Annotated in this window: 54 protein-coding genes, 1 pseudogene, 1 riboswitch and 1 other annotated feature (2 of these 57 only partly in view); of the genes and pseudogenes, 47 read left to right on the plus strand and 8 right to left on the minus strand. The window is 37.3% G+C overall.

Going from position 1 to position 57671, the window contains the following annotated elements:
- On the plus strand, positions 1–1230 hold the 3' portion of the coding sequence (gene metG, locus ACIQXJ_RS19760) for a methionine--tRNA ligase (protein WP_403056768.1). The gene continues 405 nt to the left of window position 1, outside the view; only the last 1230 of its 1635 coding nucleotides appear in the window; the start codon falls outside the window, past its left edge; the stop codon is at positions 1228–1230.
- A gap of 422 nt (positions 1231–1652) precedes the next feature.
- Here the strand turns inward: metG and ACIQXJ_RS19765 are convergent, their stop codons facing one another.
- Entirely contained in the window at positions 1653–3224 is a 1572-nt protein-coding gene (locus ACIQXJ_RS19765; protein WP_401021575.1) for a 2-isopropylmalate synthase, read from the minus strand.
- Between the two features lie 56 nt (positions 3225–3280).
- Positions 3281–3573 (minus strand) — a binding site (T-box leader).
- Positions 3574–3772: 199 nt separating this feature from the next.
- On the opposite strand from ACIQXJ_RS19765, the pseudogene ACIQXJ_RS19770 reads away from it, so the two are divergent.
- Positions 3773–4522: pseudogene (locus tag ACIQXJ_RS19770) on the plus strand (HAD-IIB family hydrolase).
- Positions 4523–4704: 182 nt separating this feature from the next.
- On the opposite strand, the gene ACIQXJ_RS19775 reads toward ACIQXJ_RS19770, so the two are convergent.
- Positions 4705–6399 (minus strand): methyl-accepting chemotaxis protein, encoded by a 1695-nt coding sequence (locus tag ACIQXJ_RS19775; RefSeq protein ID WP_403056771.1) that lies wholly within the window; start codon positions 6397–6399, stop codon positions 4705–4707.
- 315 nt (positions 6400–6714) lie between these two features.
- On the opposite strand from ACIQXJ_RS19775, the gene ACIQXJ_RS19780 reads away from it, so the two are divergent.
- From ACIQXJ_RS19780 to ACIQXJ_RS19810, 7 genes are all read left to right on the plus strand, one after another.
- The gene (locus ACIQXJ_RS19780; RefSeq protein WP_403056774.1) at positions 6715–7209 is read left to right on the plus strand and encodes an SdpI family protein; all 495 of its coding nucleotides are present in this window, start codon (positions 6715–6717) and stop codon (positions 7207–7209) included.
- Between the two features lie 167 nt (positions 7210–7376).
- On the plus strand, positions 7377–7781 hold the full coding sequence (locus ACIQXJ_RS19785; RefSeq protein WP_403056777.1) for a GNAT family N-acetyltransferase: 405 nt from the start codon (positions 7377–7379) through the stop codon (positions 7779–7781).
- A 121-nt stretch (positions 7782–7902) separates the two neighbouring features.
- Positions 7903–8559, plus strand: coding sequence for a YdeI/OmpD-associated family protein (locus ACIQXJ_RS19790; protein ID WP_403056780.1), 657 nt, complete (start codon positions 7903–7905; stop codon positions 8557–8559).
- Between the two features lie 155 nt (positions 8560–8714).
- The gene (locus tag ACIQXJ_RS19795) at positions 8715–9149 is read left to right on the plus strand and encodes a DUF1801 domain-containing protein (protein WP_403056783.1); all 435 of its coding nucleotides are present in this window, start codon (positions 8715–8717) and stop codon (positions 9147–9149) included.
- Positions 9146–9523 carry a VOC family protein gene (locus ACIQXJ_RS19800; RefSeq protein WP_340821916.1) on the plus strand — a complete coding sequence of 126 codons (378 nt, stop codon included), beginning with the start codon at positions 9146–9148 and terminating at the stop codon, positions 9521–9523. The genes ACIQXJ_RS19795 and ACIQXJ_RS19800 overlap by 4 nt, the downstream gene beginning before the upstream one ends.
- Before the next feature lie 18 nt (positions 9524–9541).
- Positions 9542–9994, plus strand: coding sequence for a nucleoside deaminase (locus ACIQXJ_RS19805; protein ID WP_401013195.1), 453 nt, complete (start codon positions 9542–9544; stop codon positions 9992–9994).
- Between the two features lie 23 nt (positions 9995–10017).
- Positions 10018–10998, plus strand: coding sequence for a GNAT family N-acetyltransferase (locus ACIQXJ_RS19810; RefSeq protein WP_403056786.1), 981 nt, complete (start codon positions 10018–10020; stop codon positions 10996–10998).
- 62 nt (positions 10999–11060) lie between these two features.
- Here the strand turns inward: ACIQXJ_RS19810 and ACIQXJ_RS19815 are convergent, their stop codons facing one another.
- Positions 11061–11498 (minus strand): RrF2 family transcriptional regulator, encoded by a 438-nt coding sequence (locus ACIQXJ_RS19815; RefSeq protein ID WP_069508058.1) that lies wholly within the window; start codon positions 11496–11498, stop codon positions 11061–11063.
- Between the two features lie 194 nt (positions 11499–11692).
- Between ACIQXJ_RS19815 and hmpA the strand changes: the two genes are divergently transcribed.
- From hmpA to ACIQXJ_RS19880, 13 genes are all read left to right on the plus strand, one after another.
- Positions 11693–12859 (plus strand): NO-inducible flavohemoprotein, encoded by a 1167-nt coding sequence (hmpA, locus tag ACIQXJ_RS19820; RefSeq protein WP_403056789.1) that lies wholly within the window; start codon positions 11693–11695, stop codon positions 12857–12859.
- Positions 12860–13039: 180 nt separating this feature from the next.
- Positions 13040–13300: a metal-sensitive transcriptional regulator gene (locus ACIQXJ_RS19825; protein ID WP_173479334.1), complete on the plus strand. Its 261-nt coding sequence runs from the start codon at positions 13040–13042 to the stop codon at positions 13298–13300.
- Between the two features lie 43 nt (positions 13301–13343).
- Positions 13344–13685, plus strand: a complete 342-nt coding sequence (locus tag ACIQXJ_RS19830; protein WP_403056792.1) for a rhodanese-like domain-containing protein — start codon at positions 13344–13346, stop codon at positions 13683–13685.
- 12 nt (positions 13686–13697) lie between these two features.
- Positions 13698–13994: a rhodanese-like domain-containing protein gene (locus ACIQXJ_RS19835; protein ID WP_403056795.1), complete on the plus strand. Its 297-nt coding sequence runs from the start codon at positions 13698–13700 to the stop codon at positions 13992–13994.
- 83 nt (positions 13995–14077) lie between these two features.
- Entirely contained in the window at positions 14078–14632 is a 555-nt protein-coding gene (locus ACIQXJ_RS19840) for a sulfurtransferase TusA family protein (RefSeq protein WP_403056798.1), read from the plus strand.
- Between the two features lie 16 nt (positions 14633–14648).
- Positions 14649–15044, plus strand: coding sequence for a DsrE/DsrF/DrsH-like family protein (locus ACIQXJ_RS19845; RefSeq protein ID WP_403056801.1), 396 nt, complete (start codon positions 14649–14651; stop codon positions 15042–15044).
- Between the two features lie 236 nt (positions 15045–15280).
- Positions 15281–16408, plus strand: a complete 1128-nt coding sequence (locus ACIQXJ_RS19850) for an MBL fold metallo-hydrolase (protein ID WP_403056804.1) — start codon at positions 15281–15283, stop codon at positions 16406–16408.
- Between the two features lie 53 nt (positions 16409–16461).
- Entirely contained in the window at positions 16462–16689 is a 228-nt protein-coding gene (locus ACIQXJ_RS19855) for a sulfurtransferase TusA family protein (RefSeq protein ID WP_401013169.1), read from the plus strand.
- Between the two features lie 133 nt (positions 16690–16822).
- Entirely contained in the window at positions 16823–17599 is a 777-nt protein-coding gene (locus ACIQXJ_RS19860) for a sulfite exporter TauE/SafE family protein (protein ID WP_403056807.1), read from the plus strand.
- 10 nt (positions 17600–17609) lie between these two features.
- Positions 17610–18317 (plus strand): DsbA family oxidoreductase, encoded by a 708-nt coding sequence (locus ACIQXJ_RS19865; RefSeq protein ID WP_403056810.1) that lies wholly within the window; start codon positions 17610–17612, stop codon positions 18315–18317.
- A 462-nt stretch (positions 18318–18779) separates the two neighbouring features.
- Positions 18780–19730 carry a c-type cytochrome gene (locus tag ACIQXJ_RS19870; RefSeq protein WP_403056813.1) on the plus strand — a complete coding sequence of 317 codons (951 nt, stop codon included), beginning with the start codon at positions 18780–18782 and terminating at the stop codon, positions 19728–19730.
- Between the two features lie 249 nt (positions 19731–19979).
- On the plus strand, positions 19980–21965 hold the full coding sequence (locus ACIQXJ_RS19875) for an ABC1 kinase family protein (RefSeq protein WP_403056816.1): 1986 nt from the start codon (positions 19980–19982) through the stop codon (positions 21963–21965).
- Positions 21966–22435: 470 nt separating this feature from the next.
- Positions 22436–23602, plus strand: coding sequence for a C40 family peptidase (locus tag ACIQXJ_RS19880; RefSeq protein ID WP_403056819.1), 1167 nt, complete (start codon positions 22436–22438; stop codon positions 23600–23602).
- Between the two features lie 352 nt (positions 23603–23954).
- On the opposite strand, the gene ytvI is transcribed toward ACIQXJ_RS19880, so the two are convergent.
- Entirely contained in the window at positions 23955–25013 is a 1059-nt protein-coding gene (gene ytvI / locus ACIQXJ_RS19885; protein WP_403056822.1) for a sporulation integral membrane protein YtvI, read from the minus strand.
- A 93-nt stretch (positions 25014–25106) separates the two neighbouring features.
- Here ytvI and ACIQXJ_RS19890 point away from each other — a divergent pair, with 93 nt between their 5' ends.
- The 19 genes from ACIQXJ_RS19890 to ACIQXJ_RS19980 all read left to right on the plus strand — a co-directional run bounded on the left by ACIQXJ_RS19890 (position 25107) and on the right by ACIQXJ_RS19980 (position 43624).
- Positions 25107–25655 (plus strand): hypothetical protein, encoded by a 549-nt coding sequence (locus tag ACIQXJ_RS19890; protein WP_403056824.1) that lies wholly within the window; start codon positions 25107–25109, stop codon positions 25653–25655.
- A 231-nt stretch (positions 25656–25886) separates the two neighbouring features.
- A complete protein-coding gene (locus tag ACIQXJ_RS19895) occupies positions 25887–26432 on the plus strand; it encodes a glutathione peroxidase (RefSeq protein WP_403056827.1) in 546 nt (181 codons plus the stop codon).
- A gap of 154 nt (positions 26433–26586) precedes the next feature.
- Positions 26587–26796, plus strand: a riboswitch (cobalamin riboswitch).
- A gap of 154 nt (positions 26797–26950) precedes the next feature.
- Positions 26951–27493 (plus strand): hypothetical protein, encoded by a 543-nt coding sequence (locus ACIQXJ_RS19900; RefSeq protein WP_403056830.1) that lies wholly within the window; start codon positions 26951–26953, stop codon positions 27491–27493.
- Position 27494: 1 nt separating this feature from the next.
- Positions 27495–28454 carry an ABC transporter substrate-binding protein gene (locus tag ACIQXJ_RS19905; protein WP_403056833.1) on the plus strand — a complete coding sequence of 320 codons (960 nt, stop codon included), beginning with the start codon at positions 27495–27497 and terminating at the stop codon, positions 28452–28454.
- 291 nt (positions 28455–28745) lie between these two features.
- Complete coding sequence (locus ACIQXJ_RS19910) at positions 28746–29513, plus strand: tyrosine-protein phosphatase (protein WP_403056836.1); 768 nt, start codon at positions 28746–28748, stop codon at positions 29511–29513.
- Between the two features lie 143 nt (positions 29514–29656).
- Complete coding sequence (locus ACIQXJ_RS19915; protein ID WP_403056839.1) at positions 29657–31036, plus strand: MATE family efflux transporter; 1380 nt, start codon at positions 29657–29659, stop codon at positions 31034–31036.
- Positions 31037–31867, plus strand: coding sequence for a putative RNA methyltransferase (locus ACIQXJ_RS19920; protein ID WP_403056842.1), 831 nt, complete (start codon positions 31037–31039; stop codon positions 31865–31867). It begins immediately after the preceding gene.
- An 88-nt stretch (positions 31868–31955) separates the two neighbouring features.
- Positions 31956–32564 carry a lysophospholipid acyltransferase family protein gene (locus ACIQXJ_RS19925; RefSeq protein WP_401013128.1) on the plus strand — a complete coding sequence of 203 codons (609 nt, stop codon included), beginning with the start codon at positions 31956–31958 and terminating at the stop codon, positions 32562–32564.
- 59 nt (positions 32565–32623) lie between these two features.
- Positions 32624–33088, plus strand: a complete 465-nt coding sequence (locus ACIQXJ_RS19930; RefSeq protein ID WP_403056845.1) for a low molecular weight protein-tyrosine-phosphatase — start codon at positions 32624–32626, stop codon at positions 33086–33088.
- Between the two features lie 218 nt (positions 33089–33306).
- A complete protein-coding gene (locus ACIQXJ_RS19935; RefSeq protein ID WP_403056848.1) occupies positions 33307–34026 on the plus strand; it encodes a YebC/PmpR family DNA-binding transcriptional regulator in 720 nt (239 codons plus the stop codon).
- Positions 34027–34209: 183 nt separating this feature from the next.
- Positions 34210–35505, plus strand: coding sequence for an arsenic transporter (locus ACIQXJ_RS19940; RefSeq protein ID WP_403056851.1), 1296 nt, complete (start codon positions 34210–34212; stop codon positions 35503–35505).
- Positions 35506–35734: 229 nt separating this feature from the next.
- A complete protein-coding gene (locus ACIQXJ_RS19945) occupies positions 35735–37477 on the plus strand; it encodes a methyl-accepting chemotaxis protein (RefSeq protein WP_403056854.1) in 1743 nt (580 codons plus the stop codon).
- 79 nt (positions 37478–37556) lie between these two features.
- The gene (locus ACIQXJ_RS19950; RefSeq protein ID WP_483869692.1) at positions 37557–38141 is read left to right on the plus strand and encodes a YdcF family protein; all 585 of its coding nucleotides are present in this window, start codon (positions 37557–37559) and stop codon (positions 38139–38141) included.
- Positions 38142–38222: 81 nt separating this feature from the next.
- Entirely contained in the window at positions 38223–39920 is a 1698-nt protein-coding gene (locus tag ACIQXJ_RS19955; RefSeq protein ID WP_403056857.1) for a M3 family oligoendopeptidase, read from the plus strand.
- Positions 39921–40372: 452 nt separating this feature from the next.
- Positions 40373–41461 carry an AI-2E family transporter gene (locus tag ACIQXJ_RS19960; protein WP_403056860.1) on the plus strand — a complete coding sequence of 363 codons (1089 nt, stop codon included), beginning with the start codon at positions 40373–40375 and terminating at the stop codon, positions 41459–41461.
- A gap of 13 nt (positions 41462–41474) precedes the next feature.
- Positions 41475–42092: an NUDIX hydrolase gene (locus ACIQXJ_RS19965; RefSeq protein WP_401013104.1), complete on the plus strand. Its 618-nt coding sequence runs from the start codon at positions 41475–41477 to the stop codon at positions 42090–42092.
- 229 nt (positions 42093–42321) lie between these two features.
- Positions 42322–42786, plus strand: a complete 465-nt coding sequence (locus ACIQXJ_RS19970; protein WP_403056863.1) for a hypothetical protein — start codon at positions 42322–42324, stop codon at positions 42784–42786.
- Between the two features lie 22 nt (positions 42787–42808).
- Entirely contained in the window at positions 42809–43000 is a 192-nt protein-coding gene (locus ACIQXJ_RS19975; protein WP_401021631.1) for a hypothetical protein, read from the plus strand.
- Between the two features lie 18 nt (positions 43001–43018).
- Entirely contained in the window at positions 43019–43624 is a 606-nt protein-coding gene (locus ACIQXJ_RS19980) for an alpha/beta hydrolase (protein ID WP_403056866.1), read from the plus strand.
- Positions 43625–43679: 55 nt separating this feature from the next.
- On the opposite strand, the gene ACIQXJ_RS19985 is transcribed toward ACIQXJ_RS19980, so the two are convergent.
- From ACIQXJ_RS19985 to ACIQXJ_RS19995, 3 genes are all read right to left on the minus strand, one after another.
- Entirely contained in the window at positions 43680–45788 is a 2109-nt protein-coding gene (locus ACIQXJ_RS19985) for an MMPL family transporter (protein WP_403056869.1), read from the minus strand.
- Between the two features lie 275 nt (positions 45789–46063).
- Positions 46064–47080: an inorganic phosphate transporter gene (locus tag ACIQXJ_RS19990; protein ID WP_401013091.1), complete on the minus strand. Its 1017-nt coding sequence runs from the start codon at positions 47078–47080 to the stop codon at positions 46064–46066.
- Positions 47081–47100: 20 nt separating this feature from the next.
- Complete coding sequence (locus ACIQXJ_RS19995; RefSeq protein WP_173479367.1) at positions 47101–47721, minus strand: DUF47 domain-containing protein; 621 nt, start codon at positions 47719–47721, stop codon at positions 47101–47103.
- Between the two features lie 422 nt (positions 47722–48143).
- Between ACIQXJ_RS19995 and ACIQXJ_RS20000 the strand changes: the two genes are divergently transcribed.
- Positions 48144–48830: an ABC transporter ATP-binding protein gene (locus ACIQXJ_RS20000; RefSeq protein ID WP_340821971.1), complete on the plus strand. Its 687-nt coding sequence runs from the start codon at positions 48144–48146 to the stop codon at positions 48828–48830.
- A 1-nt stretch (position 48831) separates the two neighbouring features.
- Positions 48832–50151, plus strand: coding sequence for an ABC transporter permease (locus tag ACIQXJ_RS20005; protein ID WP_403056872.1), 1320 nt, complete (start codon positions 48832–48834; stop codon positions 50149–50151).
- 41 nt (positions 50152–50192) lie between these two features.
- Here ACIQXJ_RS20005 and ACIQXJ_RS20010 read toward each other — a convergent pair whose 3' ends face one another.
- Positions 50193–51353: a class I SAM-dependent methyltransferase gene (locus ACIQXJ_RS20010; protein ID WP_403056875.1), complete on the minus strand. Its 1161-nt coding sequence runs from the start codon at positions 51351–51353 to the stop codon at positions 50193–50195.
- A 196-nt stretch (positions 51354–51549) separates the two neighbouring features.
- On the opposite strand from ACIQXJ_RS20010, the gene putP reads away from it, so the two are divergent.
- The 4 genes from putP to ACIQXJ_RS20030 form a co-directional block, all read left to right on the plus strand.
- The gene (gene putP, locus ACIQXJ_RS20015) at positions 51550–53040 is read left to right on the plus strand and encodes a sodium/proline symporter PutP (RefSeq protein ID WP_403056878.1); all 1491 of its coding nucleotides are present in this window, start codon (positions 51550–51552) and stop codon (positions 53038–53040) included.
- 326 nt (positions 53041–53366) lie between these two features.
- Complete coding sequence (gene hflX, locus ACIQXJ_RS20020; protein ID WP_403056881.1) at positions 53367–54653, plus strand: GTPase HflX; 1287 nt, start codon at positions 53367–53369, stop codon at positions 54651–54653.
- 378 nt (positions 54654–55031) lie between these two features.
- Positions 55032–56519, plus strand: coding sequence for a peptide MFS transporter (locus ACIQXJ_RS20025; protein ID WP_403056884.1), 1488 nt, complete (start codon positions 55032–55034; stop codon positions 56517–56519).
- Between the two features lie 435 nt (positions 56520–56954).
- Positions 56955–57671 carry the 5' portion of a M20 peptidase aminoacylase family protein gene (locus ACIQXJ_RS20030; RefSeq protein ID WP_403056887.1) on the plus strand. 411 nt of this gene lie beyond the right edge of the window, so the window shows 717 of its 1128 coding nt (coding positions 1–717); the start codon lies at positions 56955–56957; the stop codon falls past the right edge of the window.

The raw sequence follows: 57671 nt of genomic DNA on the forward strand, positions 1-57671 counted from the left end.
TTTGTGGAAGGTATTTGCCCAAATTGCGGGGCAAAGGCACGAGGGGATCAGTGCGATAATTGTTCGAAAATTTTAGATCCACTTGAATTGATCGACAAGCGTTGTAAAATCTGTGGCAATGAGCCTGTTATTCGAGAAACGGAGCATTTTTATTTTACCTTTAGTCAATTTCAAGGAAGGCTAGAAACTTTTGTAGCTGAAGCAAAGGCGGATAAGCGCTGGCGAGATAATGCAATAGGCTTGACCGAACGTTACTTAGCGGAGGGCGTTCCTGACCGTGCTGTTACGCGAGATTTACCAAACGGCATTGATGTACCAGTTCCGGGCTATGAAGGGAAGAAAATTTATGTGTGGATTGAAGCCGTGGCAGGTTATTTAACAGCAAGTATGGAATGGGCAAAACAACATCATATTGCAATTGAGGATTTATGGAATGAAGAAACAATTTCTTATTATGTGCATGGCAAGGATAACATTCCATTCCATACAGTTATTTGGCCAGCGATATTAATGGGTATTGGGGCGAAAGCATTACCAACACATATTGTCTCCAATGAATATTTGACTTTGGAAAAACGAAAATTATCAACAAGCCAAAATTGGGCGGTTTGGGTGCCGTATATTTTAAGTCGTTATGACGCAGATTCTATTCGTTATTTTTTAACAATGAATGCACCTGAAAATCGTGATACTGATTTTTCTTGGCGAGAATTTATTTATAGTCATAATGGAGAATTGCTAGGAGCTTATGGCAATTTTGTCAATCGGACGCTGAAATTTATAGAAAAATCATTTGATAGTCAAGTGCCACAGGTCGATGTAGATGGGACTGTAAGGAAACAGACGATACAGTTGTTTAGTGATGTTGGTGTGGCGATTGAAGCGGGACATTTTAAGCAAGCATTAGAGGAAATTTTTGCTTACATCCGTGCGGCCAATCGATATTTTGATGAGCAGCAACCGTGGTTACAGGTGAAGGAGAATATAGCGGATTGTCATCAAACGCTTGCAACGTGTGTCTATATGATTGCAAATTTAGGACAAGTGTTACAGCCATTTTTACCGTTCTCTACAGAGAAAATTCGAGGCATGTTAGGCATAACAGAGTTGATGTGGTATGAGCAAGTGGAGCTACCGAAAAGCATTGGCGAAGTGACACCACTATTTGAACGACTTGATGTGGGACTAATTGAAGAAGAATATCAGAAGTTAGTTAATGACAGTCACTAGCAGCCGTTGAGTTCTGCTACGGGCGGACGCTTGTGCGCGGGTTGTTGCAGCTTACATTATGTGCTGTTCCGGAAGGAGTCGCCACCCTGCGCTCCAATCAACTAGTACCGCATTCTAATTGTGTGAGTGTTGTGTGAGTGTCTGGCACTTAGTAATCACCGTTGATTTCCGCTACGAGCGGTCGCTTTCCGCGGGCACAATGTAAGCCCCACCCCTCGCTAGTGCGCGGATTGTTGCGTCTTGCGTTTTGTGCGTTCCCGCAAGAGTCGCCCACCCTGCGCTTCAATCAACAAGTATTGCATATTAATTGTGTGAGTGCCTGGCACTCGATCTAAGTTCCATTTAACGAAACAAAAGGCATCAAGAAGTTTATTCTTGATGCCCTTTATCGTTATACAGCTTTTTAACTTGCAGTTAAAGTGTTAGTTCATAACAGGAGTTAATTTCGCCACAACAATGCTGTTGATTGCATTAATGTATGCAAGCGCACTTGCTTTTAAAATATCTGTATCTGCAGCTTTTGCGATATATTTTTCGCCCTCATGCTCAATCGTTATTTTAACTTTACCAAGTGCTTCCTTACCACGCGATACGCTGTTAATATTATACTCTACTAGCTTTACATCGATTTTTACAATATCTGCAATGGCAGAATACAATGCATCAATCGGGCCTGAGCCAACAGCACTTGCCTTCAATACTTCTTCACCTTTGCGAATTTTTACACTAGCAGAAGGGAAGCTCGCGTTGCTGACGACTTGTAAATCTTCAATGTCAAAAAATTGCTCGCTATAATGAGTAGCATTGGCATGATTTGCGTCATGCTTTTCATAATAACTTTCCACAATGACATATAAGTCATGGTCATAAACTTCTTTTTTCGCATCAGCTAATTTGAGGAAACCATCGAAAATGCCTTCAAATTCCTCAGTAGAAAGATTAGAAAAGCCTAACTTTTCAAGTGCATTTTTTACGGCATGGCGACCTGAACGAGCTGTTAAGACAAGTTCCATATCATCTAGACCTACATCTTCTGGATGAACGATTTCGTAGGCATCGCGAGATTTAAGTAGACCATCTTGATGAATTCCTGAAGAGTGTGCAAAAGCATTGTCTCCAGTAATGGCTTTGTTTACTTGTACATCTAAGCCCATAAAGCTTGAAACAAGGCGTGAAGTGTTCATGATTTCTCTTGTATTAATGCGTGTCTCTGCATTGTAAACAGAACTACGTGTTTTTAGTGCCATCACGACTTCTTCTAGTGCAGCATTTCCGGCACGTTCCCCAATACCGTTGATTGTACATTCCACTTTGTCTGCACCGTTTTTAATGGCTGCAAGTGTGTTAGCCGTTGCCATACCAAGGTCATTATGGCAGTGTACACTCAATAAAACACTATCGTTTAAGTTTTTCATACGGTCATTTAGCTTATAGATCATAGCGCCGAATTCTTCTGGTTCAGCAAAACCTACAGTGTCAGGCACATTTATCATTGTTGCGCCAGCCTTCATAACGGCTTCAATCGTTTTCCATAGGTACTCAAAATCTGAACGGGAGGCATCTTCTGTTGAATATTGCACTTGTGGTAAAAGAGTTTTTGCATATTTCACAGCATCTACGCCAATTTGTAGTATTTGGTCTTTAGATTTACTAAATTTCTTTTCAACATGTATATCAGAAGTGCCAAGCACCATATGAATCATAGGGTTTTCTGCATATTTTACAGCGTTATATACGGAATCAATATCAGCTTTTACTGCTCGTGCTAATGCTGTAATCATAATGTCGTTCGTATTACCAACCTTTTGTGCGACAGCTTTTACCGCATCAAAGTCACCTTGTGAAGAAGCCGGGAAACCAGCTTCGATAATATCGACGCCTAATTTTTTGAGTTGCTGTGCAATCTCTACTTTTTCGTATAAGTTCAGTTTTGCTCCTGGCACTTGCTCGCCATCACGTAAAGTTGTATCAAACACCCAAATTTTTCTTCCCATTTTCAAACACTCCTTTTGTTGTAATAAAATAAAAAAAACCCGCCTCTATATAAAAATATAGAGACGAGTTATTTGCTCGCGGTACCACTCTAATTGACCTTCCCTTTAAAGAAAAAGCCCCCTTATCGACAGCTATCACTGTCTATCCCAATAACGGTGGAAACCGACATCCCTTACTTTTAAACGGCATTCAACTCACTGCTTTAGAAGCAGGAGAATTGTGCTGACTCGTTTTGGTTCGGAGAGTAGCTCATGGATGAGTTCAAAATGTGTGCCTACCGATTTACACCAACCATCGGCTCTCTACAAGTACACGGGCATTTTTACTATTTCCAATCTTTGCTTAACAATGTGTTGTTGAAAGCTATAATACGTTGATATTGTCAGTATGTCAACAATATTCTAAAAATTATTTGTTTTCAGTTTTAATTATTGTAGTTTTAACGGTAGTTAGTAAGATGGAATGTTAAAATGGCTATTTCACAAATAAAGGCATTTATTTATGAGATAATGAGGATGGATTTTATACATAGAAAGTAGGTAGAACGGTGAAATTTGTATTTGATTTAGATGGTACGATTTGTTTTAAAGGTCAGCCATTAAGTGCAGGAATAACGGCTGCATTAGAGGATTGTCTAAAGAATGGACATGAAGTTATTTTTGCTTCAGCTCGCCCGATTCGAGATATGTTACCGGTATTGCCAGAGTCAATGCGCACGTTTCCAATGGTTGGGGGAAACGGAGCTTTTGTAGCTAATAATGGTAATATAAAAGAAATCGCAGCATTTGATGGAGAAATTATAGAAGCAATCAAACAAATTATAACAACCTATCAATTAGCGTATTTAGTAGATGGTGACTGGGATTACGCCTACACAGGTAGTGAATAACATCCGATTTATCAAAACTTAGATCCACTACAGCTTGCAAAACGAGTGGTACTGGAGGAACTAAAAGACATTGTTAAAATTGTATTATTCCCTGGTGAGCACCATCAAAATATTTTGGTACAGCTACGAAAGCTACCAATTTCGTTATATGAACATGCATCTGAAAACATTTTAGATATGAGCCCCAGTGGGATTGATAAATGGACAGGCTTAACGAAATTAGGGGTATTACAAAATCAGTTTATCGCGTTTGGCAATGATGCAAATGATGCTGCAATGTTTGAAAAAGCATTAGCGAGTGTTTGTGTTGGTGAGCATCCAGTAGGCAAGCTTGCCACATTTCAGGTACCAAGCGAAGAAGCTGCAGTAATTGAAATACTAAAGTGCCAGGCACTCAAACAATTTTGAACATTTTAATCAAGTAAAAACCCACGTAAACTCCTGCGGGAACGCACAAGATGTATGCCGCAACAAGCCGCATGTTAGCGACTGCTGCTGCTTACGATGTGCCCGCGGAAAGCGAAGTGGGTTTTTAGGCCTTAGAAGTTATATGAAGTGCCAGAACCAGCCAGTACAGTACAGGCACTTAGCTATTGCACTTTAAAGCGAGAAACTTGTGTTTGCAATTCTTCAGCCATTGTCGATAAAGTTGCCGCAGAAGCTGCAACTTCTTCAATTGTCGCAAGCTGCTCTTCTGAAGCAGAAGCTACATTTTGAAGGTTAGAAGATGATGTTTGTGCAATTGTTGCTATTTCATCGAAGGATGCATAGATTTGTTCAGCACTAGAAGACATTTCCTCAGAAACAGTCGTTGCTTCTTGTATTTGTTTTGACACTTGCTCAATAAGGTCAACGATTTTTGAAAAACCTTCCTCAGCCACTTTAACAACTTGCATACCAACTTGAACCTCTTGTGTACCAGTATCCATCACTGTAACAGCACGGTTTGTTTCCTGTTGAATTTCTGAAATTAACCCTGCAATTTGTTCAGCAGACTTTTTAGATTGCTCAGCTAATTTTTTCACTTCGTTAGCTACAACTGCAAAGCCTCGACCATGATCACCTGCTCGAGCAGCTTCAATAGCAGCGTTCAATGCTAGTAAATTGGTTTGCTCAGCAATATCAGTAATAATACTAATAATGTTTCCAATCTCAACAGAATGGTTACCTAAATTTTTAACAACGTTAGCAGATTCCAAAACTGCTGTATTAATAGTATCCATTTGTGAAATGACGCGATGTAGTGACTCATTCCCTTTGTTTGCCTCTGTATTCGTTTCAATGGCAAGTTCAGAAACAGCGGCAGTTGTTGATGCTAATTGTTGAATGCCGTTAGTCATATTTTTCATAGCTTGTGAGCTTTCTGTAGCATTTTTCCCTTGTGCCTCTGAGCCACTAGCGACTTCCTGCATAGCGGATGTAATTTGTTCAGTAGCTTGGATTGTTTGATCTGCACTAGCAGTTAATTCGGCAGCTGAAGCACTTACTTGTGCTGTGTTTTGACTAACATTGGTAATTAAGCTTTTTAGATTTTGTGCCATTTGATTGAAGGCAAGGGCTAAATCGCCAACTTCATCGCGATTTTTAATGCGAATTTGTTCAGCTGTTAAATCACCCTCTGCAATTTTTTGCGCTGCTTTTGCCATCCCTTTAATAGGTCTAGAAATAATAGTTCCCATAATCATGGCAATTATCAGACTAATGATGACGGCAAATACACCAAGCGAAATCATGTTTAATTTGATAGCATCAATATCTTTTGAGGTAGCAGCTATTTTTGCTTCTACAGCTTCACTTTGATAGTTGGCAAGGTTTTCAACACGCTCGTCGAATTGTTTAAGAATAAGTCGACCTTGAGAGCTGTCTAATTTCTCGTATTTTTCTGTTTCGCCAGCATCCTTTAAAGCAAACATACGATCAGCAAATTGCTGAACATTTTGCTCACTTTTATTAACGGATTCTAATAATTCAATTGATTTTTTTGATTCTAATGTTGCCATTAAACTTTCGGATTTTACTTTAAATTCTTCACGAGCGGATTTATTACCATCACGATTTTGTTTATCTCCAAGTAAAAGATATCCACGCATACTTACAATTTCCTGTTTTGCAATTACTCTTAGCTCTTGAATGCTAATAGATTTTTTCGTCTGTTCTTCGAGTAACTCTTGATAAGTCCCGTTTACTGAATTAAGCTGCTTGAAGTTTAAAGCTATAGTGCCAATTAAAACTAAAATAACAATAAAAAAACCGAGAATTAATTTTTTGTAAATCGTAAATCGCATGTATTGTAAGTCCCTTCCTAGTAATTTAGTAGAAATGTTACAAAAAAGTGAAATATGTATATATACTTATTTATAGCAGATTATATGTATTTTAAAAAGTATTATGAGTTTATTCATAGTGAAAAATATGAAATAAGAGGGAATTTAGTTATAGTATGGGTTTATATAGGTGGCATTTTAAGCACTATGTGCTAGGTGTTTAATTATGAAGAAGAAACTAAATGGTATCACGAAAAACGCGATTTATATAATGTTTGAAACCTAATTGCTGGAAGTAACGTAAATACAATTAACGATAAACAAGGATGTGGAGCAATGTATAGACCGGTCTTGAAATTACCGAAAACGAAGTATGAAAAATTTTTGGACATAATTGGTGGCGGATTATTTATTGTATCCATCATATTTATTATTTCTCAGTGGAGTACCTTACCTGAAGAAATTCCTGCCCATTTTAATGGTGCGGGAGAGGTGGATCGATGGGGTTCGAAAATAGAAGTATTCATTTTACCAGGTATCGGAATTTTTTTATGGATATTTTTAGGTCTTCTTGAGAAAGTACCATATATGCATAACTATCCATCTCGTTTAAATGAGAGCAACGTCGAGGCCTTTTATTTAAATAGTCGTAAATTATGTAATGAAATAAAAAACTTTTGCTTAATTTTATTTGCAGTCATCTCTTGTGAAATTGTACTTGTTGCATTAGGAAAGGTAGATGGATTAGGTTGGTGGTTCTTGCCAGTCGTACTAATTGGCACAGGTATTCCAATTGTTAAAGGCTTAATTGCTGCATCGAAGATTAAGTAACCGTATCCAAAGTTGGGAATTTTAAAAAGTAACGATTTGAGCAGGAGAATGAAGACGTAAGTAGAATAACTTATGTAATTACAAATACTGGAGGTCACATTTTGTTACTATTCTTTTGATTTCTAGCAGCTAACTAATAGTTATATAATATTAGGAGTTGATAGAAAATGATTTATAAGAATTCACTCGAAGGTATTTCATCAAATATGTTAAACGGTTTTTTTGTAGACTGGCCGAGTCCACCTAATCCACAAACGCATTTACGTTTGTTGGAGAAGAGTAGCAAAATAGTTTTGGCGATTGATGATAATACGAACGAAGTAATAGGGTTTATTACCGCTATAAGTGATGGCGTTTTGTCTGCCTATATTCCATTGTTAGAAGTATTACCACAATACAAAAATAAAGGTATAGGCAAGGAGTTAGTAAGACGAATGCTTAAAGAACTCAATAATATTTATATGATCGATTTATGCTGTGATGATGATCTCGTACCTTACTATGAAAAATTCGGAATGACAAAAACAAACGGTATGATTTATAGAAACTATAAAATGCAATCTGGAAGTTAATGAAAGACTAAAACGCTTGAGAATGTTCAAGCGTTTTTTGTATATATTTTGGACAATTAGAGTTAAATTAAATTTTTTGTGATAAATTTAGTGTAAATAAATGCAGAAGGGTGCTGAAAGTATGCAGAAGAAATTCAAATTAATGGATGGACTCTCTATTACAATTCACAATTTGCCAGACAAATTGCTATTAGAGGGGATTACGGATGCAGGACACGCACCTTACGATCGCGTCATTTCTTTTGTGTTTACAATTGATGAAATGATAACGTATTTAAAAAGCACGCTTAAACAGAACATGTTAGCAGAGCAAGGCTATTTATTTTTTGTTTATCCGAAAAAAAATAATAAAAAATACAAAGAATATATTCACCGAGATGACATTTTCCCAGCAATTCAGGTGGACGAGGCAAAATATATTGCGGGTAGCGATTATAAATTTTCTAGTCTTATGTCATTGGATAATACGTTTTCGATTGTATGCATTAAACGGGATACAATGGGAAGAGGGAAGAAAAGAACAGCAAGTAGTCAATGTGTAAGTGACTATGAAAGTATGGTCCCCTTATTGCGAGGTGAACTTGCAGGAAATCCAATTGATTTAGCCTTTTATAATGCATTAACGCCAGGATATCAAAAGGATTGGGCTCGCTACATTTATAGTGCGAAAAAGCAAGAAACGCAGCTAGCACGTTTAGTGGAGATGCGTGAAATTACAAGGGCAGGCTTTAAGACGAAGGAGCACTATCGAAAAGCGAAAGCAGAGGGCCACATATAAAAGATTTTCCAGATGTAGTAGTTATCTATTAAAACTTTTGTCGATTGTTGTAACAAAGAAGCTTACGCTATTGCTAATAAATAAGCTTCATACTACTATTAAGGAATATTTTTAAATCGTTCAATGAAACATTTTTAATAAGTGGGGTGGAAGTTATGGAAGCATATATTGAACTGGTAGATGAAAAATGGCGTGATAGTTTTGCCAAGCTTGCGGACGTTATAGCAACGAATATTCCTGCTGGATTTGAACAAACAATGAATTACGACATGATAAGTTATGTAGTTCCGTTAGCGTCATATCCAAAAGGGTATCATGTAACACCTAATACTCCCTTACCATTTATTAGCTTGGCAGCACAGAAGCGACATATAGCTGTTTATCATATGGGCATTTATGCAGACAACGCTTTATTGTCTTGGTTTCAAGAGGAGTACGCCAAGCGAGTGCCAACAAAGTTAAATATGGGGAAAAGTTGTATTCGTTTTACTAGTACAAAAAATATTCCTTATGATTTAATAGGAGAGCTCGTTTCGAAAATGACTCCTGGGGAATGGATTAATAGATATGAAGGAGAATTGAACAAATGAAAAGTGCTACTACATTTTTAATGTTTCAAGGACAAGCTCATGATGCCTTGGAGCAATACAAGCAATGGTTTCCAGAATTAGCGGTTGAAACTTTGACATATGTGGAAAACACACAACAGGTTGCTATGGCAGAAGTCGATTTAAAAGGTTTGAAAATCAAGTTGAATGACAGTCCAATCAAACATAACTTTTCATTTACTCCAGCGATATCAATCTTTTTAGAGTGTGAGACAAAGGAAGAAATTGAAAGCCTTGTTGAGCAAATATTGGATGGTGGTCAAGCGTTAATGCCATTGGATAATTACGGTTTCTCTAAGCAGTTTGCTTGGATTCAGGATCGCTTCGGTGTATCGTGGCAACTTACGTATAATTAATTATTAGGGGGAGTATATATGAACCTATGGATGGAGCGAGCAGTGGAGCTAGCTCTTCAAAATATAGAACAAGGTGGTCAACCATTTGGGGCTGTCTTGGTAAAGGATAATGAAATCATTGGAGAAGGTGTAAATGAACTACACCTACGACCAGATAGTACGGGCCATGCCGAGCTGCTTGCTTTAAGACGAGCGCAAGAAAAGCTAGGCTCTACAGATTTACGCGGAACGGTGATGTATGCAAGTGGGGCACCTTGTCCGATGTGCTTTGGCGCGATGGCGATGGCCGGAGTGGATAAGGCTTATTTTGCAAATTCATTAGCTGATGCCATTGCAGTAGGTTTAAGCCGCTCAAGCGAGGTCTATGCAGATTTACAGAAAATTGATGAAGAACGCGAGTTTCGAATGATTCATATGCCAGTAGAGGATGAAGGTAAAAATCCAATGCATGTTTGGTATAGTAAAACTTAATTGCGTAAAAAGGAGAAAAGAGTATGGCAGTAACTTTAGTGAAGCATGACATTAAATATGCTGAAGCAATGCATGCATTGTCTTCAATGCCACAGGTTCGGGATGCTCTTGGGTTACCTGCTGGGAAAGTAGAAGATACGATTAACTTTATAAAACGTGAATGTGTTGACGAGGAAGAGGGGAAAACTGTTCCTCGCGTTGTGCTAAATGAGGAAGGACGACTCATAGGTGTAACAGCATTAATGTATATAGATCATGATAATAAAAACTGTCATATTGGGTCTTGGTTAGGTCATGAGTTTTGGGGACAAGGCTACAATGAGGAAGCGAAAAAGGCAATTTTAGAAATCGCTTTTTTTGATTTAGGACTTGAACGTGTTTTTGCAGGAGCTAGAAAGATCAATATTCGCTCACAAAAGGCACAAGAGAAGTTGCCTTTTATTCGTATTGGGGTTGAAAAGGATTTTCCGCAGGAACATTCTTGGTTAGAACTGAAGGAAAAGCAACCGTGTGTATTAAATGTTTTTGAACGCAAGGATTTTGTTCGATACCATACATCTATTGAAAAGGTGCAGGGTGATCGTGAAAGTTATATGCCCTATCTATTACTAGCAGATGAAAGTGAAGTTGCCGTTCGTCAATATATGAATGACGGTGATTTATACGCAATTAAATGTGGTGAGAAATTGGCAGGTGTCGCATTACTTATTGCACAGTCTGATACGACAGTAGAATTAAAAAATATAGCTGTTGTGCCCGCATTTCAAGGTAAAGGTATCGGTAAGGAAGTTTTGAACAAAATTTATGTGGTTTGCAAAGCGCAAGGTTTTAAAAATATTTTAGTAGGCACAGCCAATTCTAGTATTGATAACATTGCTTTTTATCAAAAATCCGGTTTTCGTATGGAAGCCATAGAGAAAGATTTTTTCAGTAATTATCCGCAGCCGATTTATGAAAATGGTATACGCGCATTGGACATGATTATATTTTCAAAGGCATTATAAAAGGTATTGTAAAGTATTAATTATAAAGAAATACCCGACCAACAATTGTTGAGCGGGTATTTTTATTTGCCGAATAATAATGCCATTAATTTCTCCTTAGAATGTAAAAAATCATCAAGGGAGTAACGATCAAGGACAGCCATATATGCTTGTAAGGCTTCATAGAGAACACCTTTTAATTGACATTCTGGTGCAATTTTACATAAGTTATTTTCTTTGTCGAAGCATTCAACAAGGTGAAAATCTTCTTCTGTATGGCGTACAATTTCCCCAATAGTAATTGATTTAGGGTCAATAGCTAAACGGATACCGCCGCCTCTGCCTCGAATTGTTTCGATGTAACCAAGTAACCCCAATTGGTGTGTCACTTTCATTAGATGGTTTTTTGATATATTATAGGCATCTGAAATTTCTTGAATGGTTGAGAGCTGACCCTCTTCTTTTGCTCCTAGATAAATGAGTGTCCGAAGGGAGTAATCTGTGTATAAAGTTAATCGCATTGGAACACCCTACTTTCTATATTGTCACTATAATAATTATATCATTTCTACAATAATTTATAGTAATACATTACTTTTTTAAAAGATGTATTTAAAATACATCAAATATGTCCATTTTGTTAAAGATGTATTTTTGATATTGCTTTAAGAAAATGAAAGCGTTATATTGTAATCACGAAAGGATGGTATGCGATATGTTAAAACAAGAAACAGTACAAATTATTAAAGCGACAGTACCCGTATTAGAAGTTCATGGGGTAGAAATTACGAAGACGTTCTATAAAAATTTGTTTCAAGCTCATCCAGAATTATTAAATATTTTTAACCACACAAACCAAGAAAAAGGTCGTCAACAAACTGCGCTAGCAAATACAGTTTATGCAGCGGCAGTTCATATTGAAAATTTAGAAGCAATTTTACCGGCAGTTATGTTAATAGCTCATAAACACCGTAGTTTAGGTATCTTACCAGAGCATTACCCAATCGTGGGTGAGTTCTTATTAAAAGCGATTAAAGAAGTTCTAGGTGATGCAGCTACAGATGACATTATCAATGCATGGGCTGAAGCTTATGGTGTGATTGCTGATGTTTTCATTCAAGTAGAAGAAGAGCTATATCAAAAAGCTGAAAATAATGGTGGATGGCGTTTATTTAAACCATTAAAAGTAGCGAAAAAAGAAGTTGAGAGCGACCTTGTTACTTCCATTTACTTTGTTAATGAAGATGGCTCACCACTTCCTGAATACGAACCTGGCCAATATATTAGCATTCGTGTGAAAGTACCTGGTGAAGAATATTTATTGAACCGCCAATATACTCTTTCGCAGGCTAGTGCAGAGGACGGCTACCGTATTTCAGTAAAACGTGAAAGCGAGCATACTCCGAATGGTAAAGTATCTAACTTTATTCATAATGTGTTACAAGTTGGAGATTTAGTAGATGTAAGCGTACCTGCAGGATTATTTGTTCTACAAGAAAGTGCAGCACCAATTACATTCGTTAGTGGAGGTATTGGTGTAACACCATTAAACAGTATGCTGCAATCATTAAAAGATAATGCAGCAAATGAAGTTAAATTCATTCAATGTGCTCGTAATGAAAATGTAGTAGCTTTCAGTGATGACATTAAAGACAAAGTAAATACGCTTCCAAATGCATCATATACTGCGCTTTATTCTGATGAGGACAAGTTACTGACAAAAGAATTATTAGCTGAGCAAGTAACGAACAATACGGACGTTTATATTTGTGGTCCAATCGGCTTTATGGAAGCAGTAATTAAAAATCTCCATGAAATCGGCATAAAAGATGAAAAAATTCACTATGAATTCTTTGGTCCAGCTATGCAATTAGCAAACTAAAAGATAATAGCTAACTCTGTTATAAGTCGCATGTTGTGCACTTGTAACAGAGTTTTTTTCATGGAATCAAGTTAGAAAATCAATATTTAGAACTTTCGTGTTGACAATATACCTATAGGGGTATATGATAAAGCACGTAAGCAAGATGGATTACTAAATTTGAAGGGAGACGTGCACATAATGGCGTACGATGCTAAAACAGCCAATCGTATAAAGCGAATGGAAGGCCAATTGCGTGGAATTTTACGCATGATGGAAGAAGGTCAAAACTGTAAAGATGTGATTACACAGCTATCCGCCGTGCGTTCTGCAGTTGATCGGACGATAGGTGTTATCGTCAGTGAAAACCTGTTAGATTGTGTAACGACTGCTGATGGAGATTCAGAGAAAATGAATACTGCCATCCAAGAAGCGATGGATTTAGTTGTGAAAAGTAGATAGTCTCATTATACCCTTTATAGTATATGAATAGGAGGTAGTATTCTTGGAAACATGGATTATTATTGCTATTGTTATCGGGTTTTTAATTTGGCGTATGAAGCCGGTAAAAGGGGTGAAGTCAATTTCAATAGCACAATTAAAAAATATGCTGAATGATAAGGATAAAGTATTTATTGATGTGAGAACAACGGCTGAGTACAAAGGCCGAAACATTCCGCAATTTAAAAATATCCCTCTTGGCTCTGGATTCGATAAATTACCGAAGGACAAAGAAGTGGTTGTTATTTGTCAAAGTGGTATGCGTAGTAGTCAGGCGTGCAAGCAATTGAAAAAACTAGGATATGAGCGTGTAACTAATGTCCGTGGTGGCATGAGCGCTTATTAGGAGGCAATAATCGTGAAAGAAATAGCAGCAAAAGAAGTTCAAGAGGCTTTGGCACAAGGCCAAACTTTAAAATTAATTGACGTACGTGAAGTAGATGAAGTGCAGGAAGGTCATATTCCTGGTGTTAATCACATTCCACTAGGCTTGCTGGAGTTTCGTACGCATGAGTTAAATAAAAATGAATCATATATTATGGTTTGCCGATCAGGTGCTCGTAGTGGTCGAGCTACTCAATTTTTAGAAAGCCAAGGCTTCGATGTGACAAATATGGTTGGTGGTATGCTTGCGTGGGAAGGTGAAGTTCGATGAAAAAATGTAGTGAGGGTTATGCAATGGCTTGCTCTATATTTTTTTATTAAAAATAATACCCCTATAAGTATAAGGAGGAAGTTATGACGATTAAAGCAGATTTTCAGCTAGATGCTAAAGGGCTATCTTGTCCAATGCCAATCGTAAAAACGAAAAAGGCAATGGCGGAATTAGTGGATGGCCAAATTTTAGAAGTATCAGCAACAGATAGAGGTTCGAAAGCGGATATTGCTGCTTGGGCTGACTCTGTTGGGCATCAGTACATTGGTACAATAGATGAGGATGCGGTGCTAAAACATTATATACGTAAATGTGCACAAGATGCAGTGGGTGAAAAAATGTTTGAATCCACAATTGCGTTGCAGCAAATTCAAGGAAGAGATGGGCTTATTCTTGATGTACGGGAGGAAGCAGAGTTTGCTTTCGGTCATATTGAAGGTGCTAAATCGATTCCGATGGGTGAGCTTGAAGCGCGACTTTCTGAACTAGATAAAGAACAAGAGATTTATGTAATTTGCCGTACAGGAGCGCGTAGTGACTTAGCGGCACAAAAACTTGTGGCAAGTGGTTTTACAAAAGTATTTAACGTCTTACCAGGTATGACATCTTGGACGGGCGAATTATTCAAAACTTTTTAAATTGGAGGAATTTATTATGTCAAATAAAGTAGCAATTATTGCAAGTAACGGTGGTCTTTTCGATGCGTATAAGGTGTTCAATATCGCGACAGCAGCGGCGGCTTCTGACAAGGAAGTAGCAATCTTTTTCACATTTGAAGGGTTAAATTTAATTCATAAGCAAGGGATGCATGCTTTACCGATGCCTGCTGGAACAGAGCATTTTGCTGAAGGATTTGCAAAAGCGAATGTACCTGGAATTCCGCAATTAGTGGAAATGGCCCAAGAATTAGGCGTTAAATTTATTGCGTGTCAAATGACGATGGACGTCATGGGCTTATCGATTGAGGATTTCGTAGATGGTATTGAGGTTGGAGGGGCTGTTACATTTTTAGAATTTGCTAAAGATGCAGCACCATCATTAACGTTTTAACTTGCTTAAGATGAATGCTAGTGATGCACAAAAATTTAGTGGGGCTGGCTCAAATCACGGCTGAAGCAAGTTAAAGGCCACAGATTATAAGAGGAGTTTTTCAAGTACACTCGGACAATATTTGAAAGCAATTAAATCGATACGTAATTGATTTTACTCAATGAAGCAAGTGAGCGGAGGGGCATGTCCTTTCCGCTTAAAAAATAAGCAATATAATACCTAAGGGGGTAATATTAGTGTCAGTATTAAAATGGAACGCTGCTGATGTAGCGAAAAAAGTTATCGAAAATGATGATTTATTTATTTTGGATGTACGTAATGAAGATGCATTTGCAGATTGGAAAATTGATGGGCACAAATTTGAGTACCTAAATATTCCGTATTTTGCGCTTTTAGATGGTGTTGAAGAAATTTTACCTAAAATCCCAACGGATAAAGATGTATTAGTTGTTTGTGCAAAGGAAGGTTCTTCGATGATGGTAGCTGAGATGCTATCAGAAGCTGGACGTTCAGTTGCTTATTTAGAGGGTGGTATGAAGACGTGGAGCGAATATTTAGAACCAATTAAAGTAGGCGATTTAACTGGTGGGGGCGAGTTATACCAGTTCGTCCGTTTAGGTAAAGGCTGTCTATCGTATATGGTTATTTCGGAAGGTGAAGCAGCAATTATTGATGCTGTCCGTTTCACAGATGTATTTACAAACTTTGCAAAAGAGAAAAACGTAAACATTAAACATGTCTTTGATACGCACTTACACGCTGATCATATTTCAGGTGGTCGTCATATCGCAGCTGCAACAGGCGCTGCCTATTACTTACCGCCGAAGGATGCAGAAGAGGTCTTATTTGATTATACGCCATTAGTAGATGGCACTACTTTGCAAATTGGTGCATCGAAAATTGATGTAGGTGCACTTTATTCACCGGGTCATACGATTGGCTCGACATCGTTTGTTGTAGATAGCAAATATTTATTAACTGGTGACATTTTATTTATCGATTCGATTGGACGCCCTGATTTGGCAGGACTAGCAGAAGACTGGGTTGGTGATTTACGAGAAACGCTTTATAAGCGCTACCGTGAATTATCGGAGGATTTAGTTGTGTTACCTGCCCATTTTATGATTATTGATGAATTAAATGATGATGGTACTGTTGCGAAGCGTCTAGGGGAATTATTTGCAGAAAATCACGGCTTAAATATTGACGATGATGAGACATTCCGCAACATTGTAACAAATAATTTACCGCCACAACCAAATGCGTATCAGGAAATTCGCCAAGTGAATATGGGGAAAGTAACACCAGCATTAGAGGAACAAACAGAAATGGAAATCGGGCCGAACCGCTGCGCAGTTAGATAGAGTGCCAGGCACCCACACGATTCTCACACAATTTAAAAGGAGATTAACATAACATGAACGCGAATTTACAATTAGATGCAAAGGGTTTATCTTGCCCAATGCCTATCGTGAAAACGAAAAAGGCAATTGATACACTGAATTCAGGTGAGGTTTTAGAAGTACAAGTAACGGATAAAGGAGCTTTAGCGGATATTCCTGCATGGGCTAATGCGGGAGGTCATACGATCTTAGATAAATCGGAAGACGCTGGCGTCATTACATTCTTTATTCAAAAAGCGTAATGCGAGGGGTGAGTGTTCAAATGAGGACACTCACCTTTCATCTTCATTCTAAAATTCATTGGAATATTTGCCTTGATATACCTCGTTATGAATAGAGGACAAGGTGTAAAAGACTTGAAAGAAGGAAAACTGAATGGCTATATCGTGGGTAATTACAATATTTATAATTGGCTTTGTAGGTTCTTTTGTATCAGGTATGCTAGGTATTGGAGGAGCCATTATTAAATACCCTATGCTTCTGTATATTCCCTCCTTACTCGGATTTACGGCTTTTACAGCGCATGAGGTATCGGGTATTAGTGCTGTAGAAGTTTTGTTTGCTTCAATTGCGGGGGTATGGGCATATCGTAAAGGTGGCTATTTAAATAAATCACTTATTATTTATATGGGCGGAGCCATTTTAGCAGGTAGCTTTTTAGGTAGCTTTGGCTCCCGATATTTATCGGAGGCGGGAATCAACATTGTATATGGAATATTGGCACTCATTGCTGCAATTATGATGTTTATTCCTAAAAAACAAATTGATGAGAAGTCGATGAATGAGGTTACATTTAATAAGTCAGTAGCAGCTATTTTAGCATTTATAGTCGGTATTGGTTCTGGCATTGTGGGGGCAGCTGGTGGATTCCTTCTTGTACCGATAATGCTTGTTGTACTAAGAATTCCAACACGTATGACAATTGCTACAAGTTTAGCTATTACGTTGATCTCCTCTGTTGGAGGGACAACAGGAAAACTAATAACGGGTCAAGTCGATTATTACCCAGCGGCTATAATGATTGTAGCTAGTTTAATAGCAGCACCATTGGGGGCAAAGGCAGGTAAAAGTTTGAATACGAAAGTATTACAAGGAATATTAGCTGTCCTGATTTTAGCCACTGCAGTGAAAATTTGGATGGATATTTTATAGGAGGGGTACTATGAAAATTGAAGTGTTTTCAGATTTCTCATGTCCATTTTGTTATATCGGGAAAAAGGAATTAGAGCGCGCAATAAAAGAGGCAGGATATACAAATCAAGTAGAAATAGAATTTAAATCTTACCAAATTGATCCGGGCGCATCCAAAGAGGTTGGTCAAAATTATTATGATTATTTCATGGCACACCAAAAAGTGACGTTTGAAGAAGCCCAACAAATGACAGCGGGGATGATAGAACGAGCTAAAGAAGTTGATCTTGCATATAATTTTGTGGAGATGAAAAAAGTGCATACTGAAAACGCTCATCGACTAGCAAAATGGACGAAACAATTTGGTAAAGAAGCGGCTTATACGGAAGCTTTAATGGCTGCTCATTTAATAGAAGGTAAAGATTTAAATGATGAGGCTGTTTTACTAGCGGTTATTAAAGAACTAAACTTGAATGTAGCAACAGCAAAAGAAGTGCTGAATAATACAGGAGATTTTATGGAAGAGTTGGATAAAGATCGCTATGATGCCCAACAGATTGGCGTACAAAGCGTACCGTTCTTCGTCTTTGAAAATCGTTACGGCATTAAAGGTGCTGAGCCAAATGAAGTATTCGTGCGTACATTGCATCAAGCAGCAGAAATTGCAGGCATTAAACCAACTTTCAATCTAGTTGGACATGGAGATGCTACATGTGCTGATGACCAATGTAAATACTAAGAAAGTGGCAGGCACCAGAACAATTTTGAATTTTTATGAATATTAAATTGTAAGTATCTTAGTAAAAACCCACATACACTTCAGCAGGAACAACACAAGATGTAAGACGCAATAGACCAGGCGGAACGAGCGTTGCGACTTACACTGTGCACGCCAGAAAGTGAAGTGGTTTTTGCAATTTTAGAGTAAATAGTATGCCAAGTGTTTCTGGCATACTATTTTTGTTGTTTTTTACCGAAAACAGTGGATATTGCAATGTAGACAGTACGGTTTTAGCAGAAAAAATAAGGTACTTCAAGAGGTATTAAGGATTGTTTCTATTGTTATAGAACAAAATAATTTGTATGATAATTCCATTTTTATCGTCTTTATGGTTCTATTACTGTGAAGTGTGAGAAAAGTCACATCGTGCCATATATTATCTTGCTAGAATAAAATTAACATTCAAAGGGGGTATTGGTAATGAAGAAAATTGCTACTGGTATAGCGGGAACAGTCTTATTAGCCGCTACACTTTTTGTTGGGGCAGTGATCAGTGACAAAATTTTAGGTGATGCGAATGGTGAGACGCAAGAAGCGGCAGTACAGACACAAGTTCCAACAACGGCAGCTTCTCAACAGGTAGTCTACGCTCCACCGAGTATCGAAGAAGTACCTGATGGACCGATGAAAGAAGCTATTTTATATGGTTATGAGCTTGTAAATAATACGCACGTTGCTGCGGATGAATATGTAGGAAATCAGTTATCTTGCACAAGCTGTCATGCAGGTGCAGGCTATGATGAACAAGCCTCTTCTTTAGTTGGCGTTATGGCTAACTATCCACAATATATCGCTCGTTCTGGAGGAATTGTGACGATTGAAGAACGCATTAATGGCTGTATGGTAAGAAGTATGAACGGCAAGAAGTTTGAAATGAACAGTGACGAGCTTGAAGCTATGGTTGCCTATTTTGCTTATATTTCACAAGGAGTACCGATTGGAGCAGAGCGTGAATGGGCAGGTACAAGTAATATGAAAAACATACCTGTTCCAGATGTAGCGAACGGCGAAGAAGTATACGCGCAATCTTGTATTGCTTGTCATGCTGCAGATGGCTCTGGTACCGGCGCTAACACAGGTCCAGCATTATGGGGCGATAATTCCTTTAATGATGGTGCGGGTATGGCACGTATGTCCAAAATGGCTGGCTACATTAAAAATAATATGCCAGTTGGAGCGGGTGGTACATTATCTGATCAAGATGCCGCTGACTTAGCTGCCTACATTTTATCGCAGGATCGTCCTGAATGGGCCAACCATGATAAAGACTGGCCAAAAGGTGGTCGTCCGAACGACTTAATGGATAAAGAGAAGCGTGATCAAGTAAAAAATGGCACGATTGATTGGGCGCAAGTGCTTTCTACGAATTAAAAATAAGTGCCAGACACCGAAACAATTCTGAATATTGTCAGTAAAATCCATGGAGATTCCTGCGGCTTACGAAAAGCACGCGAGAAGCGACGTGGATTTTTACGTTATAAGAAGTCCTATTATGCATAAGAGAAAATAGTGGAACTGCCTCCAACTTATCTTGCTGTCCCTAGTAGTTCGGAAAAGAAAGTTAGTACATGAATTTGGTATACTAGCAGTATTAGGAAAAACAACGGGAGGTGGCGCTTGTTGGTTTACTTGAAGTTACTTATTCAAATTATATTTGTTGCAGGAATTATTTATTTTGTTAGTGGTCGTTTAATAGGCTCTAATATTAACTTTGTACGAAGAGTACTATCTGTTGTTATTAGTGTTACGCTTACGTCCTTTGTTTATTGGTATTCCTATTTGCGTCATCGAGATTTTTTATCGGAGTCGATGATGCAAACCGTTACCGAGGTAAGTACGCTTATTTGGATAGGTAGTATGTTGCTTATCTCCATGCTGCTCTATCTGGTATTCGAACTGTTTGATCCAATAGGGATTAAAGGTGGAGAGCGACGCAATGGGCAAAAATCAATATTGTTGAGATTACGTAGCTACTGGCGACAGCAGAAGAGATTGCGTCAGGTGCTAAAAATAGCAGTGACAAATGGTATAGTGCAAACGATTAAATATGCAAGGCAGCGGGAAAATGAGAAGGAGCTTGCTGTTGCATTACGTACAACTTTGGAGCAATGCGGCGGGATATTCATTAAATTCGGGCAAGTACTTTCAACGCGCAAAGAATTATTTTCTCCTATTATTATTGATGAGTTAAAGCATTTACAGCAAAGTGTAAAGCCTTTACCGCACGAGCAAGTTACAAAGATTTTAGAGGAATCCCTACCAATGTCTGTAGATGATGTATTTACAAACTTTCATATGGAGCCATTGGCAGCAGCTTCTATCGGACAAGTACATAAGGCACGACTGAAAAATTATGAAGAAGTCGTAGTCAAGCTATTGCGTCCAGAAGTAAAAGGAATTATGCGTGATGATCTTGATATTTTAGAGGAATTTGCAAATTGGTTTGCAAACAAGTCTACTTGGGCAGAGTCGTTAGGCTTCCGAGAATTAGCGGGAGCATTTGCAGACGGCTTACGAGAAGAGATTCATTTGGATATTGAAGTACGCAATACTTTACAAGTAACGAATGCTCTTGCCAAAAGTGAATATAAAGTACGTATCCCTAAAATATATACAGAGTTTTGTGATGAAGACATCATTGTAATGGAATACGTTCGTGGTAAAAGTGTGGCTGAGGGGTCTTCCGAATTTAGACGATTGAATATAGATCGCAGACAATTTGCTCGAACAATTTTGTATTCCTTTTTTGAACAAATGTTATTTTCAGGAATTTTTCATGCAGATCCGCACCCGGGAAATATTTATATTGATGAGTCAGATGGGGGACCAATTCTCCTCGATTTCGGAGCCGTGGGGCGCTTAGGAGCTACTCAACAGGAAGGCTTAAAGTTATTTTTATTAGGTATTCAACAAAATGATTCTAGTATTTTATACGATGGCTTAATGCTGCTAGTAGAAAATAAGGACCATGCGGATCGTGGTAAAGTAGAACAGGCAATGGACCAAATATTACTCAAAATATCCTATGTAGATCGTATTCCAACTGAAGAATTGATACATTCGTTGTTTACTGTCGTACGGGATTTTGGTCTTGCGTTTTATCCCTCTGTTGGTTTAGCGCTTCGATCATTAGTAACATTAGATGGGACTTTACGTGTGATTGATTCGCAATTTGATATTTTTACAGAAGCTAAAGATTTTTCTGCATCTTATATGAGAGCTGCATTTTTAAGACCATTTAAAGAACCGATGGCGACAAAAGATCGAGTGCAGGAAGAACTGTCGATGCTGATTCCTACTTTACGAAAAATGCCAAGACGTATCGATCAGCTTATTCAAAGAGTAGAAAGCGGAAAAATTATATTGCATCATGATATTTTTTCAGATGACCATAACTCACGTTTCATTACCCAGCTATTTGCACGTTTTGTTTTATTACTTGTCGGTATTACATTTGGTATTATCTCGGTTGCACTACTAGCAATTTCTCAATTCATTCATCAGCCGTATGCAGTGTATTTGAATACTGCCGCTTATCTAGGGTTGTTCTTATGTGCAATTTTATTAGTACGACTATCTATTCAAGCGCTACGCTCCATGAGGTAGGAGAAGACAATGCTATTATAAATTGCTTGTTAAGCAACTAAAAGTCGTCAATTGCATATTTCCTTGTGGTCTTCACAATCTACAATATTCAGGTGTTTCGAACAAATATAATGGAAGTAGTTTAATTCTATGAGTTTGGATACAGTTTGAGGTAGGGGATGATTCTCCTACCTTTTTATATTACAAAAAGATTACAAATAACCAAGGTGGAAGGTGTTAATTAGAGAAATTTGTAGTAATTTGTAGCGTTATATTAGCGTTTTGTAGAAAAATGTCGTATTCGTTACAATGTTACAATTATATTTCGAGTTTTACTAAACTATTAAAACGGCGGGAAATAGTATAAAAGTTACGGCAATAATGCTAAACTTTAAAAGGCTAATAAAAACATAAGAATTTAAATTGATCGTTCAAGTATTTACATAGGAAAATAAAGAGCGAAATTGATAGATGAAGGGAAATGAAGACCCATGGGTAAGCGTAATAAATGGCGTAAGTCGATGGTGCTAGCATTAGCACTTGCAGGCGGCCTATTATTTAATACAGTTCAACCGATTGAAGCACACGCTGAAGAAACGTCTCAGCAAATGATAGATAAAAAAGCGAAAATTGATGCAGAAGTTAAAAATTTAGAAAAAGAGTTAGACCAGCTTCAACAAGAAATTGATCAAAAAGTTAAAGTATTTAACCAAGTACAAGCAGATATAAAAGAAGTAGATGCAGGTATTGTTGAAACTGAAAAACGTATTGAGCAACGTTCAACTATTTTAAGTGAGCGTATGGCCGCATACCAAGCACAAGATAACACAGTGGGTGTATACTTAAGCGTTGTTCTAGAAGCAAAGAGCTTTGCAGATTTAATGGACCGTGTCGTAGCGGTAAAAACATTAATGGATGCTGACCAAGAGCTAGTAAATCAACAAGAAGCAGACAAGGCGAAATTAGAAGAACAAAAAGCAACATTAGACGAGAAACAAAAAGAGCTTCAAAAACAATTCCAAGAGCTTCAACAAAAGGAAAGCGAAATGGAAGTGAAAAAAGCTGAAAACCAAGCAAAATCACTTGCATTAAAGGCACAAATTGCAACGAAGCAAGAAGAAGAACGTCTTGAAGCAGAGCGTAAGGCAGCTGAGGAAGAAGCAGCTCGTTTACGTGCACTTCAATCAGCTACACCTGTAGTTCATGTCAACAACAATAACAACAATAATAATAACAATAGCGGTAAAAATAACGGTGGTAGCAAACCTCAACCAATCATAGTTGGATCTGGTGCAGGTACTGCATCTTCAGGTGATGCTATTTCTACAGCGAAGCAATTCCTAGGTCGTTCATATGTTTGGGGTGGCAGTAATCCTACAACAGGCTTTGACTGCTCAGGTCTTGTACAATGGTCTTACAAGCAAGCGGGTGTATCATTACCTCGTACAGCATCACAACAATATTTATCAACAAAACGAATTTCAGCAAGTGAAGCTCGTGTTGGTGACTTAGTATTCTTCAGCTATGGCTCAGGCGTAGCGCATGTTGGTATTTACCTTGGTAATAACACAATGATTGATGCTCAAAATAAAGGGGTAGTCATTGAGTCACTTGATTGGTGGAACCAATATTTAGTAGGCTTCGGTCGTATTCAATAAGCCTATATTAGTTAGACGATTTTAATAGCAAAAAAGTTAAATAAACTATTAAATAGCATTCATTATCAAGTAACGATAATGGGTGCTATTTTTTATTTGGAAATTACACGAATAAAACGATTGCTCCAACTGCATACATTACCCGTGTAGAAGGAGCGGTAATAATCGAACGCTTCTTAAAGATAGCGGAGTTAATCAATTTATAACTTCATATTCTAGTAGTCATAAATAGACAAAAATGTAAGGCACCCTCTGTTTAAAAAGAACAAAGAGTGCCTTTTGGTATTTATACTTGTGTGATGCCCATCAAATAGAATTTCCCTAACTGCAGTATATTTTTTAAAATCTTATATTAAATTTTGAAATTCAATTTGATAACTCCTGTTTCTTTTAAGGCGAAGAGGAAGATGATAACAAATGGTCCTACGAGTAAGCCGATGACGCCAAACAATTGTAAACCGATAAACATCGCAATTAAGGTTGGCAGAGGGGGTAAACCGATATGTGCACCCATTACTTTAGGCTCGACAGTTCGGCGAATAATTAATAAAATAGCTGCAAGAACAAAGAGCTTAATGGCAATCGCTGTATTCCCCATCAGGAGGTGATAAGTTCCCCAAGGTGCTAAAATAATAATTGAACCAAGGAAAGGGATAACATCAATAATCCAAATAATAATGGTCATTACTATCACATATTTCGGTTGAACAAGTAGTAAACCTACAAGTGTAACCCCAGCTATAATAAAGCTGACAAGAATCTGAGCCTTCATAAAACCGAAAAATGCGTCTTTTAAACGATTAGTAATAATTTTCAATTTTTCTTCAGTTGTAGGCTTTAAATATTTATAAGTTGACTGTTTTAATTTTGGTAAATCTAGCATAAATAGAAATAGGGCGATCATATAAACAAGAAGACTTATAAAGAGGCTTGGAATTTGTGAAAAGAAGGTCGTAACTTTGGTATAATTAAAGAAGTTTAAAAAAGAGTCTTCAACTTTCTCAATGAAGTCGGTTGTCGTTTTTTGAAGTGAAGCACTCACTTCAGTTGGAAAGTCTTCTGTATATTTTGAAATATTCTCTTGCATATGACCCCACATCTCGGATAATTTAGAGATATAGTAAGGTGCTTGCTTTGAAATGGAAATAATTTGCGACATTAGTTGTGTAATAGTAAAGTAACAAATAATAGAAATAAAAATAACGCTTACTATGTATATAAAAGCAACAGCTATTTTTCGCGACATTTTCCATTTTCTTTTAAAAAACATAACAATAGGTTCTAATAAAAAAGCTGTAACACCTGCTAAAATAATTGGCACGGAGACAGGAATGATAAAATATACGGCTATAAGTAGGCATATAATCGCTAGCGTTCGTATAATCAACTTTCGAGTTATAGTTCTATTCATAAGCTCTCCTTTTATCGTTATTATTAAGTAAAGTGTAACATAAAAAAATTAAAATTTGAAAACGTTCTGAAAGAATGAAGGTAGGGATAAATCATGGAAAAAGAGATTTTGCAACTTTTTAGTAATTTAACAGAGCGTGACCGTGAGATTGAATACGAGTCGTATAGAAAATTGATAAAAATTATGCAAGAACCAGTAGATTGGACATATGCTGTTTGGGAACAGCTTATTAAAGCCCTTACATATACAGATGGACATGCTCGTGCACGGGCAGCACAGTTTTTATGTGCATTAGCAGCAAAAAGTGACCCGGAAGAGCGTGTTCTGGATGATTTTTTAAAAATTTGGGCAGTAACATATGATGAAAAAACAGTAACAGCAAGGCATGCTCTTCAAGCAATTTGGCAAATTGGGCTTGCTGGACAAGTTCAAAGGGATCTAATTGTTTCGTATTTAGCGAAAAGGTTCCAAACATGTATCGATGAAAAGCAACCATCGCGTATTCGATATGATATTATTGTCTCCTTCAAGAAGTTGTTTGATGCTACGAATGATCAAAACTTACTGGATATTGCAAAGAGATTAATAGATGAAGAGCAGGATATAAAATACAAAAAGAAATATAAAACAGCCATCCGTTAAAATAGCGAGATGGCTATTTTTATGCCCAAGTGTGTTGTTTTGAAGAAAGGAAAGTTATTGATTATAATGAAAATAGGAGGATGGATTCAGTGTTTTGTAGGTCTTATATACTGATGTGAGCTATGGTATAAGTGAGAGCTAGAAACTATCTATAAAAAGGAAACACGTAAATATGCAACTGTATATAGCATAATAACAGTATAATTTTGTAAATTAGAAAGGGTCGAGAAAATGGGGATTTATAATTATTTAGTGAAAAAACCTAACGGTGAAATTTTATCAATGGAGACGTATCGAGGAAAGACAATGTTAATCGTCAACACCGCCAACCAATGTGATTTTACATATCAGTTTGAAGATTTACAAAAAATGTATAATAAATACGACAAGGAGAATTTCGTTGTTTTAGGTTTCCCGTGTAATCAGTTTGGGCACCAGAACCCAGAAGATGGAGTGGAGACAACGAAACTTTGCCAAATTAACTACGGGGTAACTTTCCCGATTTTTGAACTAGTTCAGGTTAATGGAGAAAAGACCCATCCGTTATTCAATTATTTAAAGCATGAAGTAGATTTTCGTGAATTCGGAAAAGTGAATATGCAGGAGAAGATGTTAGCTGAAGCTATTATCCAAATTGCACCTAGCTTTTTAGATGGACGTAACATTCGTTGGAACTTTACGAAATTTTTAGTAGATAATCAAGGTAATACAGTTGAGCGCTTTGAACCAACAGATTCACAATTAGATATTGAACAAGCTATTGAAAAAATTTTATAGCTAGCTATTTTAATCAGAATTTTTAGGCTGGAATAACAAATAGCTGATCACTATGTAGAAATAGTGCTAAGTTTTGTATAAATATATTCGAATATTCCACAATCTCACAACTACTCTTTCAAATCAATATATGATAAACTGCTAATCAAGTGAATAATTCTTGCAGAATAATGGTGCTAACTTTAGCATAATCGGGAATTCGGTGTAAAACCGAAGCTGTTTCCGCAACTGTAAGTACAAGAATCATAAAAAATGCCACTGTCGAAAAGGGAAAGTCCCAAGATGGGAAGGTTTTATGATATCGCTACTGCATTGGGTAGTGAGCTGTACGAGCCAGGAGACCGACCTTTATTTAATGTATAAAAACTCTTCGGAAGCTAGGAGGATATACGGCAAATACATAGGCAATGTCGCGTGAGGCGGCACTATATATGCTATTTTCGTCGTTCCCTAGGGAGCGGCGTTTTTTTATGCACCTTAAAGCAAAATATGTTCATGAAAGAAAGAAGGGACTAAGTATGAAAAAAGATGCCCGTTATTCTTGCTACCCGTTCATGCGTGAAAAAATATCTACTGTAGATTTTGAGATTCGTACGGATAGTTTAACAACTCATGTCGGTGTAGCATTGACGGCTGTAAAAGCTGAAGAAGTTGAAGTAGTGGCGACAGATCTATTGACTATTTTGCCAATGGCCTACCATGTAAATGGCTCAGTACGTGGCAAATTAGCGGTAACGGAAGAAGATTTGTTATGGCTTAGCGATCGCTATGATTTTTATGTGGGGCATGTAAAGGAAGAAATTCAGAACTTTGTTTTACCACAAGGTACGGGTGCTGCAACTGCGCTTCATTTATGTCGTAGTGAGGCAAAAAAATCATACCGTGTTCTACATAAAGTTTCTGAGGAAAGAGAAGTACCAGCCATCCTTTTCGATTACTTAGGATTATTGGCTAATGTATTTTTTGTAATGGCTGTATACATGAATCAACAGGCTGGAATTGCTGAAATTCCGTTTATAAGCAAGTCATATCCGATGAAGAAAAAGAAGGAGAATGTGTAAAGTGAAGAAACTATTTAATTTCCAATGGCTTACCGTGTTAATGTTAGCACTTGTATTGACAGGGTGCGGCACAGCAAATGAAGCAAAAAAGGACGATACATCAAAAGCAGGACAACAAGCTGAGCAAACAGGCTACAAAGTGACAGATGATCGCGATGTAGAAGTAGCCTTTGATGCAGTACCAAAAACGGTTGTGTCATTACAACCGAGTAACACAGAAATCCTATTTGCACTAGGTGTTGGCGATAAAGTTATTGGTGCAACTGAATATGATACGTACCCTGAAGAAGCGAAAGATATTGAACGTGTTTCTGATTCTGTAACATTCAACACTGAGCGAATTGTAGCATTAAAGCCAGATGTTGTCATAGCTTATTCAACAGGCAATGCCGAAACATTAGATGCGCTAAAAGGTCTTGAAGATGCAGGCGTAAAAGTATTTGCTATTCAATCAGCAGCATCATTTGAAGATGTATATGGAGATATTCAACAAATTGCTGAAGTGATGGGCGTTAAAGATAAAGGTGAGCAATTAAACGAAAATATTAAAGCAAAAATCGCGGATGTGCAAGCAAAAGTAAAAGGTGTAGAAACACCTAAAAATGTTTACTTAGAAATTAGCCCTAAGCCAGATATTTATACAACAGCAGCTGGTACTTTCCAACAAGAGATTCTTGATGCAGCGAATGTGAACAATGTATTTGGTGATCAAACAGGATGGGTAAAAGTTTCTGAGGAAGATGTTATTGCGAAAAATCCTCAAGTTATTTTAACAACAGTAAACTATGTAGAAGACTCAGTAGGAGAAATCCTTGGGCGTGATGGATGGAATACAATTACTGCTATTCAAGATAAAGCAGTAAATTATATTGATACTGATATTTCAAATCGTCCCGGTCCACGTATTGGTGAAGCTGTTGAGATGGTAGCAAAAGCAGTCTATCCCGAATTATTTAAATAAATATAAATGGTGAAAGCCACTCATTAGAGCTTGTGCCAAAGAGATAAAGTGTTAGATTGACTGCGTTCAATCTAACACTTTTTTGCTGTGAACGTTGTTGTCCGCTATGGTAGATATTTTCCGCTACGTACAGACTTCACGGACTTCAACCGGCGATATTTCCATGTTTACCGACAAATTCATAGACTCTCTGGATTCCTTCTAAAAGGTTTTGTGAATAATTGGTATTATCTTCAGTTGTTCTATAAAATAGAAATATAAATGCTTGCTTAAATAAGGGAGGCGTAGTGGATGACACAGTTTGGCATGAAGGTTATTCCGTTTGAGGCAGTCTTGAATTTCCGTGATATGGGTGGCTATAAGACGCGAGATGGCAGAGTAGTTAAGAATGGATTGCTATATCGCTCAGCTGCACTAGGTAAGATGACGCCGGCGGACAAGGAGCGTTTTGAAGCACTAGGAGTAAAGACAATTTTCGATTACCGAGATCAACAAGAGGCACTAAATAATCCTAACCCCACATTTAAAGGCGCAAAGTATATTCAAATTCCTGCAAAGGGCAATCACGCATTTGAGATGCCGACAAATACCGGCGGCCACAATTTTTATAAGGCTGTAAGCCCAGAGATGTTCCGCGATTTTTATGCACAAATGCCATTTAACAATGCTTCATTTAAAAAATTAATGTCTACAATTCAAAATCCAGATAATTTAGGCCTCGTCCATCACTGTGCCGTAGGAAAAGATCGAACGGGAATTGGCGGTGCGCTCATTTTGCTCGCATTAGATGTACCCGAGGAAACCATTATGCAAGACTATTTAGATACGAATATTTATTTACGCCCTATGATAGAACGAATGGCACAGGCAATTCAAAATACTTTTAATAACCAAGAGCTACAACAGTTCCATGCATTAATGTCTGCACGTGAGGATTATTTGCAAGCAGCCTTTGATGCTATAGATAGTCGTTATGGTTCGAAAACAGTGTTTTTAGAGCAAGAGTTTGGTTTAACAACAGAAAAACGCCAGCAATTACAAGAAAATTGCTTATGCTAATAGGACGCCCTTTCACAGTAAGTCAGTGAGAGGGATTTTTTTGTAAGCTATTCAAAATATTTTTGTATTCGCTATCCTTTACAGTGGCAAATCTGTGATAAGATACAATAGATTTTTATGTAATATAGAGAGAAGTGAAGTTGTTGGGACATGCGATTAGAGAGAAACATTCGGCAGACCAGTTTAGTCTATTCCATTTAACATGGCCGATTTTTTTAGAAGTTTTTTTATTTATGTTAATGGGTTTAGCCGATACATTTATGTTAAGTGCCTTATCAGATAATGCTGTATCAGGTGTTGGCGCGGCAAATCAATACATTCATATTGCGATACTAATTCTTGAAGTGGTAGGTAATGGTGCTGCGATAGTTGTCTCGCAATATTTAGGTTCAAAAAGATTTTTAGAGGCTACAAAGATTTCAGCGTTGGCAATTACGATGAACTTAATTGTTGGATTTATTATGAGTGCTCTGTTTTTCTTAGGCTCAAGCCATTTAATGACGATGATGAATCTGAAGGGCGATGTCTTACAATATGCCCAAAGCTATTTAGTCATAATTGGTAGTTTTATTTTCTTACAAGCTATTATTAATGCATTAGCTGCTATTATTCGTGTACATGGTTGGACGAAGCAGACGATGTATGTATCACTCGGTATGAATGTCGTTCACGTCGTGTTAAACTACGGATTGATTTTTGGTAATTTTGGATTGCCGGAATTAGGTGTGAAAGGTGCTGCGATATCCTCGATAATTAGTCGTGGACTTGCGGTTATTGTATTTTCATGGCTGTTGTATCAGGTAATGGAGATACGTGTGAAAATCGAATACTATTTCACTTTTTCAAAAGAGTATGTTCGAAAAATTTTAAATATCGGGTTACCGTCTGCATTTGAGCAAGTGCTTTACCAATTTTGCCAAATTGTCTTCCTCTATTATGCAACTTATATAGGATCTGAAACGCTTGCAGCAAGACAATATGCAATGAATATTTCGATGTTTACGTACTTGTTTGCGGTGGCAATCGGTACGGGGACAGCTATTATTATAGGTCGCTATGTAGGCGCGGGTAAAAAAGATGAGGCTTATCATCAATTATGGATAAGCGTGCGCTCAGCTTTTATTTTTACAATACTAATGGTAAGTGTTGTGACGATTTTCAGAAAACAGTTAATGAGCATATTTACAGATAATGCAGAGATAATAGCCATTGGTGGGTCTGTATTAGCATTAAGTATTTTATTAGAAACAGGTCGTACGATGAATATCGTTGTTATTAATTCATTACGTGCTTCAGGCGATGCAAGGTTTCCAGTGAAAATTGGCTTTTTATCAATGGTCTGTATGAGTTTGCCACTTGGCTATTTGTTTGTATTTGTATTAGATTGGGGACTAGTAGGGATTTGGTTAGCTATTTCAGCAGATGAATGGATGCGTGCCATTATCGTATACTTTAGATGGAAAAGTCGAAAGTGGGAGCGTTTTGCAATTGTCTCACCTACTGAACAAAAGGAGGCGAATTAAATGGGGGCACTTTCTAAACGTGCTGCAGGAGCGGCATTAATAGATGCAAATATCGGGCTATTTGCTTGTCCGATTTGTCAGGAGTCCATCCAGGTCTATGACCAAGGGAGGCTTACATGTTCAGCAAACCATTCCTTTGATATTGCTAAGCAAGGTTATGTAAATATGCTGACACATAGTGTAGCTTCTAAATATAGTAAAGATCTTTTTGAATCCCGTAAAGCGATTATTGATAGTGGTCTGTATGATCCATTAGAGGAGAAAATAGCAGAGCTAATAGGAGAAGCTAAAACAGTGCTTGATACTGGCTGTGGAGAGGGATCACATTTAGCACGTATACTGTCGCAAAAACAAGGTATCGGCATTGGTATTGATATTGCAAAAGAGGGTATTCTTGCAGCTGCTCGGCATTATCCAGAGCAAATTTGGTGTGTTGGAGACTTAGCAAAAAGTCCTTTTGCCAAGACAAGCTTTGATATCATTTTAAATATTTTATCCCCAGCTAATTATGAAGAATTTAAACGATTACTTACATCAAATGGATGTGTCGTGAAAGTGGTACCACAAAGTGGCTATTTGCAACAATTACGTTCACAACTTTATGCTGACTCGGCAAAAGAAACATACTCCAATGAGCAAACTGTAGAACGCTTTCGTGAAAGTTTTTCAAATGTCACAGTAGAGCGTATAACTTATACGGTGCCACTTGCTTCGGAGCTCGTTCCTGCACTGCTTGAAATGACGCCGATGGGCTGGCATAAGGCGCAACATGCAGAAGTGACTGTAAATGAAATAACGATTGATGTCGATATCCTAGTAGGTCGGGTCTAAATCAAATAGATTTGACTTGGACAATTGCAGTATACAACTCTTTTCGATTACAATGGTAATAACTATTGAATAAGGTAGGAATAAAACAGTGTATAAATTTACGGCAAATCTTGTCAAATTGATATTAAAATTATCGGGTTCAAAAGCACGTGTATATGATGAGGAAAACTTACCGAAGGATGGTGGGTTTATTATTGCATGTACACATACAGGGTATGTAGATATATTAAACTTAGGTGTTGCAGTCTTGCCTCGTGAAATTCACTTTATGGCGAAAAAGCAATTGTTTGATATTAAGGGACTTGGCTGGCTTATTAACCATTTAAACGCCTTTCCAGTTGACCGTGACAATCCAGGACCGAGTGTTATTAAAGTTCCTTCGCAGTTGCTGAAGGAAGGGAAAATTGTTGGGATTTTCCCATCAGGTACTCGAAACTCAGAAGGATCTGATTTAAAGCAAGGTGCTATAACGATTGCACAACTGTCTAAAACACAAATTGTTCCGGCTGCTTACGTTGGAGCGCGAAATGCTGGAGATGTGTTTAAACGTGGGAAAGGTTATCTCATTTATGGTGAGCCGTTTTATGTAACAGGCAAAGGAAAAGAAGGGCGTGAGGAATTTACCCAACATCTTGAACACGAGCTTGTTGCCTTAACAGACGAATTAAATAAACGAATTGTAGCGGATAAAAAATAATACGGACAGCACTCAGAATCAAGTTGATTTTGGGTGCTTTGTCGTAGGGGGCATTTTTAATGATTAATGTACTTTTTGTTTGTCTGGGGAATATTTGCCGCTCTCCAATGGCTGAGGCAGTCATGCGGGATTTAATAGAAAAAGCAAAGTTGAATGACAAAATTAAAGTAGATTCAGCTGCAACAAGCTCTTGGCATATTGGTGAGCCACCACATCGAGGTACACAAGATAAGTTACGAGAATATGGTATCTCCATGATAGGAATACAAAGTAGACAACTACATAAGCGTGATTTTGAGCAATTCGATTACATTATTGGAATGGATGAAAATAATATTCGTAACATTTATACAATGCTTGGTAATCCCGATTCACCAAAAATTTTCCGCTTCTTAGATTTAACGGACCATCGAATGGATGTACCTGATCCATACTATACAGGGGATTTTCAAGAAACTTATGATTTAGTGCTAGAAGGCTGTCGAGCTTTATTAGATAAAATTAAGCATGAGCAAAAGCTATGAACATGTGAGAACGATTAAGAGCCTTGAATTTAAAATATTTCATGCTACATCCTGTTCTGAAAACATTACCTTAAACATTGGTATATCTAGCTTTGTAAGCATCAATATGTTATTATTTGCAGAGTAAAGATACGAAAAGTATTTAAATACCATTTGCAGATGTACAGTTGTACATCTATGATTTTTATAAACTTTATTTTCGAAAGAGAGTGGAAACAATGGGTCGTAAGTGGAACAATATTAAAGAAAAGAAGGCGTCAAAAGACCAAAGCACAAGTCGAGTGAATGCAAAATTCGGTCGTGAAATTTATGTAGCAGCAAAATCAGGGGAACCAGATCCTGAATCAAATCGCGCTCTTAAAGTTGTTCTTGAACGTGCTAAAACTTACAGTGTTCCTAAACATATTATTGAAAAGGCAATCGAAAAAGCGAAGGGTGGCGGCGACGAAAGCTTCGATGAATTACGCTACGAAGGTTTCGGACCAGCTGGAACAATGCTAATCGTTGATGCATTAACAAACAATGTTAACCGTACAGCTTCTGATGTACGTGCGGCATTTGGTAAAAACAACGGCAACATGGGTGTAAGTGGTTCAGTTGCTTATATGTTTGATTCAACAGCAGTTATTGGTTTAGAGGGCAAGACTGCAGATGAAGTACTTGAAATTTTAATGGAAGCAGATGTCGATGCACGTGATATTCTTGAAGAAGAAGAGACTGTTATTATTTATGCGGAACCAGACCAATTCTTTGCTGCACAAGAAGCATTGAAGGCAGCAGGTGTTCAAGAATTTACAGTAGCTGAACTTACAATGCTCCCTCAAACAGAAGTTACATTAACAGGTGATGATGTAGCGAAATTTGAAAAATTAATTGATGCATTAGAAGATCTTGATGATGTACAAAACGTTTACCATAACGCAGATTTAGGTGAATAATTTTTTATTATAAATCAGACCAGTAGCAATCCTTTGCTACTGGTTTTTAACTTGATTCAGCAAAGTCCTCTACTTCTAAATATGAAGGATAATGCTAGGCACTACATTTTCGTGGAGGTTCAAACCACTTCTGAATCAAGTTAAAAAGCCCTTTCGGATGTCACAGATTTAAGGAGGAGAATTGTGCAAACTTTTTTAGCTATCGTTATATTTTTAGTGACGTTATTTTTTGTAATTGTTCAGCCACGTAAATTATCAATCGGCTGGTCTGCATGTATAGGTGCAGCATTTGCCTTAATGCTAGGTGTCGTAACAATCAATGATGTCTTGGCGGTTACCGACATTGTTTGGAATGCAACTTTATCGTTTATAGGGATTATTATCATTTCGCTCATTTTAGATGAAATCGGATTTTTTGAATGGGCAGCATTGCATATGGCTCGACTTGCGAGAGGTAGTGGGATTCGGCTATTTATCTATATAGCCTGTTTAGGAGCGATTGTTTCTGCATTATTTGCAAATGATGGTGCAGCACTAATATTAACGCCAATCGTCTTAGCAATGGTAAGAAAGTTAAACTTAACAGAGCAAAGGGTATTTCCGTTTATCATTGCAAGTGGTTTTATCGCAGATACAACGTCATTACCGCTAGTAATCAGTAATTTAACAAATATCGTGTCAGCTGATTATTTTAATATAGGTTTTATGGAATACGCGGTGCATATGGTCGTGCCTAATATCATTTCTTTAATCGCTAGCATTTTCGTGCTATATGTTTTTTTTAGAAAAATCATTCCGACTCAGTATTCGATGGAAGCATTAGTTCACCCGAATGTCGCTATTCGAGATCAAAAGTTATTTAATATTTCTTGGTACGTTATCGCAATATTATTACTTGGTTTCTTATCGAGCGAGTATTTTACTATTCCAGTGTCATTTATTTTATGTAGTGTTGCAATTATCTTTTTATGGTTGGCACGGAGAAGCAAAAGTATTGATACGAAGAGGGTTATTAAAGGTGCACCATGGAGCATTGTGTTTTTTTCAATTGGTATGTATGTCGTTGTTTATGGTCTAAAAAATGTAGGTCTTACAGGTTTATTAGCAGATTTGTTAGAGCTTACTGTTCAGCAAGGCTTATTTGTAGCGACATTAACAATGGGCTTTGTTGCAGCAATTTTGTCTGCGGTTATGAATAATTTGCCGACCGTTATGATTGATGCATTAGCTATTGCTGAAACAAGTGCAACGGGAACAATTAAAGAAGGACTGATTTACGCCAATGTTATAGGTACGAATCTAGGTCCGAAAATGACACCGATTGGTTCATTGGCAACATTGTTATGGCTTCATATATTGGCGCAGAAAGGCATTAAAATAAGCTGGGGACAGTACTTTAAAATAGGTATTTTACTAACTATACCGACACTTTTCATTACATTACTAGCATTAATTGCTTGGTTAGCAATATTATCGTAGTAAATACTTTTAAATTATAAAGAATATCAAAAAACTATTTTTCTACACTTCGTATCCCTGTAGAAAGATAGTTTTTTTTGTTTGCGAAGAAATGTGTATATTAGCATATTTAAGCGAAAGGGTGAATAATATACACATTTATTGTGAAATACCCATTGTGTAAACTGTAAATCCATTCCATAATATTAATTAATGCATTAAACGATAGAAGTAAAAAGGGGTGTAAAGTATGAAATTTTTACGTTCAATACAGGGGAAATTAATTATCGTTTCAATGGCATTATTAATAGTGCCGAGCTTAATCATTGGTATAGTTAGCTATGGGAAAGCAAAGGATGGGATGGAAGGATTAGGTGAACAAGTCCTTCAAAATAGCGTTGAGTCTACTTTGCAATTAATCGAACTGGCAAATGAAAGTGTAGAAAAAGGCGACATCCCATTAGAGGTTGCGCAGGAAAAAGTACGTGAAGCGCTACTTGGTCCAAAGGATAGTGAGGGAAAGCGACCAATTAATTATCCTGGTAATTTAGGTGAATATGGTTATCTATACGTGTTAGACGATAAAGGGACGCTAACAACACATCCTACTCGTGAAGGGGATAACTTGTGGGATGAACAGGATAGTAGTGGCAAGTATTTTATTCGCGATGTAACTGAACGAGCATTAGAGGGTGGGGGCTTTACACAATATGAATTTGCACTTCCAGGACAGGATGTTTTAGCTGATAAAATCATTTACTCTACAAAAGATCCACATTGGGGATGGATTATAGCATCGGGTACATACATGCAAGATTTTAATAAGGAAGCCAATTCGTTGTTATTAGTTATTGGACTGACACTATTAGGAGCCATTATTATCGGTACAGTTATCGTAATACTTGTTTCGAGACATTTGGCTTTGCCTGTTAAAAACTTGTCGACTCGTGTACGTGAAGTAGCGCAAGGGAATTTAACGGTGGAAATTGAAAACCTACAACGTACAGATGAGATTGGCCAATTAAATACAGGGTTTAATGATATGGTAGATCAATTGAAGACATTAATTACAAATGTGGAAGAATCAATCGCTGAAATTCAATCCACTTCGGCTAATTTAACAGCCGTTGCTGAGGAGACGAATGCGTACGGTGATGAAATTGTGAAAGCTATTAATGAGGTTTCAAGAGGGGCAGTTAAGCAAGCTTCAGATGCTGAAGATACGAATCGCACAGCTATAGCATTTGCTCAGCAAATTGTAGGGCTGCATGATAAAAATGAATTAATGCTAGATGCATCTCAAATTATGAAGCATTCCAATGAAGAAGGGCTTGTAAATTTAAATAGTTTGAAGGGTAAATCACAGGAATCGTCTACGCTTATTAATAATGTACAAACAGTGTTTAATAGCTTAATTGTTAAAGTAAGAGAAATTGAAGGTATTGTGGGAACGATTAATGAGATTTCCGATCAAACAAACCTTCTTGCATTAAATGCATCGATTGAAGCGGCACGTGCTGGCGAGCATGGCAAAGGATTTGCAATAGTAGCGGAGGAAGTAAGAAAACTAGCAGACCAAACTTCCGTTGCAACAGATTTAGTACGCACAACGCTACGTGGTATTGAAAGTGAAACGAATTTAGTGAACGATGAAATGCAAAAAACAAGTGCTATTGTTCGAGAGCAAAATAATTCAGTTGGTATAATGGAATCTTCTTTTAATGAAATTGAACTGGCTGTTGAAAAAATTATAGCAATTATTGGGGACATGACTTCAGGTGTGACATATTTAAATAGCTCTAAAGATGATATGATGCAGTCGATTGAAAGTATCGCTATGATCAGTGAAAAAAATGCAGCAGCATCTGAGGAAGTAACAGCATCTGTTGACGAGCAACAAAGAGCTATACAACTTGTTAGCGAATCCTCCAACGATTTAACAGACGAAATCTCAGCATTACAGGAGTCGATTCAACGCTTTACTATAAGATAGTTAATAAAGATGCTTGTACAGTAGCCAATCATTTGTACAAGCATCCTTTTTATATTCTGGACGTTGTAAGTAAAAAGGGGTGTTGCAATTGAAAAAGTGGTTGGTGGGAGGAATCACAATTGTCGTTTGTATAGGTAGTGCCCTCTATATATGGTTAGGACAAGAAATGAAACGAGGGACACAGCCAGTTGCTGATGGAACTGCACAATATGCCATAGTGCTTGGAGCAAAAGTTAAGCCTGGTGGGATATTATCTCTATCCTTAAAAAACAGATTGGAAGAAACTGTAGCCTATCTAAATGAGTATCCGCACGTGAAGGTAATCGTATCGGGTGGTCAGGGGGCGGATGAGGATAGGACAGAGGCTTCTGCAATGCTTTCGTACTTGCAAGAGAAGGGGATTGACCCCGAACGAATTTTAGTGGAAGAACAATCCACATCGACATATGAAAACCTACTATTTTCAAAAGAATTACTCCCAGAGGGAACAAAGCATATTACGATCGTCTCGAATGATTTCCATTTGCAAAGAGCAAAGTATTTAGCTAATAAGCTTCAGCTAGAGGCGGATGTCGTTGTTGCAAAAACGCCAAAATCTGTAGAAGCGAAGTTAAGGATTCGTGAAAGAGCTGCATTGTTAAAAACGTATATCATAGGTCATTAATGGTATATTTACTTTCTTTCTTTAATATATTTGTCATATAATAGAAATATAATGAGTAAACGACAGAAAGAGGGTACTTCTATGACAACGTTTAAAGATTATAAATACAGCCGACCAAACGTGGCAGCAATGAAAGAGCAGCAATTAGCTTTAATCGAGCAATTTAAAGAAGCGCAAACTGTTGAGGCGCAAAGCGAGCTAATTGAAAAGTTAAATGAATTAAGTAATGATTATGCGACAATGGCTAACCTCGTTTATATTCGAGCATCTATTGATACGAACGATTCGTTTTATCAAGAAGAACGTGACTATTTTGATGAAGTAGGCCCAGAACTTGAAGAGATAACAACAGAATATTATAAAGCATTAATAGTTTCGCCATTCCGTGAGCAGCTTGAAGAAAAATGGGGCCAACAGTTATTCGACTTAGCGTCCTATCAAATTAAAGGGTTCTCTCCGCAAGTTATTGATTTAATGCAAAAGGAGAACAAACTAGTTTCCGAATATAATAAATTAGTTGCCTCAGCTCAAATTGACTTTAATGGTGAAACATTAACGTTAGCTCAGCTAGGACCTTATGCAGAATCGACAGATCGTGACATGCGTAAAGCGGCTACAGAAGCTCGCTTTGGCTTTTTTGCTGAGCATGAAGAGGAATTTGATCGGTTGTATGATGAGCTTGTCAAAGTACGCCATGAAATTGCTATAAAGTTAGGCTATAAAAATTATGTAGAGCTTGGCTATATTCGTATGAACCGTATTGATTATAATGCGGAAATGGTGAAAAAATTCCGTGACCAAGTGCGTGATTTAATCGTTCCAGTTGCAACAAAATTATTTGAGCGTCAAGCTAAGCGTATCGGTATTTCGGACTTGAAGTTTTATGACGAAGCTCTAAACTTTTTAACAGGAAATGCGACGCCAAAAGGTGATGCAGATTGGATTGTCGCTAACGGTAAAAAGATGTATGAAGAACTATCACCTGAGACTGGTGAATTTTTCAACTTTATGATTGATCATGACTTAATGGACTTAGTAGCGAAAAAAGGAAAAGAAAGTGGCGGCTATTGTACGTTTATAGAAAATTACCATTCACCATTTATTTTCTCGAACTTTAACGGTACATCAGGTGATATTGATGTGTTAACACATGAGGCTGGACATGCCTTCCAAGTATACTCAAGCCGTGATATTGGCATTCCAGAATATTTATGGCCAACATATGAATCATGTGAAATCCATTCTATGAGTATGGAATTCTTTACATGGCCTTGGATGGAATTATTCTTTAAAGAAGATACAGAGAAATATAAATTTACACATTTAAGCAGTGGCCTACTATTTCTTCCTTACGGTGTTGCTGTTGATGAATTCCAACATGTTATTTATGAAAACCCTACGATGACACCTGCTGAGCGTAAAGCTGCATGGAAAAAAATCGAGGAAACATATTTACCACATCGCGACTATGATGGGAATAGCTACTTAGAATCAGGCGGTATATGGCAACGTCAGGCACATATTTATGCAAGCCCATTCTATTATATTGACTACACGTTAGCACAAATTTGTGCATTCCAATTCTGGAAACGTTCACGTGAAGAGTTTGAGGCTGCTTGGAAAGACTATATCCATTTATGTGGCTTAGGAGGCTCTATGTCATTTACGAAGCTTGTGAAAGAAGCTGGCTTAATTTCACCATTCGAGGATGGCTGTGTAGAATCAGTAATTGGTGTTATTGAAAACTATTTAAATTCAGTGGATGATACTAAATTATAGATTGCGATAAAATCTTTAGAGCTAATATAGTTACTCTAGAAGGAAATTAGCATATATCAGTTAAAAAGTGTTAGATTGACTGCCGCCAATCTAACACTTTTTACTATGCCGTTGATGTCCGCTACGGCGGTTGCTTTCCGCGGGCACAACACGTAAGCCGCAATCCTCGCTAGCGCGCTGAATACCTGCGTCTTACGCTGTGTACGTTCCCGCAAGAGTCACCGCCTTTGCTACAATATATGAACATCGTTGCCCATTTAAAATATTTTATGTTATGTCCCAGCCTTTTTTGGGGGAGAACACGGAAAGGTTTTTTATACAAAATTGTCCAAGATAAGTTGTTTTTTAGTCTGTTATCTTTTTTTATGTTTGTAATAAATACTAGGATACTTGCGAAATGGTTAATATATAAGTAGTATTTTCAGTAACTGTGATAAAAGGAAGTGAAGAACGTGACGAGGAAAGTATGGTTTCAAGTAGGAATAGGCACTTTACTAGTTCTACTAATACTTAAATATTTTATAGAAATTCATTGGATTTTTTCACCGCTTGCGATTATTTTAAAAGCTATATTTGTGCCGTTATTACTTGGTGGCGTGTTGTATTATGTGACAGAGCCGATTCAGCGTTTTTTAGAAAAGCGAAAATGGCCAAGATGGGCTAGTATATTAACAATTATTGTTGGACTGATTGCCATGGTAGTTGTCTTTGGGTGGGTTGTTGGTAATCCGATAGCTACACAGCTTAATAATCTTGCGAAAAATGCACCGATGATTGGATCAAGCATTCAAGATGCAACTGATTATGTGGTCAGCTTGTTTAGCAATAAGGATAACTTACCTCCACAAATAACCGAATTTATCGATAATCTTGCTAATTCTGTACAAAGTATTGCTGTCGTGACAAGTAAATGGCTCGTATCCTTTATACAGTCCATTGTTTCAGTTTCCTTATTAGCTATTTTAATTCCGTTTTTCTTCGTCTTTATGTTGAAGGATCATGAAAAATTTGCGCCATCCATTTATAAATATTTTAGTGGTGAGCGTCGGGAATGGATAAAAAAGACGTTAAGTGAAATTGATGATGTATTACGTAGCTATATTCAAGGTCAACTGCAAATTAGTTTTTTATTAGCACTTATTATGTATGTTGGATATTTAATCATTGGCTTAGAGTATTCATTATTGCTCGTTATTTTTGCTTTCTTTATGAATATGATTCCGTTTATCGGACCGTGGATAGCCCTTGCACCAGCGGTAATTGTAGCAGTTATTCAGGATCCGATGCTTGTTGTTTGGGTATGTGTTGTTACGCTTGTTGCACAGCAGATTGATAGTAACTTCATTACACCAAATGTAATGGGAAAATCTCTCGATATCCATCCGTTAACGGTTATTACGATTATTTTAGCAGCAGGAAATATAGCAGGCTTCATAGGGATTATAATTGCCGTTCCGTTTTATGCGGTATTAAAGGTTATTGTTTCGAATATTTATGATAAACGAATTGCGATAAAGAAAAAGGCTACGAAGTCTGTATAGGGGTCGAATAAAAATGGAACAAGAGATTGTGAAAGTTTTTAATGAGCAGCATGAACAAATTGGCACGGCTACACGAGCAGAAGTACATGAAAAAGGCTTGTGGCATGAGACTTTTCACTGCTGGCTTGTCAACGAGAACTATATTTATTTCCAAATTCGTAGTGCGCAAAAAAAGGACTATCCAGGACTGCTTGATATTACAGCAGCAGGTCACCTACTAGCCATTGAGACAGTGGAAGCGGGCATACGAGAAGTAAGAGAAGAATTAGGATTAACCATCGATATTAATGAAGTCGTAAAAATGGGTATGACTTCATGTAGTATCGTATCCGAAAAAATGATTGATAATGAATTTTGTCATGTTTATTTGTACCCTTTTGAAGACAATTGGGATTCTTTTGAGTTGCAATATGAGGAAGTTTCCGGTGTTGTTCGAGCAAAGCTTGATGAAGCCGAAGATTTCTTTTTAGGAAAAACCGTCACGCTGAATATTGAAGGATATGAATATTTTCCAGATGGACAACGTGCGAGGGTAGTAAGACCTGTAAGCACAGCGCAATTTGTTCCATATCGTGAGTTGTATGTTGCAGATGTAATAGATTTTGTGAAAAATTCAATGTACAGTCGATAGATTAGCGTAAACACCTGCTAGTTGATTACACATATGAAAAACAATGAAGAATGACAATAATCAGTGCCAACTCGCATGTGTATAAAAATAGTACCATGCTGAATTATGCTCATAAAGATAACTTCGAAATGAATTGAAGTTATTTTTATGAGCATTTTATGTCTATATGTTAATTTGTGTAGAAAATAAGCTATACTTGTAATTACAATGAAAGAAAAGGAGCATATACATGCTAACATTTGAACAAAAACAAGCGATAATTGAATCGTTTTCTGAATTAACGCGAAAAGAAATTTCAATGAAACGAGTGAATTATCATTTTATGGACAGTCTGTTTGAAAAAACGATTGTCGTTGAAAAATTGCATCCAAACGGGAATGGTTTTGTCTTTGTAGGGGATTTATTGCGCTACGAAAACGAGGCAAATGATAAAGGGTTAGTAAATATTCGTGATTACGATGAGCAACAGCTGCGTGCCATTATTGAAGATGCGATTACGTATTTAGGCGAGGAACAAGAAGAAGAAGAACCGATTATTGAGACTTGGCGTAATCGTGAAGGTGATCAATTAGAGCTTGCCTTTGAACAACGTTCATGGAATGTGTACCATCGAGATAATCTAGAAGAAGCCTTTGGCACATATGATGCGGCAAAAGAATATTTATTGGAAGAAGGCTTTCGTAAAAAGAACTAAGTAATATGGGGGAAAACGCGCAATGAGTGGTAAAAAATTGGTGGGAGTTGTACTTATTGTTTTAGTAATTGCATGCTTATTTTCAGTTTTTACGATTCAAAATTTCTATAAAAACAATGAAGAACAGCCAAATAGCGAAAATCGTGAAGTTAATAAGTCAAAAAGTTTGAATTTAATTTTACCACAAGCTACAATTATCTCGAATTCAAGATAATTGAAAGGTGATGTGTTCATGCAACATATATTTCATAAAGGAACAGATGAAACTAAGCCTACCTTATTGTTATTACACGGTACAGGTGGAGATGAGCATTCTTTAATTAGCCTTGCAAAGGAAATTGATGCAACGGCTAATGTTTTAAGTGTACGCGGTAATGTATTAGAAAACGGTATGCCTCGTTTTTTCCGTCGTTTAGCTGAAGGTGTTTTTGATATAGAAGATTTAATCTTCCGTACGCAAGAATTACAAAACTTTTTGGCAACAGCAGCAGAGCAATACGGATTTGATCGTACACGTATTGTAGCTATTGGTTACTCAAATGGAGCAAACATTGCAGCAAGTTTATTATTCCATTTTAAAGATGCGTTGGCAGGCGCGATTCTACATCATCCGATGGTGCCACGACGAGGAATCGAACTACCTGTGTTAACTAATACGCCTGTATTTATTGCGGCTGGAACAAATGATCCGCTGTGTTCTGCGCAGGAATCAGAGGATTTAGAGTCACTTTTATCTGGTGCAGGCGCTAATGTCACGACAGCATGGTTTAACTATGGTCACCAGCTTACAATGCCTGAAGTAGATTCAGCAAGAGAGTGGTATCGTAAATATTTTTAAACGAAAAATCCGAGAACGATGTAAATTGACGTTCTCGGATTTTTGTTAATAGAAATTACTTCTTCTTAGCAAATGGTAGCCACCAATTCCAGTCGCCAAATAGCTTCATAAGACTTGGGACAAGCATAAGGCGAATAATTGTAGCGTCTATCGCGATAGCAATGGCAATACCAACACCGATTTGCTTTACAGGCATAACGTCGGTAAAGGCAAATGCTCCTGTAATAACAATCATAATAAGCGCAGCAGATGTAATGATACGGCTAGTAGATGTAAGTCCCTCCACTGTCGCACGAGTATTATCCGCACCTTTTTGATATTCCTCTTGTATTCGAGATATTAAAAATACTTCGTAGTCCATACTTAAACCAAATACAAGGCAAAATACAATAACCGGAATGATGAGGACAATTGTGCCAGCCTCTATTCCAAAATGTCCATATTGGAATATATATACGAGTATCCCAAAAGCTGAGGATAACCCAATAATATTCATAATGATTGCCTTGAGAGGGATTAAAACCGAACGGAAGGCAAGCATTAAAATAAAGAATGTTGACACGATAATGATTAAGACAGCGAATACTATTTTATTTGCAATTTCATCGAAAATTTCTTGATTGAATTTACCTTGTCCACCTAGTTTGAAATCGACATTTAAATCTTTGTCCATCCATGTTCTTGCAAATTTTTGTGCGGCAGAGGACGAACCAGGAACATTTAATGTAATAGGGATAAACAATTGTGTATCCTTCGAAAAGGTATGAATAAGTGGTTTTAATTGTTCTGCAACTTGTGGCATTTCCAAAGATGCTGTTAAATCCTCTGGCGATTTTATATTAGCAGCCGTATAAATAGTTGATACTTGATCAACGAGTGGATCGTCAAGCAGCTGTTCTTGTATATCAAACAGTATCTCTCTTGCCTTCTCATCCTCCCAGCCTTCTTTACGTTCAGCGAGTAAATATAAAATCGAAGTATCACCGAGCCCAAACGTTTCATCTAATTTATCGTATGCTGCACGTGCATCATATTTAGTTGGTAAAGAATCCACTTGAGGTATAGCTAGTTTAATATCCTTCAATGGAATCATACCGATACCAAGTAACAATAATGCAACAATGACAATCGAGACAGGACGTTTCATAACAAAGCCAGCAAACCTGCGCCAACGATTTGTCCCACCTGGCTTTACGCGTATTATGCGCCACTTATTTAGGCGGTCTCCCAACACCATCATTGTAGCAGGTAATAATGTGAGGCCTGACAGCACTGCGAACAATACGACAATTGTGCCACCTAGCGCAATATTGCGGAATATTTCAACGTCAATTACGATCATGGCACCAAGACCAATCATGACACAAACAGCAGAAAAGATTATTGAACGACCAGCTGTCTGGATAGCAATTTGTATTGCATCGGCAATTGTAGAATGGCCACGTTCTTCACGATAGCGATTAATAAATAGTAGAGCGAAGTCAATACTGAGGGCAAGTCCTAGCATTGGTACAATGTTTAAGACAAAAATAGATAAGTTAACGCTACCACTAAGTAGTGTCAACAGTCCAAATGCTGTGACAACCGTAACGACACCGATTATAATTGGCAAAATTGCAGCTACAACGGTCCCAAAGGCTAGTAATAGTACGACAATAGCAATTGGCAATCCAATTGCTTCAGCAGAAGCCAAGTCTTTTTGGCTAGCTTCATTTATATCTTCAGAAATCACAGGCCCACCTGTAATACTAATGCCTTCCTCTTCAATTAATGTGCGAACTTCTTTAACTGTATCGGGCAAATTTTCAATATTATTTTTAAAATGTACCATGGCATAGGCGATGCCATTCTTTTGTAGCGAAGAATCATCCAGTGGTGACTGGACTGAATGGATTTCTTGAATGTCATCGAGTTTGTGTAAGGTGTCTTTGATTTTTTTATTGTCTACTTGGTCAAAGACAACCATTATAGTTTCTGCAGGTAAGTCGAATGTTTTTGCTAGTTCATTTGTGACATAGGTATGATCAGCTTCAACAAAAAAGCCATCTCCATGCAGTTTGCTCGGAAGCTGTATAGCAAACACAGCCATTGCGATAAAAATAACAATCCAAATTGCAACGATAGCTTTCGCATGTGCAGTGATAAAAGCTGAAAAAGTTTTCATAATTATAAAGCATCCCCCTTTTAAACTAGTGTAAAGGATGTGTCGCTTTTTGTCGTGTGACAAAGTAAAAACTCCTGCTCAAACGACAATTTTCCTAAAGCGTAAAAATCCACTGCGCTTTCCGAGGGCACGACGCAGGAGTCTTCGCAGATGTTACTTGGATATCAAAAATGTTTGTAAAGGGTTGCGCCTGATTGTGTGAGAATTGTGTGAGTGCCTGTCACTTAAAAGGTACCTAAAAAGGCACTTTCTGTGAGCAGAAAGTGCCGTAAAATTTAGAAGAATAAAGATAATATAAAGTAAATAACGGATGCCATAACAGCTGATATTGGCATTGTAATAATCCAAGTTGTCACAATTTTACGTGCCATTCCCCAGTTTACACCACGAACACGCTGTGCTGAACCAACGCCCATGATTGATGAAGAAATAACGTGTGTTGTCGATACGGGTAAGTGAACTAATGTCGCACCGAAAATAACAGTAGCAGAAGCTAAATCCGCTGCAACGCCATTAACAGGACGGATTTTCATGATTTTACCGCCGACTGTTTTAATGATTTTATAGCCACCAATAGAAGTACCAAGACCCATGGCAATTGCTGCAGCCGCTCGAACCCAAAAAGGAATATCATCCCCAGTGTGTAAGCCTCCAGCTATTAACGCCATTGTCATAATACCCATTGCTTTTTGCGCGTCATTTGTACCGTGTGTAAACGATTGAATAGCCGCTGTAAAAATTTGCATTGTACGGAAGCCTTTGTTCGTACGATATAGATTTAAGTTTTTAAACCATAATTTAAACAGAGACATCATTAGAAAGCCGGCACAAATCGCAATGATTGGTGAAAATACTAAAGCCATAATAATTTTCGTAAAACCACCGTAGTTAAGTACGCCAAAGCCTGCAGAAGCAACTGCTGCACCGGCAATTGAACCGATTAATGTATGTGAAGAACTTGAAGGGATACCAAAGTACCAAGTAAGCAGGTTCCAAATAATAGCCGAAATTAATGCGGCTAAAATAACGACTGAACCTGTTGTATCTCCTTGAAATGCATTTAAAGAGAATGGATCTACAATATCTTTTGTTAGAGCCTTTGCTACACCAACGAAAGTAATAGCACCGATGAAGTTCATCGTCGCCGCCATAATAATGGCAACACGTGGGGGCAATGCTCTAGTTGAAACCGAAGTTGCGATAGCATTTGCTGTATCGTGGAAACCGTTGATAAAGTCAAATGTTAGGGCAAAGATGACGACCAATACGGTTAGTATAATTATTGTATTCATTGTAAGTGACCCACTCCTAATTACGCGTTACGCATGATAATTGTTTCCATTGTGTTTGCAACGTTTTGACAATAATCAGCGATATCCTCTAGTTGTTCATAAATATCTTTAAACTTAATGATGCGGATTGGATCTTTTTCATTTAAAAACAATTGCTTAATCGAAGTTCTTTGTACTTCGTCACATTCGCGCTCATAGTCTTTTATTAAAATTGCATGTGGGCGCATGCCGATAAGATTTTTTTTCTTTAACTCTTCAGTAGCTTTAACAATTTCGTCGGCACTTTTTGAAATATAGCCTAAGAAAATACGCATCGCTTCATCAACTTCTGTTAAGGAGAACATTTCAAAGTGAGCGATACAATGCTCCGTACCATCTAACACGTCGTCCATACGGATTGCGAATTCTAAAATATCCTCGCGCTCAATCGGTGTCATAAATGATTTGTTTAGCATCACGATAAGTTCATGAATGAGTTTATCGCCAGCTGTTTCGTAATTCTTCATTGTAATGCTAATCTCTTTTAAGTCAGCTACACTTGTAATACGAAAATCATTTGCGTAATGTACGGCCTCTCTCATGTTTTCTGCAATTTTATGCAATGCTATAAAGAAAGGGTCTTGTTTTTTTGAGTTAAGCATGTAAATGAAATCCTCCTGGATGTATATAAAATAATCAACCTTTAAACTTTACTATCATAACAAAATCTTTCGTTTATCTACATAAAATTTATCTTCTCTACATAAAACTTTACAATCCTGTAATATACAATTTGTTCACAAATATGCTGTGTTGCATGTGTATTTATTACTATTGGTACAGAAAAATGCCTATATAATAAGTATTTTTGTGAAAAATATAGTCTGTTTAGTACAGAATATAGCATTTACAATCACTCGATTATACTTGCTGGATAAATCGAATTGTAAACGCAATGTAAAGAAGCATCCCTTTAACATAGTGTTCCCTATTTTCTTAAGAATATCTTCATTTTTATCCTTCAATATTTTTAAGAATTATTTTCTACAATTGAGAAAGTACAAGAAAGGGGCATTAAGACAAAATGATTCAAGTCGAGAACTTACAACATACATTTTTAATTGGGAAAAAGGGCAAGGAAAAGCATGTACCTGTATTAAAGGGTGTCAATTTTGAGGTGAAAAAAGGCGAGATTGTCGCAATTGTCGGCAAAAGTGGCTCGGGAAAATCGACATTGCTTCAAACTTTAGCAGGATTTATGAAGGCTGAACAAGGCTCTATTAAGGTGAATGGGCAAGAGACAGCGAAGCTTAATGAAACCGAGAGTGCAGCTTTTCGATTGAGACAGTTCGGATTTATTTTTCAAAACTTTCAACTCATGCCGGGGTTAACAGCATTTGAAAATATTGAATTGCCTTTGAAATTGCAAGGTGCTAGCAAAGCTATACGTAAAGAAAAAGTGAAGAAGATAATGGACAAGGTTGGATTGACTGCAGTAGCTGACCATTATCCAAATGAATTATCAGGCGGTCAACAACAACGTGTAAGTATTGCAAGAGCATTGATTACCAATCCTCCAATATTGCTCGCAGATGAACCAACGGGGAGTTTAGATTCTGAAACAGAACAAGATATTTTACTCTTAATTCAAAGTTTAAATCGTGAGCTTGGCTTAACCTTTGTCATTATTACGCACGATGAAGAAGTGGCGACTATTGCTCATCGACGTTTCAGAATGTATGATGGCGAGCTTGTAAAGGAGGTAGAATAACATGATATGGAAAGATCAACTAGACTTTGTTATACAACATATAAAGAAAAATAAATTACGGGTATTTATGACGGTGCTGGCTGCAACAATGGGTTGTGCGTTTTTAATTGTCCTGGCATCCGTAGGGTTTGGACTACAGGATTCGATTCGTAACGAAATACTTTCGGATGAAAATGTTACAAAAATACAAGTATATGATGGCTCACAATTTACAGAGCAACAGAAAGATGAAATAAAGACGATAGAAAATGTTAATACAGTGCTTGAAACGATTACGATAAATGCAAGTGCGCACTCATATTTTGAAGATCGTGATACAAATTCAAACTTAATCTTAACGAATATGAAAGATTTTAAGGATGTAACTGGGAAACTTGCGCAAGGACAGTATCCAACAAAGCCGAATGAGATTATTGTTGGATATCATTTCGGTCAATCATTATTAAATGACGCCGATCGCGATACAATAAAAGAAAAAAGTAAAAAGGCTGAGGCAGAGGGAACGTATTATGATGGTAATGAAGAGGGATATAAACAGTCTGTAATAGGTAAAGAGATTGAGTTATCTTTAATATCTAATTCAAATGGAGCATCTGAAACTGAAAAGGTGAAATACACGATTGTCGGTGTGACGAAGAAGCCTTCTTATGATTGGATGATTGACAATACAGTTTATGTGGATTCAAAACAGAAAGAGGCAATAGGTAGCAGTTTCGCGGCATTAGATGATATACCAGAAGATGAGGTATTTAATTCGGAATTTAATATATACGCAGACAGTTTAGAGCATGTAAAGCCTATTTTAGAAAAGCTAAAAGACAAAGGCTACAATGTGTATTCAGTGACTGAGCAATTAGATCAAATGGATGTATTTTTCCTTGTATTGAAGATTGGTTTAATTTTTGTAGGAACAATAGCCGTATTAATTGCCTCTATTGGGATTTTTAATACGATGACAATGGCAGTTACAGAGCGTACACGTGAAATTGGCGTATTAAAGGCAATCGGTGCAAGCCCAAAGCTTATTCAACGATTATTTTTAATGGAAAGCACTTTTATCGGCATTTTTGGAACCATTATTGCCGTAGTGATTTCGTATGCTATTAGCTTTACAGCAAATGCAATATTACCGTTAATTTTAAAAGCGGCAACAGGTGAAGATACGTTTGGTTCGTCTGATATTACATTTTCACTTATTCCATGGCAGCTCGTTATTATTGCGTCAGCTATCAGTATTGGTGTCGCTATGATTTCAGGCTACCGACCAGCTCGTAAAGCAACAAAAATCGATGTTATCCAAGCATTGCGACAAGAGCTATAAAAAGAACCCGAGGCACATAATGTGCCTCGGGTCCTCATAATTTATAAATAAGATGTTAATTCATTTGCCAAAAATGGCTTCGCATTCAACAGTGTTACAAAAGCGTCGTACTTAGCACGTTGCTGTGCACTTGGCTTTTTACCAGTATAATACGCTCGAATTAAAATATTTTTCGGTGTGTTCTCCATGTCGATAAATTCCAGTAATTGTGCTTCATAGCCCACAAGCGATAAAATCTCTGCGCGAATCGAATCGGTAGCCAATGCGGCAAAGCGTTCGCGGACAAGGCCATGCTGTAGCATAATATCGAGTGCAGGCGTATCCAGTTGACGGTTTAGCTCATGCTGGCAACAAGGTACGCTTAAAATAACACTTGCACCCCATTTCACTGCGCGTGATAATGCCATATCTGTTGCAACATCACAAGCATGTAGAGTCACAACCATGTCTACATTGGATTCATCATTATAGTCATTAATATCCCCAACTAAAAACTCAAGTTGCTCGTAGCCTAAATCCTGTGCAATACGTGAGCATTCCTCGATAACCTCTTTTTTTAAATCTAAGCCAGTGACACGAATATCCAAACCTTTTTCAATTTTTAAGTAATGATATAAGGCAAATGTTAAATAGGATTTCCCTGAACCAAAATCTAAAATACGCACTTGGCGATCTTTTGGCAAATAGGCTAAGGCATCGTCGATAAATTCAATGAAGCGATTAATTTGCTTGAATTTATCGTATTTTTGTTTTTTTACTTTTCCTTCTTCACTTTGTACACCTAAGCGAATTAAAAAAGGGTAGGGGGTGGACTCATCAAGTAAATAGTTTTTCTTGCGGTTATGTGATAAGTTTACTTCCTTTGGTGTAGCTACTTTATCAGACTTCCATAATACTTTGTTCTTTTTCGATAGTTGCACCTGTACTTTTGCGTCAATAAAATCGATATGTGCTTGACGGAAGTCAGCAAAAAACAGCTCGAGCTTAGGAGGGAAATCAGCTAGTATGACGTTCTCATGTTTTAAAATACGTTCATATTGGTATTCAATTTGTATATGATAAGCATCTTTCAGCATGATGGGCTTTAGTTTAATACGCTTTACTTCATTAGACTTCATACGAGGTTGACTGATTGTAGCTGCAACGAGTTGTTGTTGTGAAAATTGCTCTTGTAGCTGTGCTTTCATTTCTTCAAATGTCATTTATTTCGCCTTCTTCGTTGTGTAATAGATGGCATTAGTGTAACACAACTTTATTAATTCATTGTTGTTTTCAATTTTAAACAATAAGTATACCGAATATTCAGATAAACGATTTTATTTTTAATAATTTTTACGGTATATTTATAGTGAAAAGTTTTTTGAAGGTAAAGAATAATTGTGGATAGGAGGAAGACTTATGTCGGACAACACTTATCAGCTAATCGCTATTATTATTTATATGATTACAATGCTAGGAATCGGATGGTATGCATTTGTAAAAACTTCAAATTTAACGGATTACATGCTAGGGGGACGCTCGTTAGGACCTGCTGTTACAGCCCTTAGTGCTGGTGCTGCGGATATGTCTGGTTGGCTATTAATGGGGTTGCCAGGTGCGATTTATGTATCAGGACTTGTTGAGGCGTGGATTGCAATTGGGTTAACAATCGGTGCCTATTTAAATTGGATGTTTGTCGCACCGAGATTACGAGTTTATACGCAAGTTTCAAATGACTCTATTACAATTCCAAGCTATTTGGATAATCGATTACGTGATAATACGAAATTAATACGAATTGCTTCTGGGCTAATCATACTTATATTTTTTACATTCTATGTATCTTCAGGAATGGTAGCTGGAGGCAAGTTTTTTGATAGTTCATTTGGCTATGAATACCATACAGGTTTATTAATAGTATCAGGCGTAGTTGTTGCCTATACATTGTTTGGTGGATTTTTAGCGGTGAGTTATACAGACTTTTTGCAAGGACTAATTATGTTTTTAGCACTTATAACAGTACCGTTATTCGGGTTATTTTTAACAGGTGGACTTAGTGAAACAGTAGAATCCATAAAGGCGGTAAACCCGGAGCATTTAAGTTTATTGCCTGCGACAGCAACTGCTGCCGCAATTATTTCTTCCCTTGCTTGGGGACTAGGATACTTTGGGCAACCACATATTATCGTTCGTTTTATGGCGATTAGTTCTGTGAAGGAGACAAAACAGGCTCGTCGTATTGGTATTGGATGGATGATTTTAAGTCTTGCAGGTGCACTTGCAACCGCATTAGTAGGCGTTGCATACTACCAGCAAAATGCTGGCGAATTAAAGGACGCTGAAACAGTATTTATTGTACTTGGCCAAATTTTGTTCCATCCATTTATTGCAGGTATTATGTTAGCAGCAATTTTAGCGGCAATTATGAGTACGATTTCATCGCAATTAATTGTCACTTCTTCAGCACTTGTCGAGGATATATACAAGGCATTGTTTAATAAAACAGCTACCGATAAACATTATGTTTTTATTGGCCGGATGGCCGTATTAGTAGTAGCAATTATTGCGGCAATTTTAGCTTGGAATCCTGAAAACTCTATTTTAAATTTAGTAGGTTTTGCTTGGGCTGGCTTTGGAGCGGCGTTTGGACCAATTATTTTATTATCATTATATTGGAAGAGATTGACGAATTACGGAGCGCTGAGTGGCATGGTGTTGGGTGCATTAACAGCCTTTGTTTGGGGAAAAATAGAATCACTTTCAACTGCTCTTTACGAAATTGTACCAGGCTTCCTAGTTTGTTTAGTAGTAGCCGTTATTGTTAGTATGATGACATATAAAAGAAATGAAGAGATTGAAGATGAGTTCAATCGTAGCGTATCATTATTAAAAGAAGAACGAGGGAAATGATGAATAATACTTTAAAAAGTGAATATTGTTCGTTTCTTATATAAAGCAGGTTAAGCCCGTAAAATATTGTGGAAAAGTTTCATGTAGATTTATTCATTATAATAGTTAAGAAAATAAAAAGAGTTTATCTACAGTTCGAATGCGCCCAATTTTAGGGCGCATTTGTTTTTAGCAATTAAAATTCAACGCTAAAGTGATTTTATTAAATAAATAGCGCTTTGGTGGAATTAAAAGAACTCGACTAAAAGACACAGATTCGGGCATTATATGGTAAGATGAAGAAAATTTGCTGTAGCGTCACCAAGGCGTTGGTGGGAGGATTGTGAGTGGAAAAATTGAAAGAAGTAGATGTTTTACTAGAAAAGGCTATTCTTGTTGGCGTAAATTTACGCAATGATAAGCATTTTGAGTATTCTATGGAAGAGTTAACAAATTTAGCTGAAGCATTAAATGTGGAAGTCTTAGGCGTAGTTACACAAAATTTAGAGCGTGTCACACCTTCACATTATGTTGGCACAGGTAAAATCGAAGAGATAAAAACCTTTTATGAAGAAGCACAAGCCAATCTGGTGATTTTTAATGATGAATTATCACCTTCACAAATCCGTAATTTAGAGCGTGATTTAGAGACGAAAGTAATCGATCGAACGATGTTAATTTTAGATATTTTTGGCCGCCGTGCAAAAACACGTGAAGCGCAAATGCAAGTAGAGTTGGCGCAACTTCAATATATGCTACCTCGATTAGTCGGATTGCATGCTTCGTTAAGCCGACAAGGCGGTGGCACTGGAGGCGGTTTTAAAAACCGTGGAGCCGGTGAAACGAAACTTGAGCTAGATCGTCGTAAAATTGAAGATCAGATTTCAAAAATCAAGAAAGAGCTAGAGCAAGTGAAGGAGCAGCGAGAGACGCAACGGAAACAACGTCGGAAAAATGCCGTACCTGTGGTGTCCATTGTAGGATATACGAATGCCGGCAAATCGACAATTATGAACCAACTACTCGCTAAAATTGGTCAAGAAGATCACAAACAAGTATTTGAAAAGGATATGCTGTTTGCAACACTTGAAACGTCTGTCCGTTATATTGAATTACATGATAAGAAGTCATTTTTATTAACAGATACAGTCGGCTTTGTTAGTAAATTGCCGCATCATCTAGTAAAGGCGTTTCGCTCGACACTAGAAGAAGCACGTGATGCTGATCTATTGCTTCATGTTGTGGATGTCTCAAATGCAGAGCATGGTTTTATGATGGATGTTACAAACGAAACGTTAAAGGCGGTTGGTGTTGAAGGAATCCCTACTATATATGTCTATAACAAAGCAGACTTAGCAAATGTTCCGTATCCTGTCATTAGTGGGGATAATATTTGGATTTCTGCAAAGCAGGGTAATGGTTTAGATGAACTATTACAAATTATACGACAGCACATTTTTTCTGATTATGTCACATGTAAAATGCTTATCCCATATGAGCAGGGCAATGTAGTTTCTTATTTAAATGAAAATGCAACGATTTATGAAACGGCATATGAAGAAAATGGCACATTACTAAACCTTGAAGCAAAAGAAGCGGATTACGCAAAATATCAACATTTCGTTGTTAAATAGCAATAAGATAATTAATGTGTGGATTAGTTTGCAGTTACGGTTATCAAGTTGAATAGCATTGTTTGAAAAATCAACAGCAATCATGGCTGTTGATTTTTTATTTAGTTTAAATATCTTACTATTCATTATTTTCTAACTTTAAATTTAAAAACTATTTATAGAGGATAGGGAAGAGTGAGAAAACGTAGATATTTCAATATATTTAATAAAATATTATTTAATCAGTCTGAATATAAAGAAAAATGACAAATTTTCAACATTTTTTAAAACTCTTGCGAAAGTAATAAAAACGCTTTAGTATGATGAAACATAGTTTTTTATCCTTATCAATGGGGAACAATATTTTTAAGGAATAATGAAAGTGGGAGAGGAAATTGTATGTCTACTAAAGATGAAATTGTAAAATCTGTCCCTCAAAATGGATTTGTCGGACACCCTAGAGGGCTCTTTACATTATTTTTCACAGAATTTTGGGAGCGTTTTTCATACTACGGTATGCGAGCGATTCTAATCTTCTTCATGTATTATGAATTAAATGAAGGCGGATTAGGTCTTGATCGCGGTACAGCGAATTCAATTATGGCTATCTATGGTTCGCTTGTTTATATGTCAGGTATTATTGGTGGCTGGATAGCCGATCGACTTTTAGGGACACGTAAAACGATTTTTTATGGTGGCGTGTTAATTATGATTGGCCACTTACTGCTAGCATTCCCTGGCGGTGTAACAATGTTATTTGCTTCTATGGCGTTTATTGTTATCGGTACTGGTTTATTAAAACCGAATGTCTCAAGTATTGTAGGGGATATTTATGCTGAAACAGATAGCCGTCGTGATGCAGGATTCTCGATTTTCTATATGGGTATTAATATGGGTGCATTCATTGCGCCGTTTATTGTCGGAACAATTGGACAAAAGTATAGTTTCCATTTAGGCTTCAGTTTAGCAGCAGTTGGTATGCTAGTCGGATTAATTGTTTTTAAAGTAACAGAGAAAAAATATTTAGGCTTAGCGGGCTTACAAGTAAATAACCCGTTAAAACCGGAGGAACGTAAAAAAGTCTTTACGCAATTCGGTATTGTAGCATTAATCATTATTGTTTTAGGTGGCATTGGTATTAAAACTGGTGTACTAACAATGGATGTCTTTAGCTTAATTATTACTGCTCTTGGTGTGTTAATACCAGCAGCGTTCTTTATTTATATGTATCGTAGTAAGAAAACGACAAAAGATGAGAAATCTCGCCTTCTTGCATACATTCCATTGTTTTTAGCAGCGGTTATGTTCTGGGCAATTCAAGAACAAGGTGCAACAATTTTAGCAACGTATGCAGATGAGCGTACACAATTAAACATAGGTGGTTTTCGTCTGGAATCGTCTTGGTTCCAATCGCTAAACCCATTATTCGTTATTACCATGTCTCCATTATTTGCGATGCTATGGTTAAAATGGGGCGATAAGCAACCATCGACACCACGTAAGTTTTCTTATTCACTATTCTTTGCCGGACTATCATTTTTAGTAATGATGATTCCTGCACATCTTTCAGGTGGACAAGCTTTAGTAAGTCCATTGTGGTTAGTATTATCATTCTTCTTAGTTGTAGTTGGGGAATTATTATTGTCTCCAGTAGGTCTGTCTGCAACAACGAAGTTAGCCCCACAAGCTTTTGCTGCACAAACAATGTCACTATGGTTCTTAACGAGTGCTGCGGCTCAAGCGATTAACGCTCAGCTAGTAAAGGTATATGAAGTTGTAAGCGAATTCACGTATTTCGGATTCTTAGGATCATTGTCAATTCTTATTGGCATACTCTTATTAGTACTTTCACCTATTATTTCTAAAGCGATGCGTGGTATTAATTAGTTAAAGAGGCTAGACAAAAGAAAAAAGTGTTAGATTGACTGCAGTCAATCTAACACTTTTTTCTATGCCGTTGATGTCCGCTACGGCGGTTGCTTTCCGCGGGCACACCGTAAGTCGCAACCCTCGCTAACGCGCGGTTTGTTGCGTCTTACTATGCGTGCGTTCCCGCAGGAGTCACCGCCTCCGCTACCATCAACTATTATTATCTGCTAAATTTTATCTCTTGCAAAAGAAAGGTAGCTAAGTTTCTCTTCATAATAAATAGCAAATTTACATACACCTTTGCCTTGCTTTTAAAACTTTAGAGTAATGTCCCTGCATCTTTTTTGTCTCTTGTGTAGTCTATTAGCTAGAAGATAATTTAATTTTCTGTCGAATAGAGCTGTTTTTAGTTATAATAATCTTACTAGTAACATTTTTAAGGAGGTGGTTGTCATGAAAGAAGCATTGGATCGTTTGAGGCCAAGATTAATGGAGATTTTTACGTATTTACATGCGAATCCAGAAATAAGCTGGCAAGAGGTAGAAACAACAAATTATATTTTTGATTTACTGACGCGTGAAGGATTTTCACCACAACGCTTTAAAAATAGCACAGGGCTGTATGTTGATATTGGTGATGGAAACCCAAAAGTAGGTTTACGAACGGATATTGATGCATTATGGCAAGAAGTAGATGGTGAGTTTAAAGCAAATCATTCTTGTGGTCATGACGGACATATGACAATGGCAATCGGTGCTCTTTTACTTTTGAAAGAGCAGTCTCAATCATACAAAGGCACAATTCGTGTTATTTTCCAACCGGCTGAAGAAAAAGGGACAGGTGCATTAGCCGTTCTAAAAGAGGGCGTTATTGATGATTTAGATTTTTTATTTGGAGTCCATTTAAGACCCGTACATGAGCTTGAGGACGGCACATATTGTGCAGCTTTATTTCATGGAGCATCTCGTTTACTCGAAGGTGAAATCATCGGTGAGGATGCACATGCAGCAAGACCGCACCTTGGTGTAAATGCAATTGAAGTAGGTGCAACAATTATAGAAGATTTACGCACCATACATACAGATCCTATGGTGCCTGTATCCGTTAAGATGACAAAATTTCAAGCCGGGGGTGAGTCAGGTAATATTATTCCAGGAAGAGCAGCCTTC

Source organism: Lysinibacillus sp. NPDC097868, assembly GCF_044761135.1.
Classification (GTDB): Bacteria; Bacillota; Bacilli; order Bacillales_A; family Planococcaceae; genus Lysinibacillus.

Bases quoted from the DNA above. Each gene is read 5' to 3' on its own strand.
- ACIQXJ_RS19765 (WP_401021575.1), bottom strand. From the start codon at position 3,224: ATGGGAAGAAAAATTTGGGTGTTTGATACAACTTTACGTGATGGCGAG.
- ACIQXJ_RS19775 (WP_403056771.1), bottom strand. From the start codon at position 6,399: ATGCGATTTACGATTTACAAAAAATTAATTCTCGGTTTTTTTATTGTT.
- ACIQXJ_RS19780 (WP_403056774.1), top strand. From the start codon at position 6,715: ATGTATAGACCGGTCTTGAAATTACCGAAAACGAAGTATGAAAAATTT.
- ACIQXJ_RS19785 (WP_403056777.1), top strand. From the start codon at position 7,377: ATGATTTATAAGAATTCACTCGAAGGTATTTCATCAAATATGTTAAAC.
- ACIQXJ_RS19790 (WP_403056780.1), top strand. From the start codon at position 7,903: ATGCAGAAGAAATTCAAATTAATGGATGGACTCTCTATTACAATTCAC.
- ACIQXJ_RS19795 (WP_403056783.1), top strand. From the start codon at position 8,715: ATGGAAGCATATATTGAACTGGTAGATGAAAAATGGCGTGATAGTTTT.
- ACIQXJ_RS19800 (WP_340821916.1), top strand. From the start codon at position 9,146: ATGAAAAGTGCTACTACATTTTTAATGTTTCAAGGACAAGCTCATGAT.
- ACIQXJ_RS19805 (WP_401013195.1), top strand. From the start codon at position 9,542: ATGAACCTATGGATGGAGCGAGCAGTGGAGCTAGCTCTTCAAAATATA.
- ACIQXJ_RS19810 (WP_403056786.1), top strand. From the start codon at position 10,018: ATGGCAGTAACTTTAGTGAAGCATGACATTAAATATGCTGAAGCAATG.
- ACIQXJ_RS19815 (WP_069508058.1), bottom strand. From the start codon at position 11,498: ATGCGATTAACTTTATACACAGATTACTCCCTTCGGACACTCATTTAT.
- hmpA (WP_403056789.1), top strand. From the start codon at position 11,693: ATGTTAAAACAAGAAACAGTACAAATTATTAAAGCGACAGTACCCGTA.
- ACIQXJ_RS19825 (WP_173479334.1), top strand. From the start codon at position 13,040: ATGGCGTACGATGCTAAAACAGCCAATCGTATAAAGCGAATGGAAGGC.
- ACIQXJ_RS19840 (WP_403056798.1), top strand. From the start codon at position 14,078: ATGACGATTAAAGCAGATTTTCAGCTAGATGCTAAAGGGCTATCTTGT.
- ACIQXJ_RS19845 (WP_403056801.1), top strand. From the start codon at position 14,649: ATGTCAAATAAAGTAGCAATTATTGCAAGTAACGGTGGTCTTTTCGAT.
- ACIQXJ_RS19855 (WP_401013169.1), top strand. From the start codon at position 16,462: ATGAACGCGAATTTACAATTAGATGCAAAGGGTTTATCTTGCCCAATG.
- ACIQXJ_RS19860 (WP_403056807.1), top strand. From the start codon at position 16,823: ATGGCTATATCGTGGGTAATTACAATATTTATAATTGGCTTTGTAGGT.
- ACIQXJ_RS19865 (WP_403056810.1), top strand. From the start codon at position 17,610: ATGAAAATTGAAGTGTTTTCAGATTTCTCATGTCCATTTTGTTATATC.
- ACIQXJ_RS19870 (WP_403056813.1), top strand. From the start codon at position 18,780: ATGAAGAAAATTGCTACTGGTATAGCGGGAACAGTCTTATTAGCCGCT.
- ACIQXJ_RS19880 (WP_403056819.1), top strand. From the start codon at position 22,436: ATGGGTAAGCGTAATAAATGGCGTAAGTCGATGGTGCTAGCATTAGCA.
- ytvI (WP_403056822.1), bottom strand. From the start codon at position 25,013: ATGAATAGAACTATAACTCGAAAGTTGATTATACGAACGCTAGCGATT.
- ACIQXJ_RS19890 (WP_403056824.1), top strand. From the start codon at position 25,107: ATGGAAAAAGAGATTTTGCAACTTTTTAGTAATTTAACAGAGCGTGAC.
- ACIQXJ_RS19895 (WP_403056827.1), top strand. From the start codon at position 25,887: ATGGGGATTTATAATTATTTAGTGAAAAAACCTAACGGTGAAATTTTA.
- ACIQXJ_RS19900 (WP_403056830.1), top strand. From the start codon at position 26,951: ATGAAAAAAGATGCCCGTTATTCTTGCTACCCGTTCATGCGTGAAAAA.
- ACIQXJ_RS19910 (WP_403056836.1), top strand. From the start codon at position 28,746: ATGACACAGTTTGGCATGAAGGTTATTCCGTTTGAGGCAGTCTTGAAT.
- ACIQXJ_RS19920 (WP_403056842.1), top strand. From the start codon at position 31,037: ATGGGGGCACTTTCTAAACGTGCTGCAGGAGCGGCATTAATAGATGCA.
- ACIQXJ_RS19930 (WP_403056845.1), top strand. From the start codon at position 32,624: ATGATTAATGTACTTTTTGTTTGTCTGGGGAATATTTGCCGCTCTCCA.
- ACIQXJ_RS19935 (WP_403056848.1), top strand. From the start codon at position 33,307: ATGGGTCGTAAGTGGAACAATATTAAAGAAAAGAAGGCGTCAAAAGAC.
- ACIQXJ_RS19945 (WP_403056854.1), top strand. From the start codon at position 35,735: ATGAAATTTTTACGTTCAATACAGGGGAAATTAATTATCGTTTCAATG.
- ACIQXJ_RS19955 (WP_403056857.1), top strand. From the start codon at position 38,223: ATGACAACGTTTAAAGATTATAAATACAGCCGACCAAACGTGGCAGCA.
- ACIQXJ_RS19965 (WP_401013104.1), top strand. From the start codon at position 41,475: ATGGAACAAGAGATTGTGAAAGTTTTTAATGAGCAGCATGAACAAATT.
- ACIQXJ_RS19970 (WP_403056863.1), top strand. From the start codon at position 42,322: ATGCTAACATTTGAACAAAAACAAGCGATAATTGAATCGTTTTCTGAA.
- ACIQXJ_RS19975 (WP_401021631.1), top strand. From the start codon at position 42,809: ATGAGTGGTAAAAAATTGGTGGGAGTTGTACTTATTGTTTTAGTAATT.
- ACIQXJ_RS19980 (WP_403056866.1), top strand. From the start codon at position 43,019: ATGCAACATATATTTCATAAAGGAACAGATGAAACTAAGCCTACCTTA.
- ACIQXJ_RS19985 (WP_403056869.1), bottom strand. From the start codon at position 45,788: ATGAAAACTTTTTCAGCTTTTATCACTGCACATGCGAAAGCTATCGTT.
- ACIQXJ_RS19990 (WP_401013091.1), bottom strand. From the start codon at position 47,080: ATGAATACAATAATTATACTAACCGTATTGGTCGTCATCTTTGCCCTA.
- ACIQXJ_RS19995 (WP_173479367.1), bottom strand. From the start codon at position 47,721: ATGCTTAACTCAAAAAAACAAGACCCTTTCTTTATAGCATTGCATAAA.
- ACIQXJ_RS20000 (WP_340821971.1), top strand. From the start codon at position 48,144: ATGATTCAAGTCGAGAACTTACAACATACATTTTTAATTGGGAAAAAG.
- ACIQXJ_RS20005 (WP_403056872.1), top strand. From the start codon at position 48,832: ATGATATGGAAAGATCAACTAGACTTTGTTATACAACATATAAAGAAA.
- ACIQXJ_RS20010 (WP_403056875.1), bottom strand. From the start codon at position 51,353: ATGACATTTGAAGAAATGAAAGCACAGCTACAAGAGCAATTTTCACAA.
- putP (WP_403056878.1), top strand. From the start codon at position 51,550: ATGTCGGACAACACTTATCAGCTAATCGCTATTATTATTTATATGATT.
- ACIQXJ_RS20025 (WP_403056884.1), top strand. From the start codon at position 55,032: ATGTCTACTAAAGATGAAATTGTAAAATCTGTCCCTCAAAATGGATTT.